Origin of the sequence: Tenacibaculum haliotis, assembly GCF_025215075.1 — a bacterium.
Lineage (GTDB): Bacteria > Bacteroidota > Bacteroidia > Flavobacteriales > Flavobacteriaceae > Polaribacter > Polaribacter haliotis_B.
In genome coordinates, this window is the sequence record NZ_JAOBTH010000025.1 from 73,740 (window position 1) to 131,410 (window position 57,671).

Annotated in this window: 54 protein-coding genes (2 of these 54 cut by a window edge); 33 read left to right on the top strand and 21 right to left on the bottom strand. The window is 30.5% G+C overall.

Features of this window, described 5'->3' with window-relative positions; genetic code table 11:
- The 4 genes from N2251_RS05510 to N2251_RS05525 all read right to left on the bottom strand — a co-directional run.
- On the bottom strand, positions 1-417 hold the 5' portion of the coding sequence (locus N2251_RS05510; RefSeq protein ID WP_260585718.1) for a LytR/AlgR family response regulator transcription factor. Its footprint begins 306 nt before the window's first position; only the first 417 of its 723 coding nucleotides appear in the window; the start codon lies at positions 415-417; its stop codon lies beyond the left edge, outside the window.
- Complete coding sequence (locus tag N2251_RS05515) at positions 404-1,492, bottom strand: sensor histidine kinase (RefSeq protein ID WP_260585719.1); 1,089 nt, start codon at positions 1,490-1,492, stop codon at positions 404-406. The genes N2251_RS05510 and N2251_RS05515 overlap by 14 nt, the downstream gene beginning before the upstream one ends.
- 172 nt (positions 1,493-1,664) lie before the next feature.
- The gene (locus N2251_RS05520; RefSeq protein ID WP_260585720.1) at positions 1,665-5,231 is read right to left on the bottom strand and encodes a M1 family aminopeptidase; all 3,567 of its coding nucleotides are present in this window, start codon (positions 5,229-5,231) and stop codon (positions 1,665-1,667) included.
- 3 nt (positions 5,232-5,234) lie between these two features.
- Positions 5,235-6,119 carry an ABC transporter ATP-binding protein gene (locus tag N2251_RS05525; RefSeq protein ID WP_260585721.1) on the bottom strand — a complete coding sequence of 295 codons (885 nt, stop codon included), beginning with the start codon at positions 6,117-6,119 and terminating at the stop codon, positions 5,235-5,237.
- Positions 6,120-6,324: 205 nt separating this feature from the next.
- Here N2251_RS05525 and N2251_RS05530 point away from each other — a divergent pair, with 205 nt between their 5' ends.
- The 5 genes from N2251_RS05530 to N2251_RS05550 all read left to right on the top strand — a co-directional run bounded on the left by N2251_RS05530 (position 6,325) and on the right by N2251_RS05550 (position 13,494).
- Positions 6,325-7,455, top strand: a complete 1,131-nt coding sequence (locus N2251_RS05530) for a sensor histidine kinase (protein ID WP_260585722.1) — start codon at positions 6,325-6,327, stop codon at positions 7,453-7,455.
- Positions 7,448-8,152 carry a LytR/AlgR family response regulator transcription factor gene (locus N2251_RS05535; RefSeq protein WP_260585723.1) on the top strand — a complete coding sequence of 235 codons (705 nt, stop codon included), beginning with the start codon at positions 7,448-7,450 and terminating at the stop codon, positions 8,150-8,152. The genes N2251_RS05530 and N2251_RS05535 overlap by 8 nt, the downstream gene beginning before the upstream one ends.
- A 58-nt stretch (positions 8,153-8,210) precedes the next feature.
- Complete coding sequence (locus N2251_RS05540; protein WP_260585724.1) at positions 8,211-9,983, top strand: AMP-dependent synthetase/ligase; 1,773 nt, start codon at positions 8,211-8,213, stop codon at positions 9,981-9,983.
- Positions 9,984-10,056: 73 nt separating this feature from the next.
- Positions 10,057-11,829: an AMP-dependent synthetase/ligase gene (locus N2251_RS05545; RefSeq protein WP_260585725.1), complete on the top strand. Its 1,773-nt coding sequence runs from the start codon at positions 10,057-10,059 to the stop codon at positions 11,827-11,829.
- A gap of 42 nt (positions 11,830-11,871) precedes the next feature.
- Complete coding sequence (locus tag N2251_RS05550; protein WP_260585726.1) at positions 11,872-13,494, top strand: RluA family pseudouridine synthase; 1,623 nt, start codon at positions 11,872-11,874, stop codon at positions 13,492-13,494.
- Between the two features lie 2 nt (positions 13,495-13,496).
- Here N2251_RS05550 and N2251_RS05555 read toward each other — a convergent pair whose 3' ends face one another.
- Together N2251_RS05555 and N2251_RS05560 are read right to left on the bottom strand one after the other, a co-directional pair.
- Positions 13,497-14,792, bottom strand: a complete 1,296-nt coding sequence (locus tag N2251_RS05555; protein WP_260585727.1) for an MFS transporter — start codon at positions 14,790-14,792, stop codon at positions 13,497-13,499.
- Between the two features lie 67 nt (positions 14,793-14,859).
- A complete protein-coding gene (locus N2251_RS05560; protein ID WP_260585728.1) occupies positions 14,860-15,672 on the bottom strand; it encodes a M48 family metallopeptidase in 813 nt (270 codons plus the stop codon).
- Positions 15,673-15,799: 127 nt separating this feature from the next.
- Here N2251_RS05560 and N2251_RS05565 point away from each other — a divergent pair, with 127 nt between their 5' ends.
- The 6 genes from N2251_RS05565 (at position 15,800) to folD (ending at position 20,706) form a co-directional block, all read left to right on the top strand.
- Entirely contained in the window at positions 15,800-16,666 is an 867-nt protein-coding gene (locus tag N2251_RS05565) for an alpha/beta hydrolase (protein ID WP_260585729.1), read from the top strand.
- Between the two features lie 2 nt (positions 16,667-16,668).
- Positions 16,669-17,136 carry a peptide-methionine (R)-S-oxide reductase MsrB gene (gene msrB / locus N2251_RS05570; RefSeq protein WP_260585730.1) on the top strand — a complete coding sequence of 156 codons (468 nt, stop codon included), beginning with the start codon at positions 16,669-16,671 and terminating at the stop codon, positions 17,134-17,136.
- Positions 17,137-17,184: 48 nt separating this feature from the next.
- Positions 17,185-17,739, top strand: coding sequence for a DUF1572 family protein (locus N2251_RS05575; protein ID WP_260585731.1), 555 nt, complete (start codon positions 17,185-17,187; stop codon positions 17,737-17,739).
- Positions 17,739-18,263 carry a DinB family protein gene (locus N2251_RS05580; RefSeq protein ID WP_260585732.1) on the top strand — a complete coding sequence of 175 codons (525 nt, stop codon included), beginning with the start codon at positions 17,739-17,741 and terminating at the stop codon, positions 18,261-18,263. Before N2251_RS05575 ends, N2251_RS05580 begins: the two co-directional genes overlap by 1 nt.
- A 163-nt stretch (positions 18,264-18,426) precedes the next feature.
- On the top strand, positions 18,427-19,755 hold the full coding sequence (ffh, locus tag N2251_RS05585) for a signal recognition particle protein (protein WP_260585733.1): 1,329 nt from the start codon (positions 18,427-18,429) through the stop codon (positions 19,753-19,755).
- 72 nt (positions 19,756-19,827) lie between these two features.
- On the top strand, positions 19,828-20,706 hold the full coding sequence (folD, locus tag N2251_RS05590; RefSeq protein WP_260585734.1) for a bifunctional methylenetetrahydrofolate dehydrogenase/methenyltetrahydrofolate cyclohydrolase FolD: 879 nt from the start codon (positions 19,828-19,830) through the stop codon (positions 20,704-20,706).
- 38 nt (positions 20,707-20,744) lie between these two features.
- Here folD and pepE read toward each other — a convergent pair whose 3' ends face one another.
- Entirely contained in the window at positions 20,745-21,452 is a 708-nt protein-coding gene (pepE, locus tag N2251_RS05595; protein ID WP_260585735.1) for a dipeptidase PepE, read from the bottom strand.
- Positions 21,453-21,522: 70 nt separating this feature from the next.
- Here pepE and N2251_RS05600 point away from each other — a divergent pair, with 70 nt between their 5' ends.
- The 6 genes from N2251_RS05600 (at position 21,523) to N2251_RS05625 (ending at position 28,998) form a co-directional block, all read left to right on the top strand.
- Positions 21,523-22,302, top strand: a complete 780-nt coding sequence (locus N2251_RS05600; protein ID WP_260585736.1) for a carboxypeptidase-like regulatory domain-containing protein — start codon at positions 21,523-21,525, stop codon at positions 22,300-22,302.
- A gap of 4 nt (positions 22,303-22,306) precedes the next feature.
- Entirely contained in the window at positions 22,307-23,128 is an 822-nt protein-coding gene (locus N2251_RS05605; RefSeq protein ID WP_260585737.1) for a carboxypeptidase-like regulatory domain-containing protein, read from the top strand.
- On the top strand, positions 23,125-23,901 hold the full coding sequence (locus N2251_RS05610) for a carboxypeptidase-like regulatory domain-containing protein (RefSeq protein WP_260585738.1): 777 nt from the start codon (positions 23,125-23,127) through the stop codon (positions 23,899-23,901). Before N2251_RS05605 ends, N2251_RS05610 begins: the two co-directional genes overlap by 4 nt.
- Before the next feature lie 32 nt (positions 23,902-23,933).
- Entirely contained in the window at positions 23,934-24,425 is a 492-nt protein-coding gene (locus tag N2251_RS05615; protein ID WP_260585739.1) for a DUF6702 family protein, read from the top strand.
- Between the two features lie 66 nt (positions 24,426-24,491).
- Entirely contained in the window at positions 24,492-26,612 is a 2,121-nt protein-coding gene (locus N2251_RS05620) for a M1 family metallopeptidase (protein WP_260585740.1), read from the top strand.
- Positions 26,613-26,769: 157 nt separating this feature from the next.
- The gene (locus N2251_RS05625) at positions 26,770-28,998 is read left to right on the top strand and encodes a M1 family metallopeptidase (protein WP_260585741.1); all 2,229 of its coding nucleotides are present in this window, start codon (positions 26,770-26,772) and stop codon (positions 28,996-28,998) included.
- A 71-nt stretch (positions 28,999-29,069) separates the two neighbouring features.
- Here the strand turns inward: N2251_RS05625 and N2251_RS05630 are convergent, their stop codons facing one another.
- The 3 genes from N2251_RS05630 to N2251_RS05640 form a co-directional block, all read right to left on the bottom strand.
- Positions 29,070-29,504, bottom strand: a complete 435-nt coding sequence (locus N2251_RS05630; RefSeq protein WP_260585742.1) for a hypothetical protein — start codon at positions 29,502-29,504, stop codon at positions 29,070-29,072.
- A gap of 128 nt (positions 29,505-29,632) precedes the next feature.
- Positions 29,633-30,631, bottom strand: coding sequence for a cysteate synthase (capA, locus tag N2251_RS05635; protein ID WP_260585743.1), 999 nt, complete (start codon positions 30,629-30,631; stop codon positions 29,633-29,635).
- A 112-nt stretch (positions 30,632-30,743) separates the two neighbouring features.
- Entirely contained in the window at positions 30,744-32,840 is a 2,097-nt protein-coding gene (locus tag N2251_RS05640) for a S9 family peptidase (RefSeq protein ID WP_260585744.1), read from the bottom strand.
- Positions 32,841-32,937: 97 nt separating this feature from the next.
- Here N2251_RS05640 and N2251_RS05645 point away from each other — a divergent pair, with 97 nt between their 5' ends.
- Genes N2251_RS05645 through N2251_RS05655 form a run of 3 tightly spaced genes read left to right on the top strand, consistent with a single transcriptional unit; the run spans position 32,938 to position 33,941 of the window.
- On the top strand, positions 32,938-33,291 hold the full coding sequence (locus N2251_RS05645; RefSeq protein WP_312025093.1) for a YbaB/EbfC family nucleoid-associated protein: 354 nt from the start codon (positions 32,938-32,940) through the stop codon (positions 33,289-33,291).
- Positions 33,292-33,302: 11 nt separating this feature from the next.
- Positions 33,303-33,596, top strand: coding sequence for a DUF2752 domain-containing protein (locus tag N2251_RS05650; RefSeq protein ID WP_260585745.1), 294 nt, complete (start codon positions 33,303-33,305; stop codon positions 33,594-33,596).
- Between the two features lie 18 nt (positions 33,597-33,614).
- Entirely contained in the window at positions 33,615-33,941 is a 327-nt protein-coding gene (locus N2251_RS05655; protein ID WP_260585746.1) for a CCC motif membrane protein, read from the top strand.
- A 46-nt stretch (positions 33,942-33,987) separates the two neighbouring features.
- Here the strand turns inward: N2251_RS05655 and N2251_RS05660 are convergent, their stop codons facing one another.
- Genes N2251_RS05660 through N2251_RS05685 form a run of 6 tightly spaced genes read right to left on the bottom strand, consistent with a single transcriptional unit; the run spans position 33,988 to position 40,135 of the window.
- Positions 33,988-35,319 carry a DUF58 domain-containing protein gene (locus tag N2251_RS05660; RefSeq protein ID WP_260585844.1) on the bottom strand — a complete coding sequence of 444 codons (1,332 nt, stop codon included), beginning with the start codon at positions 35,317-35,319 and terminating at the stop codon, positions 33,988-33,990.
- A 2-nt stretch (positions 35,320-35,321) separates the two neighbouring features.
- Positions 35,322-36,326, bottom strand: a complete 1,005-nt coding sequence (locus tag N2251_RS05665; RefSeq protein ID WP_260585747.1) for an AAA family ATPase — start codon at positions 36,324-36,326, stop codon at positions 35,322-35,324.
- A gap of 11 nt (positions 36,327-36,337) precedes the next feature.
- Positions 36,338-37,570: a DUF4350 domain-containing protein gene (locus N2251_RS05670; RefSeq protein WP_260585748.1), complete on the bottom strand. Its 1,233-nt coding sequence runs from the start codon at positions 37,568-37,570 to the stop codon at positions 36,338-36,340.
- 4 nt (positions 37,571-37,574) lie between these two features.
- Complete coding sequence (locus N2251_RS05675) at positions 37,575-38,261, bottom strand: DUF4129 domain-containing protein (RefSeq protein WP_260585749.1); 687 nt, start codon at positions 38,259-38,261, stop codon at positions 37,575-37,577.
- Between the two features lie 52 nt (positions 38,262-38,313).
- Positions 38,314-39,165: a hypothetical protein gene (locus N2251_RS05680; RefSeq protein ID WP_260585750.1), complete on the bottom strand. Its 852-nt coding sequence runs from the start codon at positions 39,163-39,165 to the stop codon at positions 38,314-38,316.
- Positions 39,158-40,135 carry a stage II sporulation protein M gene (locus N2251_RS05685; RefSeq protein ID WP_260585751.1) on the bottom strand — a complete coding sequence of 326 codons (978 nt, stop codon included), beginning with the start codon at positions 40,133-40,135 and terminating at the stop codon, positions 39,158-39,160. The genes N2251_RS05680 and N2251_RS05685 overlap by 8 nt, the downstream gene beginning before the upstream one ends.
- Before the next feature lie 118 nt (positions 40,136-40,253).
- On the opposite strand from N2251_RS05685, the gene N2251_RS05690 reads away from it, so the two are divergent.
- Together N2251_RS05690 and N2251_RS05695 are read left to right on the top strand one after the other, a co-directional pair.
- Complete coding sequence (locus tag N2251_RS05690) at positions 40,254-40,970, top strand: RDD family protein (protein ID WP_260585752.1); 717 nt, start codon at positions 40,254-40,256, stop codon at positions 40,968-40,970.
- A 289-nt stretch (positions 40,971-41,259) separates the two neighbouring features.
- Positions 41,260-44,232 carry a DEAD/DEAH box helicase gene (locus N2251_RS05695; RefSeq protein ID WP_260585753.1) on the top strand — a complete coding sequence of 991 codons (2,973 nt, stop codon included), beginning with the start codon at positions 41,260-41,262 and terminating at the stop codon, positions 44,230-44,232.
- A gap of 198 nt (positions 44,233-44,430) precedes the next feature.
- Here the strand turns inward: N2251_RS05695 and rocD are convergent, their stop codons facing one another.
- Positions 44,431-45,675: an ornithine--oxo-acid transaminase gene (gene rocD / locus N2251_RS05700; protein WP_260585754.1), complete on the bottom strand. Its 1,245-nt coding sequence runs from the start codon at positions 45,673-45,675 to the stop codon at positions 44,431-44,433.
- 172 nt (positions 45,676-45,847) lie between these two features.
- Between rocD and rlmD the strand changes: the two genes are divergently transcribed.
- From rlmD to N2251_RS05745, 9 genes are all read left to right on the top strand, one after another.
- Positions 45,848-47,299, top strand: coding sequence for a 23S rRNA (uracil(1939)-C(5))-methyltransferase RlmD (gene rlmD, locus N2251_RS05705; RefSeq protein ID WP_260585755.1), 1,452 nt, complete (start codon positions 45,848-45,850; stop codon positions 47,297-47,299).
- Positions 47,300-47,305: 6 nt separating this feature from the next.
- Positions 47,306-47,785, top strand: coding sequence for a DUF6452 family protein (locus N2251_RS05710; RefSeq protein WP_260585757.1), 480 nt, complete (start codon positions 47,306-47,308; stop codon positions 47,783-47,785).
- Complete coding sequence (locus N2251_RS05715) at positions 47,766-48,464, top strand: DUF6048 family protein (RefSeq protein ID WP_260585759.1); 699 nt, start codon at positions 47,766-47,768, stop codon at positions 48,462-48,464. The genes N2251_RS05710 and N2251_RS05715 overlap by 20 nt, the downstream gene beginning before the upstream one ends.
- 60 nt (positions 48,465-48,524) lie before the next feature.
- Entirely contained in the window at positions 48,525-49,472 is a 948-nt protein-coding gene (locus N2251_RS05720; RefSeq protein WP_260585761.1) for an isopenicillin N synthase family dioxygenase, read from the top strand.
- 4 nt (positions 49,473-49,476) lie between these two features.
- Positions 49,477-49,800 carry a translation initiation factor gene (locus tag N2251_RS05725; RefSeq protein WP_260585762.1) on the top strand — a complete coding sequence of 108 codons (324 nt, stop codon included), beginning with the start codon at positions 49,477-49,479 and terminating at the stop codon, positions 49,798-49,800.
- Between the two features lie 145 nt (positions 49,801-49,945).
- On the top strand, positions 49,946-50,890 hold the full coding sequence (locus N2251_RS05730) for a DUF1835 domain-containing protein (protein WP_260585764.1): 945 nt from the start codon (positions 49,946-49,948) through the stop codon (positions 50,888-50,890).
- Positions 50,891-51,760, top strand: coding sequence for a nucleoside phosphorylase (locus tag N2251_RS05735; protein ID WP_260585765.1), 870 nt, complete (start codon positions 50,891-50,893; stop codon positions 51,758-51,760). It abuts the gene before it with no gap.
- Positions 51,761-52,621 (top strand): substrate-binding domain-containing protein, encoded by an 861-nt coding sequence (locus N2251_RS05740; RefSeq protein ID WP_260585766.1) that lies wholly within the window; start codon positions 51,761-51,763, stop codon positions 52,619-52,621.
- An 18-nt stretch (positions 52,622-52,639) separates the two neighbouring features.
- On the top strand, positions 52,640-52,801 hold the full coding sequence (locus N2251_RS05745; RefSeq protein ID WP_260585767.1) for a hypothetical protein: 162 nt from the start codon (positions 52,640-52,642) through the stop codon (positions 52,799-52,801).
- A 54-nt stretch (positions 52,802-52,855) separates the two neighbouring features.
- Here N2251_RS05745 and N2251_RS05750 read toward each other — a convergent pair whose 3' ends face one another.
- On the bottom strand, positions 52,856-53,497 hold the full coding sequence (locus tag N2251_RS05750) for a protein-L-isoaspartate(D-aspartate) O-methyltransferase (protein WP_260585768.1): 642 nt from the start codon (positions 53,495-53,497) through the stop codon (positions 52,856-52,858).
- 178 nt (positions 53,498-53,675) lie between these two features.
- Between N2251_RS05750 and N2251_RS05755 the strand changes: the two genes are divergently transcribed.
- Positions 53,676-54,641, top strand: coding sequence for a Gfo/Idh/MocA family protein (locus N2251_RS05755; protein WP_260585769.1), 966 nt, complete (start codon positions 53,676-53,678; stop codon positions 54,639-54,641).
- Between the two features lie 15 nt (positions 54,642-54,656).
- The gene (locus tag N2251_RS05760) at positions 54,657-55,544 is read left to right on the top strand and encodes a 3-hydroxybutyryl-CoA dehydrogenase (protein WP_260585770.1); all 888 of its coding nucleotides are present in this window, start codon (positions 54,657-54,659) and stop codon (positions 55,542-55,544) included.
- Between the two features lie 72 nt (positions 55,545-55,616).
- Here the strand turns inward: N2251_RS05760 and N2251_RS05765 are convergent, their stop codons facing one another.
- The 3 genes from N2251_RS05765 to N2251_RS05775 form a co-directional block, all read right to left on the bottom strand.
- Positions 55,617-56,069, bottom strand: a complete 453-nt coding sequence (locus N2251_RS05765) for a YybH family protein (RefSeq protein WP_260585772.1) — start codon at positions 56,067-56,069, stop codon at positions 55,617-55,619.
- Entirely contained in the window at positions 56,069-57,022 is a 954-nt protein-coding gene (locus N2251_RS05770) for an AAA family ATPase (protein WP_260585773.1), read from the bottom strand. Before N2251_RS05770 ends, N2251_RS05765 begins: the two co-directional genes overlap by 1 nt.
- A 106-nt stretch (positions 57,023-57,128) precedes the next feature.
- A protein-coding gene (locus N2251_RS05775; protein ID WP_260585774.1) for a peptidylprolyl isomerase crosses the window boundary here: on the bottom strand, positions 57,129-57,671 show its 3' portion. The gene runs 837 nt beyond the window's last position; the window shows 543 of its 1,380 coding nt (coding positions 838-1,380); the start codon falls outside the window, past its right edge; the stop codon is at positions 57,129-57,131.

The window sequence follows — 57,671 nt, forward strand, 5'->3', positions numbered from 1 at the left end:
TTTAATAAATATTTTACGATTCATTGGTAAAACACCTGTCTTTAACTCTTCTTTTTTTGATAATTCTTCTTTTACTTTTTCTATAGTTTTAGAAAAACGTTCCTCTCTTAAAGGTTTTACTAAGTAATCTAAAGCATTTAACTCAAAAGCTTTTACAGCATATTGATCGTAAGCTGTTGTAAACACCACTTCGGGTACAGTTGTAAGTTCATCTAACAAATCAAATCCAGATTTTTCTGGCATATGAATGTCTAAAAAAAGAATATCTGGCTGTTCCTGCTCTATAATAATTAAAGCTGCATCTACATTATTTGCCTCTCCAACAATTTCAAATTCAGGATAACTTTTTAGCGCACGCTTAACTTCTTCTCTTGCCAAGCGTTCATCATCAATAATTATAGTTTTAAATATTTTCATCTGAAATAATTGGTATGGTTATTTTAGCTTCAACTTCATTTGTATTCAGTGCTACTAAACTAAAAATTGCTTTGTTTTTATATTGAATTTCTAGTCGTTTTTGCAAATTTTTTAGCCTTAATCCAGTACTTTTTTTATTATTTATTTTTCCGGGGTTTACAACAATAATTTCAACAAAATTTTGTTGCTTTTGTATCGTAAGATTAATAATCCCTCCTTTAACAATTAAATCGATTCCGTGTTTAATGGCGTTCTCTATTAATAGTTGAATACTCAACGTAGGAATTTTAAATGTATTCAATGTTTTATCAATTGTTATTTCTAATTGCAAACGCTCTTCAAAACGCATTTTTTCTAACTCGATATAATCTTTTACTAAAGATAGTTCTTCTTTAATTGAAATTAAGTCTTTGTCTTTTTCATACAATGATGAACGTAATAAATCAGACAATAAATCAATCGATCTCCTTGCTGTATCAGGGTTTTCAATTACTAAAGATTTAATAGAGTTTAACGAGTTAAATAAAAAGTGTGGATTTAATTGCGCTGATAAATTGTCTAATTGCGCTTGTTTTACGATGATAGACAATTGTGCGTTTTCTTTTGCTGTAACTACTTCTTTTTGATAATAATGGTATAGGTGATATGCCAATATCCAAATAGACATTAATCGTAAACCTGTAATGAATATTGGATCCCAATAAACTAATGATGTTAAAAAATCAACTTCATTTTTAATTAAATACGTCCAGAATACATACCACTTAAAGTTGTTTATTAACACGTAAATTATGGCTAATAAAAGTATTGAAGGTATTACCCTTATTAAGAGTTTTTTTATTGATAACTCCTTCCACTTCGCTTTTAAGGAAATTTTTCTGTAAAAATGAGTTATAAATATTCCTATTGAGGCATCTAAAACATAATTTAAAAAAGTATACAAAACACCATAATCATCTCTAGTATACACAGTATATGCCCAATATGTAGAAACCAAACTCCAACCAATGAGCTGACATTTCCAATATAGAGTTATATTCTGTTTCTTATTAAATGTAGTTGTTTTAGCTTTCATAATTTTAACAAAGCAACAAAATACTTTTTAAATCAAAAAGAAAAAGTACAGGAACGTAAATATTTGATGTTGAGCGTTGAGTTATTATTTTAATATCGCCAGTAGGTTTTAGTTGCATAAAAAAAACCTCTCTTAAATGCATTCAGTAATCAACTTAAGAGAGGTTTATCTTTTACTTAAAAAGAAAAACATTATCTACTAAGTTCTCATCAGATCTTGTTCCGTAAGGATCAATTGCAATATAACTTGGCTTCTCTTTTATAATTATCTTAATTTCTGATATCTCTTTATTGATTTGACTAGACTCATAATACAATACAGATTTATTATCTTTTACCATGGATGGATGCGTAGTAAACAATCCAATTTTAATTGGCTCATCAATTGAGATTTGTTTTACTTCTCCATTTTCTAATGTTTCAAAACGTTTTGCTTTTACTTTTACTGTAATTTCATAAGTTTCGTTTGCTAATGCTTTCATTGTTGCGTTTTCAATCTCTAAATCATAAGTAATTACTTTTTTAAACCAATCGTTTATTAAATCGTGTTGATTTACTGGAGTTACTTTATAAACTTCAGTTAAAAAATCTAAAGTAGTTGCTTCCAGTTTATTGCTATTTCTAAAAGAATCTGTTAAGGTTTTTAATACCAAATTCACTTGCTTCTCTCCTATTAAATCTCTTAAAGCTAACAAAGTATTTAATGCTTTTCCGTACGAAATATAACTTTGCCCATCTACTTTATATACTGGTGGTTCAATATTAGAAGCAAAAGATCTTCCAGAAAAATAACGGCTTCTTGCATTTTCTGCTAAAGTGTACAATGCACTTTTTCCATACATTTTTTCCATCACCATAGCTTCTGTATATTTTGCAAGTCCTTCAACAAGAAAAGCACCTCCAGCAACTGGTTTAGAAGATAATGTGTGTCCCCACCATTGATGCGATACTTCGTGAATAGTTCTTTTTGCGACTACATTAAAAGTATCTTCATCACTCACATCAGATAAATACAATCGATCTTCAACCATACTAATAACTCCAGGATGCGCAAATCCACCAAATGGCCAATGTGCAGGAACTTCTGCCATTCTAAGATAATCAAACTGATATGCTCCAAAATTATCTTGACAATAATCTAATGTTTCTTTGATGCTTTTTTCAATAGCATCAATATTAAAATTGTGATTTACATCATAATATTGCTCAATTGCTACACCTTTATAATTTGTTTTTTTATTTACATATTTTGCTGAAAAATAACCTACTGAAGGTGAAATTTTCTTATTAGATTTATAATGAAAATAGTTTCTATTATTTGCTGTCCATTGCTTCAATAATTTTCCTGAACTAATGGCTGTTTGATTGCTTGATGTAGATATTATAGTTTCAAAATTTATTTTTTCATATTTAACATCCTCAAGAGCAATGTGAGCATCCGTGCTTTCATTTTCTTCTACACGTTCAGGTAAATTTCTTTTTTTTCGTTCTCTTTGATTTGAAATTTCAAAACTATTTGTATATCCAAAAATGGGGTCAAAATTACTAAATCGATTTAGGTAAGTTCCATTATTTATAATAGATTTATCGTTTTCATAACCTTTTACTTTATTCGTTAATTTAAAATTGAATACTACTGAATCCTGTGGTTGTAATGCTTTCTTGAATTTAAAAAGGTAGATTCCGAAATCAGCATTTTGCTTTATTAAATCAGCATTCTCTAAAAAAACTGTATCTAATGCTTTTCTTTCTGTTATAAACACTTGCGACATTGATTTTTTGCTACGATTTACCATAACATATTTTGCATTTACGGTATAACTTCTGTCTTCAGGAAAAATAGCTACTTCTGTCTTTTTTGAACTTGGATACAACCTTTCAATACTTTCATATTGTTTGAATTTACGCTCATAGTTTTCGCTAAAATCTAAATTATCATTTATCGTACTATATTCTGAAACTATATTAATGTTATAAAAAACAAGACTCCCAAAACCGATAAAAATTAAGAATAAAAAAGTTGCACTCAATTTTTGAACTTTATTCCAATTTGTTAAAAACTGCTTCACTTTTACTGAAAAATCAGCTATAATTCCACGATTCCAAATCTTAAAGGAAAGCAACGTTAACAACAATCCAAAAGCCAACCAATACATTGCTAGATGATTATATAAATTTGAAACACCGTTGAAACCATCCATATTATTGTAATCTATTCTTGGTAAAAAACCAAGACTTGTAAGTGGATGCTCAAGTCCTAACATTCCAGATTTAAGTGTTAATAGCACAATCAGTCCGAAGATTCCCATTCCCATATATTTGTTTTTTGCTAAACTGCTTATAAACAAAGTAAGCATACAAAAAACGACTAATTGCAATCCGTAATGATAATAAAGTGATACATATAAACCGAATTCGAAATTAGAATACCCTAATGCTATTTGGAAAGCAATACATATTAAAATTCCTACTGTTATTAAAATAATTGGAAGTAATATTAATGCAGTAAATTTTGATAAAAAGAATACCGAGTTTTTAACTGGCAACGCATCAATAATTAAATTAAAATTTAAGCTACGTTCTTTCCAAACAATTTCTGAGCCGTAAAAAATGATTAGAATTAAACTAAAAATAGTTAGTGGATCTACAATTAATTCTACCAATTTATTGGTAAACGGATACATGCTTACACCGTATTCGCCTCCACTTATTAATGTTGAATATATTTCAGAAAAAACTATAAAAACCCACATCAATAAAACGGCTATAAATGGTAAACTTTTAAAAACACTTTTTAATTCTACTTTTACTAAAGATAATAATGCTATTTTTTGTGCTTTAAAATTTGATGCTACTTTTAAAGGTTTATAACCTAACAAAGGAGATTTTGAAATGGTAACGTTCTTTTTTTTCTTCACTTTTTTAGTGATTTTTCTAAAAGAAAATAGTTTATAGGTAGTTAATAATATTCCGAAAGACACAATTACCCAAATTAATCTATTCCATAAAAACAATCCTGAAAACGATAATAATTGTGTGTTTTTTTCAAAGGGTGTCCAAAATTGTGTTTGCTCAAAAAATGCGGAAATTCCAAACGGATCTGCAATGGCAGCTATTGCCATACTTTCTGATGAAGCAGGCGTAGCTTGTGCCAATAATGGTGAGTTTAAAAAAATAGAACTCAAAAAATACAGCATGTAAATAAATACGGCACTCACGTAAGTTGCTGTACTTTTTTTTGTAATGGTTGCTACCGAAAAAATAATAGTAGTACATATAAAAATATTAGGCACAACAATATATAACCAAGGTTGTAAGTAAGTCATTAACTGAAAATCTGCGACACGTTCTGGATCCAAATCGGCAGTATAATTCCCAAAAACATATCCAATTATAAAAGGAGAAAAAGCCAACAAACTAAAAAAGAATGTTCCTGAAAAACGGCTTCCAAAATAATGAAATTTCTTAATAGAAGAACTATAAATTAAGCCTTCCATTTTATGCTGTTTGTCTCTAAGCATAGTACTTATAGCAAAAAACATAATTATAAATAAACTTCCTAATGTAAATAAGCTAACGTGAAAATATACTTGAAAACCAGCATTAAAATTTACGCCCTGTGGAGCAAAACCTTGTCTACCAACAAAAATACCTAAGGCTAAAAACAACAATGCTAATAAAGGAAATGCTCTTTGTTTTAACTGATAAAAAATTTCGAACTGTATTAATTTTTTAAACATAATTTAGGCTTTTATAGTTTGATTAAATAAGGCGGTGAAGTAAAAATCTTCTAAATTAGGGTTGATTTTTTCAAAACCTTCTTCGGGTTTTTGATCTGATAAAACTCTAATTTGAGTTTCTCCTGCAACTAATTTTGTTGAGATAATATCAAATGCTTTTTTGTAAATTGTAATGTCTTTTTTAGGAATGATTTTCGTCCATATTTTGCCATCAATACTTGCTACTAATTCTTTTGGATTTCCTATAGAAATAATTTCTCCATTTGATAATATTGCCATTTTTGGGCATAAATTCCTCACATCTTCAACAATATGCGTAGAAAGAATTACGATGACATTTTCACCTATTTCACTTAATAAGTTTAAAAAACGATTGCTTTCTTCTGGATCTAAACCAGCAGTGGGTTCATCTACAATTATAATTTGTGGGTCGCCTAATAATGCTTGTGCAATACCAAAACGCTGACGCATTCCGCCAGAAAAAGTAAATACCGATTTTTTACGATGCTGATATAAATTTACCTGCTGCAATAAAGCTGTAACTTGTTCTTTGCGTTCTTTTTTATTTAAAACTCCTTTTAAAACAGCCAAATGATCTAGCAATTTTTCTGCTGATATTTTTGGATACACACCAAATTCTTGCGGTAAATATCCTAAATGTTTTCTAACGTTATTTGGCTTTTCAATAATGTTTACATTATTAAATGAAATACTTCCAGAAGTAGGTTCTTGCAAAGTAGCAATAGTTCTCATTAATGATGATTTTCCGGCACCATTTGCCCCTAGTAAACCAAACATTCCGTTAGTTATTTCTAAGCTAATTCCGTTTAATGCTTTCACACCATTAGGATATGTTTTTGTTAAATTATTTATTCTTAAAGTATTCATTATCTGATGTTTTAAATTATACACAAATATGAAATATTATAACTCTTTCTTAAATTAAAGATGATAAACAAGGCTTTTTTCAATTCAGATAACTTGAATTTTGAGCTATCTTAAATTCAACTAAAAAAATGGTTTGTTTAACCTAAAAATAGTACTGTATGTCAATAATGTTGCAATAATGCTATAACAATAGTAATTTTGAAGTATGATTCAGTTTTTAAAAAAGTATAAAGCTTTTATATTTGGGTTTTCGGTTATAATCCCTATTTTTTATTTATTAGACTATTTTGGTTTAATTCTTCTTCCTGAAGATAAAACCTATGAGATAGTTATTTTCGTATTTATTTGGGGGTTAGTAATTGCATTGCCTATTCATAACTTTAATTATTTAAAAAGAAAGAAGAAAACAGTACTTAGTGTACTTGTTTTATTTATGTTATTTTTTATTGCATTAGCAATTGATTCTTTTATGCAATTACCAGACAATCCAATTACATTTATTTTATTAATAGGTTTTTGGATTGGAACCGCTTATTTATTAGCACCTAGTTTTTTTAAAAAATATTGGAAATTAATTGCTTTCTTTTATGTTCCAATATTTCTATATTTCATGTATTTGAGATTGTTTACTGGCGGATTAGAAACGTATTTAGAAATTAAAAAAGAGTTTCCTTTTACAGTATTTTTCATACCAATCCCTATATTATTTTCATTATGGATTTTTGAGCAATGGAAATGGCTACAGAACTTAAAAGCCGAAAAATCGAATACTGAACTATCTTTGTTAAGAGCGCAAATAAACCCTCATTTTTTCTTTAACACATTAAATAATTTATACGCTTTAACAATTAAGAATTCGAAACAAGCGCCAGAAGTTATTCTAAAATTATCTGACATGATGCGTTATACCATTTATGAAGGAGAAAAAGAGAAAGTAGAACTTGCTGATGAAATTGAATACCTAGAAAATTATATAGAATTACATAAAATTCGCTATAAAAAAACGGTAGAAATCACTTTTACCCATACAATAAACACAAGTTTAACAATTTCGCCTTTGCTCTACATCATTCTTTTAGAAAACGCATTTAAACATGGTGTAGAAAGTCTTGCTGAAAACGCATTTGTTCATATCAATTTATATGAAGATAAACATGCTATTTATTTTGAATTAGAAAACAATTTTGATTCTAAAGAAAAAACCCAATCTAGTGGCATCGGATTAAAAAACTTGAAGAAAAGATTATCTTTAGTCTATAAAAACAATCATGAATTACAAGTAAATAATCAAAACAACATTTATAAAACCACTTTAAAAATTGCGAAACATGCTTAAATATATCATCATAGACGACGAACCTTTAGCACACGAAATTGTTGAAGAATTTTGTAGTATGTTGCCACATGTTCAGCTAGAAAAAAACTGTTATAATGCTATGGAAGCAATGCAGTTTTTAAATGAAAACACAATTGATTTTATGTTTTTAGACATTAATATGCCTAAATTAAGAGGGTTAGATTTTCTAAAAACATTAACAAAACCTCCTAAAACGATTATTACTACAGCGTATAAAGAACATGCTTTAGAAGGCTTTGAATTAAATGTTGTTGATTATATTTTAAAACCTTTTAGTTTCGATCGTTTGGTTAAGGCCGTTAATAAAGTTTCAGAAAACCAATCAGCAAAAACAGTTATTAAAGAAGTTACTAATAACACTTCATCAACAACTCGTTTTTTTGTAAAAGGTGATAAAAAACATCATCAAATTGACTTAAATGATTTATTATATATCGAAGCCTACGGAAATTATACTAAACTATTCTTAATTGATGAAATGATTGTTAGTCATGAAAAGATATCACATTATGAGACTATTTTAACAGATGGCAATTTTTTACGAGTTCATAAATCGTTTATTGTAGCTATTGATAAAATCAAATTTATTGAAGGCAATCGTATTTTAATAAAAGAACACAAAGTTCCTATTGGACAAACTTATAAGAGTCGAGTAAGTGAACTTTTTAATCACTAAATTTATTTTATTCTTGTAATTATTATTTTTTTAATAGATTTATGCCAAACGAACTAATATGCATAAATCAACACAAGTTACACGTCTTTTCGATTTTCCTTATTATCAACTTAGCCAGTATCCACAAGAAAAATGCTTTGTATCAAAAGAAAAGAATACTTGGGTTAATGTATCAACACAAACATATATTAATGATGCGAATACTGTAAGTAGAGCCTTATTAAATCTCGGTATAAAACCTGGAGACAAAATAGCAGTTATTACCTCTACAAATCAACCAAAATGGCATGTTTTAGATATTGGTGTACTACAAACAGGTGCTATAAATGTTCCTTTATACCCTACTTTTTCAGAAAAAGATTATGCATATGTTTTAAATCATTCTGACAGTATTTATTGCTTTGTTTCTGACAATGATTTATATGAGAAAGTGCTTACTGTTCAGCATCAAACGCAACTAAAAAAAGTATTTACATTTGAAGATATAGCAACAGATTATAGCTGGAGTTCTTTTTTATCTTTAGGAAATAATACCGAAACTCAATCTCTTGTTGAAAAAAATAAAGCATTAGTAAACCCATCAGATTTAGCCACTATTATTTACACTTCTGGTACAACCGGAACGCCAAAAGGAGTAATGCTTTCTCATAAGAACATTGTGGATAATATTTTTGCTATTAGTACTTCTTTAGATTTACATCACCATAAAAAAAAGGCCATTAGTTACCTACCCGTTTCGCATATTTTCGAAAGAGCCGCTTCCTACTATTGTCAATATATGGGCTTTGAAATTCACTTTGCAGAAAGCATAGATAAAATTGGAGATAATCTTCGTGAAATACGCCCAAACTTCATGGCGATAGTACCTCGATTATTAGAAAAGGTTTTTGATAAAATTGTTGATAAAGGCAGTGATTTAACTGGCATAAAAAAACGATTATTTTTCTGGTCATTACAGTTATCCGAACAGTACAAACCATATAAAGAAAATGGTTGGTGGTACGAATTTCAATTAAAAATAGCTCGAAAACTCGTTTTTTCTAAATGGAAAGAAGCTTTAGGTGGTAAATTAGATTTTATGTTGGCAGGAAGCGCTCCTATGCAACCTCGGCTAATTAAAATTTTTACAGCAGCCGGAATTCCTGTTTTTGAAGGCTACGGAATGACAGAAACCTCTCCTGCCGTTTCTGTAACCGACATGCGAAATAAAGGATTTAAAATAGGCACTGTTGGTAAAGCAATTAAAGATGTTTCTATAAAAATTGCTGATGATGGTGAAATTTTAGTCAAAGGAACTAACATTATGATGGGCTATTATAAAAACCCCGAACAAACCAAAAAAACTATTATAAACGAGTATTTACATACCGGAGATATCGGAGAAATAGACGAAGAAGGTTTCTTAAAAATTACAGATAGAAAAAAAGAAATTTTTAAAACTTCTGGAGGTAAATATATTGCTCCTGCGGTGCTAGAAAGCGAATTAAAAAAATCACGCTTTATAGAACAAGTAATGGTCATTGGAGAAAGTGAAAAAATGCCCGCAGCAATTATCCAAATTTCTTTTGATTTTGTGAAGGAATGGGCAAAAAGACACAAGTATACGGTTAATAATGTTACCACAGATAAAAAGCTAATTGAAAGAATTCAAAAAGAAATAGATTATTACAATCTAAAATTCGGGAAATGGGAACAAGTAAAATGTTTCGAAATTACAACAGATGAATGGACAGTTAATGCAGGGCATTTAACACCTACATTGAAAATGAGACGTAAAGTTATCTTAGAAAAATACAACAATTTGTATGAAAAATTATATAATCAACAATAAATCAACCATTAAGGTGAAACTTGTACAATCAAGCTATTTTCCCTACTTTGCAAGACGCAAAAAAATGAAATTTATGTCGATTGAAATTACCCGTCTTTTTGACTTTCCTTATTATCAACAAGAAACTTATAATTTAGAAAAAGCTTTTACCACCAAATATAATGGTAAGTGGAAGTCAATCTCTACCAACGAATATATTAACAAAGCCAATACTATTAGTAGGGGTTTATTGCGTTTAGGAGTACAACCTAATGATAAGATAGCTGTAATTTCAACAAACAACCGTACAGAATGGAATATTTGTGACATTGGTATCTTACAAACAGGTGCGCAAAATGTACCTATTTATCCTACAATATCGAAGGAAGATTACGAATATGTTTTAAATCACTCAGGTGCTACTTATTGTTTCGTTTCTGATGAAACTGTTTTAGAAAAACTAAATCAGATTAAAGGAAATACAAGCCTTAAAGACGTTTTTACTTTTGATGATATTGCCAATGAAAAAAGTTGGAAAGAAATTTTAGAATTAGGCAAAAACACCGATAATCAAAATGAAGTCGAAGAACGTAAAAATGCAGTTACTTCTGATAGTTTAGCTACTTTAATTTACACTTCTGGTACTACGGGAAGACCAAAAGGTGTAATGCTTTCTCATGGTAACATTGTATCTAACGTGTTAGCTAGTGAAAAAAGAGTACCGCTTTTATATGGAGAAGAACGTGGACTGAGTTTTTTACCTATCTGTCATATTTTTGAACGCATGATATTGTACTTATATCAATATTGTGGCGTTTCTATTTATTTTGCTGAAGCGATAGATAAGCTAAGTGAAAATGCACAAGAAATAAAACCTCATGTAATGACAGCTGTTCCTAGGTTATATGAAAAAATTTATGATAAAATTTATGCCAAAGGAGCTGACTTAACAGGTATCAAAAAAGTATTGTTCTTTTGGGCAATAGATTTAGGTTTAAAATACAAACCATACGGAGCTAACGGATGGTGGTATGAAAAGCAATTAAGTGTTGCCCGTAAATTAATTTTCTCGAAGTGGCAAGCTGCTTTAGGAGGTGATTTAAAATTAATGGTTTCAGGTTCTGCTGCTTTACAACCACGTTTAACAAGAATTTTTGCTGCCGCAGGAATGCCTGTAATGGAAGGTTATGGTCTTACTGAAACTTCTCCAGTAATTACAGTAAATGATGTTAGAAATGGCGGATTTAGAGCTGGAACCGTAGGTAAATTAATTGACGGATTAGAACTGAAATTTGCTGAAACAGGTGAAATTTTAGTAAAAGGACCTAACGTAATGTTAGGCTATTATAAAGATGCTGAAAAAACGGCTGAAGTTTTAAAAAATGGTTATTTTTATACTGGTGATAAAGGAGAACTTGATAAAGATGGATTCTTAAAAATTACTGGTCGTACTAAAGAAATGTTTAAAACCTCTGGTGGTAAATATGTTATTCCGCCATTATTAGAAGGAGAGTTAAAACAATCACGTTTTATAGAACAAGTAATGGTAGTTGGAGAAGGAGAAAAAATGCCAGCTGCATTTATTCAACCAAATTTCGATTTTGTAAGAGAATGGGCAAAAAGACATAATCTTAAATTCGAAAATAATACTGATTTAATTAATAACGCAAAAGTAATTGAACGTATTCAAGAAGAAGTTACACTTTGTAACTCTAAATTTGGAAAATGGGAAATGATTAAGCGTTTTGAATTAACGGCAGAAGAATGGTCTATAGATGGAGGACACCTTACACCTACTATGAAAATGAAACGTAAAATTATCAAAGAAATTTATAAAGATTTATACGATAAAATATATAATTGTTAATTTTTAAAAAGTGTTGTGAAAGCAACACTTTTTCTTTTTATTATGGATAAATTCTTATCGTTTACTACTAAAACAAATACTATATCTTTACCCAATAAGTTTGATTATCCGCATAACTATACACCACATTCTTTAGCTAAAATAGCTACTAAAGAATTACAAGAGTACTTAAAAAATCAAACAGATTTTACACATAACTTTGGCATAAAAAATCAGAAAGACAAAGATGCTTTGGGTAAAATGTTTGGAGTATTAGTTGTTAAAAAAAATGATGGTGAATTAGGATATCTAGCTGCTTTTTCAGGTAAAATTGCTGGAACGAATCATCATAAAAAATTCGTACCACCAGTATACGATGTTTTAGTTAAAAACGGAGTATTCTTAAAAACAGAAGAGAAAAACAATCAAATTAATCTTCAACTTTCTAAATTAGAAAGTAATATTGATTATTTAAAAATTAAAAAATCATATTTAAAAAGGGTATCAAAAAATGAAATTCTTTTAAGTGAAGAAAAAAAGATAATTAAAACACGCAGAAAATTAAGAAAAGAGCTTTCTAAACAAGACAATCAACTTAATATTAATGAGGAGTTTTATTTACGTGAATACGGAGTATATTTAAACAATCAAATAACTTCTATACAAGATAAATATACTAATTACCTACTACAAATACAGCAATTAAAACAAGAACGAAAAGAGCTTTCTGCAGCTGGTCAACAAGAAATATTTAAACAATATGAATTCTTAAACGCTAAAAATGAAAAGGAAAATCTATTAACTATTTTTAAAGATTCTACCCAAAATATTCCTGCTGGTGCTGGTGATTGTTGCGCCCCTAAATTGTTACAATATGCTTTTTTAAACAACCTTACTCCTATTTGCATGGCAGAATTTTGGTGGGGTAAACCATCGGCTACTGCTATTCGAAAACACCAACAGTACTATGCTGCTTGTACAGGTAAATGTAAACCTATCTTGCATCATATGTTACAGGGATTAACTGTTTATGAGAATCCGCTAATGGCACAATTTCAAACGAAAAAAGAAATTGAAATTATATTTGAAGATGAGTATCTGCTTGTAATCAACAAACCACATGAATTATTATCTGTAGCGGGAAAAGAAGTTAAAGATTCGGTGTATAGTAGAATTAAAAAGGAATATCCAAATGCTACCGGACCATTGATTGTTCATCGCTTAGATATGTCTACTTCTGGCATTTTGTTGATCGCTAAAAACGAAATCATTCATAAATCTTTACAAGCGCAGTTTATCAATAGAACTATAAAAAAACGCTACATTGCTTTATTAGATGGTACTTTTGAAGAAAAAGAAGGCAAAATAAACCTACCGTTAAGAGTTGATTTAGATGACAGACCTAAACAATTAGTATGTTACGAACACGGTAAAAAAGCGCTTACTAAATGGGAAACTATTGAAGTTATAGATAATAAAACAAAAGTATATTTTTACCCTATTACAGGTCGCACACATCAGTTACGAGTACATGCTGCACACAATTTAGGTTTAAACACACCTATTGCAGGTGATGATTTGTATGGAATGAAAGCTAACAGATTACATTTACATGCAGAAAGCATTCTTTTTAGGCATCCTATTAGCAAAAAAGAAGTACAATTTACTTCTCCTGCTCCATTTTAAAATTAGGCTACGTATTTCGTTTTCTTTAATGTGTTTAAGATGATAAACGATATTAAAAAGAAAATTGCCAAACATAATACCGACCATTGCATAGAATCGGTAATTGCATACAATGCTCCGTATACAGAAGTTCCCAAAACGATTGCTATTTTTTCTACCACATCATAAAAACTAAAGTACGTTGCATGGTCTTCTGTTTCTGGTAAAAGTTTAGAATACGTAGATCGTGTTAGCGATTGTATTGCTCCTTGCACTAATCCTAACAAACCTCCTAATCCGTAAAAATATAGCGCTACATTTTCTTGAGATTTATCTAATGAAAATGCAAAAAAGCAAACAAGCATCCATATACCAATAGTTAATTTTAAAGCTTTAAAATTTCCGTATTTACCTGAAATTCTAGAAAAAATTAAGGCTCCGAAAATAGCTACAATTTGTACTAACAAAATGGTTGCAATCATATTGGTAGATTCTAAACCCAATTCTGAAGAACCAAAAATAGCCGCCATTAAAATGATAGTTTGCACACCAATACTCAAAAAGAAAAAAGCTAATAAAAATCGTTTTAATGTAGGATAATTTAACACTTCTTTAAATACAATTTGTAATTCTCTATATCCTTTCCATATATAATCGTTGTCTGGTTGTTTATTATAAATATCTCCTGGAAGTTTTCTAAAAGTAATTTGTGCAAACCCAATCCACCAAATACCAACCATCACAAAAGAAAGTCGAGATGCCATACCTGATGTGATGCCTAATGTTTCAGGAAACATAATCATTCCTAAATTTATTATCAATAAAATAACTGATCCAATATATCCGTAGATAAAACCTTTTGCACTAGCTCTATCTTGTTGCTCTGGCAAAGCTACTTCAGGTAAATAAGCATTATAAAAAACCCAACTTGCCCAAAAACCAATACTTGCTAAAATGGTAAACCAAATACCAATCCACACAGTATCTAAGCCATCAAAGAAATACAACGCTATTACAGATAAACCTCCAAGCCAACAGAAAAATTTCATAAACTTTTTCTTACTTCCTGTATAATCAGCAATTCCTGATAAAATTGGAGAAATAAGCGCTACCACTAAAAAAGAAAATGACAATGCATAACTGTACAAACTGTCTGGATGTTCCCAATCCATTCCTAAAAAACGAACAGTTTGCCCTTTTGTTACCGCACTGTAATATAACGGAAAAACAGCTGTACTAATTACTAATGAATATACTGAGTTTGCCCAATCGTAAAATGCCCATGCATTTATTAACTTTTTATCCCCTATTTTATACATATATCTTAAATAAAAAAACCGTTCATAAAATGAACGGTTTGCAATATAATATAAATAATTAACTCTCTTATTTTTTCCCTGGCACATTAAATTTTGCCGATAATTTCTTTGCTTCTGGCAAATAAGACCTAAGTGTTTGAATACGAGATTCATTAGATGGGTGCGTACTCATAAACTCTGGCGATGATTTTCCTCCTTTTGATCTTTGACTCATTCTTACCCAAACTTCAGCAGCTTCTTCTCCATTATAACCTGCCATTAACATAAATACCAATCCTAACTTATCAGCCTCTGTTTCATGACTTCTACTAAATGGTAACATTACACCTACTTGAGTTCCCAAACCATAAGCGGTATTAAAAATAGCCGCGTTTTTACTATTTTTAGTTCCCAACGCTACAGCTGCACCTCCTAATTGTTGTAATTGTCCTGTAGACATACGCTCTTGACCGTGTTTTGCAAAAGCATGCGCAACTTCATGCCCCATAACCGCTGCAATACCATCTTCGTTTGCACAAATTGGTAAAATACCGGTATAAAAAACTACTTTACCTCCTGGTAAACACCAAGCATTTACAGTTTTGTCTTCTACTAAATTAAATTCCCATTTATAAGAATCTGCTTCAGATTTCATACCGTTTGCTCTCATAAAGCGATCTACGGCTTCGGATATATTCTTACCAACTCTTTTTATTTGGTTTGATTTAGTAGCATCTTTAGATAATTTATTTTCAGCTAAAAAACCTTTATACTGTGCAAAACTTGAAGGTAATACTTCTGCATCACTCACAAAATTAAGGCGTTTTCTTCCTGTAATGGGCACTGTACTACATTGTACTAAAAGTACTGCAACAATTCCTATAGCGATAATTCTTTTCATTTATTATTGTTTTTATTTGTGTTGGTTATTATGTATGACACGTTAAAAAATATATTGTCACAAAAGTAGTAAACAAATTGTATGTTTTAAATTTACAAATTCTATCTTTATCTTAAAAATAAATTTCATGAATTTTAAAAGTTCTATTTTATTCTCCCCTAGCTTACTTATACCTAAACCTATTATATTTTTAGCTAAATCGATTCAATTTTTATCCACTGGTTTAACTGCTAAATTTGGAACTAAACTCTTTATTACACCTATAAAATTTTCAATTCCTGAAAGGGAAAAAGTAATGCTAAAAAGCGCACAAAAGAAGACAATAACCATACCTAATATTTCTAAAAAAGTAGAAATATTATCTTATGGATATTCAAAAAAGAAAGTTTTACTTGTACACGGTTGGGCAGGAAGAAGCACTCAGTTGTTTATGATTGCTGATAAATTATTAGAAAAAGGATACATGGTAGTTTCTTTTGATGGACCAGCCCACGGAAAATCAGAAGGAAAAACAACGATGATGCCTGAGTTTTTAGATGCTATTACAGAAATAGATAAACAATTTGGCCCTTTTGAAGCTGCTGTAGGGCATTCTTTTGGTGGTATGTGTTTATACAATAGCGTTGCAACCGATTTTAAAATTAATAAATTAGTAACTGTTGGTGCTGCTGATAAAATTTCTGATGTTATTTTAAATTTCACAAAAAACCTAGAAGTAAAACCGATTGTTGCTCGAAAAATGAAAAATATTTTTGATAAGCAATGGAAAATGGATATCGATTCACATTCGTCAAGTATTGTTGCTAAAAATATAAATATTCCTACTTTAATTGTGCACGATTCTAATGATGGAGACGTACCTGTAAGTTGTGCTATAAATATTCGTCAAAACATATCAAAAGGAAAACTTTTAATTACCAAAGGTTTAGGACACACTAAAATACTTCGTAATAAAAAAGTAACTTCTGAAATTGTAGACTTTATTATTCAATAAATATGAAAAAAATAGTATTTGCCCTCATTTTAATTACACTTGTAAATTACTCAGGAAACGCTCAAAATAAAAAAACATACAAGGTTTCAAAAACAAATACAACATGGAAATCTCTTTTAACGCCAATACAATATTATGTTCTTAGAGAAGCTGGTACTGAGCGTCAAAATTCAAGCTCGTTAAACAAAAACTATAAAAAAGGTACATACGTTTGCGCTGCTTGTAAGACTCCATTATATAAATCTGAACATAAATACGAATCCGGTTCAGGGTGGCCAGCTTTTGATAGAGCCATAAAAAAGAATGTTGAATTAGATGTTGATTATAAAATAGGATATGCTCGTACCGAATTAAAATGCAACACCTGTGGTGGTCATTTAGGACATGCTTTTAACGATGGCCCAAGAGAAACTACTGGTAAACGACATTGTATTAACGGCGCTGCTTTAGATTTTATCCCAAAGAAATAACTCATTAAAATATTGTAACTTAGAGCTGACTAAAATCAGCTCTTTTTAATGGAAACATCCTATTTATCAAGTATAAAAAAACAATTTGAATACTATAAATCTTTAGGTGATAAAACTTTTATTCAATTAAATAATGATCAGTTTTTTGAATTACCAAATAAAAACAATAATTCTATTGCTATTATAATTAAACATATTGTTGGCAATATGCATTCTCGCTGGACAAACTTTTTAACGGAGGATGGTGAAAAAGAATGGAGAGATAGAGACAGTGAATTTATAAATTCATTTACAACTAAAGAAGAAGTTATTGCTTGTTGGGAAACAGGATGGAAAGTTTTATTTGATGCTTTAAATACAATTACTGAAAAAAATTTTGATACCATTATTTATATCAGAAATGAAGGGCATTCAATTACTGAAGCTATAAACCGTCAACTTTGTCATTATTCTTATCATATAGGTCAAATTGTTTTTTTAGGTAAACTGTTAGTAATTGATGAGTGGCAAAATTTATCTGTAGCTAAAGGAAATTCAAAAGCATACAATGATGAGAAATTTAGCAAAACAAAATCACGCAAACACTTTACTGAAAACTTATAATGGAAAAAAAAGAAATCGTTACTTTATTAGAAGAAAAACATCAAGAATTATTTAATTGGATACATCAACAATCTGAAGATTCTTTTGAAAAAGGCCCTGAAGGTAAATGGACTACAGGACAACATATTGTTCATTTAGTAGATTCAATAAAACAAGTAAACAAAGCGTTGAGTTACCCTAAATTTTTATTGAAGTATAAATTCGGAAGCGCCAATAGAGAAGTTCGCTCTTATGATGAAGTTGCAAAACGCTATCAAGAGAAGCTTTCTAAAAATCAAGAAAGAGCCAAGAAATTTAATATTGAAGTAAAAACTCCTTCCAAAGCTAATTTTAACCAATTATTAGTAACACTTCAAGTACAAAACAAAAAACTACAAGATAAAACGAAACGTTGGAAAAACAAGGATTTAAATTCCCTAATTCTTCCTCATCCATTAATGGGTAAAATGCCTATTAGAGAAATTATTATGTGGACAGGATATCATACCGAGCATCACACTACTATTTTAAAAGAGAAGCATTAATAAATTCAACCTTTATAATTCTTAAAAAATTACAGGCTAAAAAAACTACTTAATTTTATTTATCAATTATTTTTTCTTTAAAAAAGACTAAAAATCTAGCATCTAAAGTCTAACATATAAAGTCTAATTACTATATTTGTGCCTCTAAAAATGAAGCCGATACATGTTTAATAATTTAAGTGAAAAGTTAGATAAAGCGTTACACACGCTTAAAGGACACGGAAAAATTACTGAAGTTAATGTTGCAGAAACGCTAAAAGAAGTTCGTAGAGCTTTATTAGACGCCGATGTTAACTTTAAGATAGCTAAAGATTTTACTAAAAGAGTACAACAAAAAGCCTTAGGTCAAGACGTATTAACTACGTTAAATCCAGGTCAATTAATGGTAAAGTTAGTTAAAGACGAGCTAACTGAATTAATGGGTGGTGATACTGTTGGTGTTAACTTAGGTGGTTCTCTTAGTGTAATTTTAATGTCTGGTTTACAAGGATCTGGTAAAACTACCTTTTCTGGTAAATTGGCTAACTTCTTAAAAACTAAAAAATCTAAAGAAGTATTATTAGTAGGTTGTGATGTGTATCGTCCTGCCGCTATTAATCAGTTACAAGTTGTTGGAGAACAAATTGGCGTTGATGTATATGCAGAAGTAGAAAATAAGAATCCTGTTGAAATTTCTTTAAATGCAATTAAGCATGCAAAAGCAAACGGTAAGAATGTAGTTATTATTGATACTGCTGGTCGTTTAGCTGTTGATGAAGAAATGATGAATGAAATTTCTAACATTCACAAAGCTGTTAATCCGCAAGAAACATTATTTGTTGTAGATTCAATGACAGGGCAAGATGCTGTAAATACAGCAAAAGCTTTTAATGATATTTTAAACTTCGACGGTGTTGTATTAACCAAATTAGATGGTGATACCCGTGGTGGAGCTGCTTTATCGATAAAATCTGTAGTAAATAAACCAATTAAGTTTATTGGTACTGGCGAAAAGATGGATGCAATTGATGTATTTTATCCAGATCGTATGGCAGATCGTATTTTGGGTATGGGAGACGTTATCTCTTTAGTAGAACGTGCTCAAGAACAATATGATGAAGATGAAGCTAGAAAATTACAAAAGAAAATTGCTAAAGATCAATTTGGTTTTGATGACTTTTTAAGTCAAATACAACAAATCAAAAAAATGGGTAGCATGAAAGATCTTGTAGGTATGATTCCTGGTGCAGGAAAGGCCTTAAAAGATGTTGAAATAGAAGACGATGCTTTTACAGGTATCGAAGCCATTATACAATCTATGACTCCGTTAGAAAGAAGCACGCCTTCTTCCATAAACGCAAGCCGTAAAAAAAGAATAGCAAAAGGTTCTGGTACCTCTGTTCAAGAAATAAACCAGTTGATGAAGCAATTTAATCAGATGAGCAAAATGATGAAAATGATGCAAGGTGGTGGTGGAAAAAAAATGATGCAAATGATGAAAGGAATGAAATAATATAAAGAGAAGCTGTGGCTTCTCTTTTTTTTTACATATAGCTACTAACAACAATCACAACACAACAACACAATGATTTTACTAGACGGTAAAAAAACATCCGCAGACATTAAGGAAGAAATTGCTCTTGATGTATTAGAGTTAAAAAACAACGATAAAAAAACACCTCATTTAGCAGCCATTATTGTTGGTAGTGATGGCGCAAGTTTAACCTACGTTAACGCAAAAGTAAAAGCATGTGATCGTGTAGGTTTTGAATCTTCTTTAATTAGACTTCCTAAAGAAACAACCGAAGAAGAATTGCTTAATGAAATTGCTATTTTAAATATCGACAATGATATTGATGGTTTTATTGTACAGCTTCCACTACCCGATCATATTGATGAGCAAAAAGTATTAATGGCTGTAAACCCAGATAAAGATGTAGACGGATTTCATCCAACTAATGTTGGTAAAATGGCCTTAAACTTACCTACATTTATCTCGGCTACTCCGTTTGGAATTTTAGAACTGTTAGATCGTTATAAGGTAGAAACTAGCGGTAAAAATGTTGTCGTTATTGGTCGAAGCCATATTGTAGGTAGCCCAATGAGTATTTTGTTAGCTCAAAAAAGAAAAGTAGGAAACGCAACAGTTACTTTAACACATAGTAGAACAAAGAATTTAAAAGAAATTACTTTACAAGCTGATATTATTATTGCTGCTTTAGGTATTCCTGAGTTTTTAAAAGCCGATATGGTTAAAGATAATGTTACTGTTATTGATGTTGGAATTACTCGTGTTGCTGACTCTTCTAAAAAACGAGGTTTTCGTTTAGTTGGTGATGTTGCTTTTAATGAAGTTGCCGAAAAATCAGCATTTATAACTCCAGTTCCTGGAGGTGTAGGTCCAATGACAATAGCAATGTTGTTAAAAAACACCTTACTCGCCTGTAAAAGAAATGATTTATAATAAGTAAAAAAACTCCAAACAAATGTTTGGAGTTTTTTTTAAAATAAAATACTTATCTCTTTATTTGTTGCCAATTCAATAGGTGTTGTATCTTTTTGAAATAAACGTGCAGATAAACTTCCTTTTAAAATTATTGAATCTCCACTTACCTCTAACCAACTCCCCTCTCGTAAGCCTAAAACCGAAGTCGTGTTAAACACATGATACTCCTTTATTCTAGTTTCTCTAGTTTCGCCCATATGTGTAGAGCCCTCTATCGGATCTAAATAATGAGCATTTATATTAAAAGGAATAAACGCTAACGTTTTAAAACTTGGCGGATATACAATTGGCATATCGTTAGTATTCATCATTGTAACTCCGCAAATATTACTTCCTGCACTAGTTCCTAAATACGGTATTCCGCTTTCTACAGCTTGTTTTAATGCTGTAATTACATCCTTTTTATATAATTGATTCACCAATTCAAAAGTATTTCCTCCACCTGTAAAAATTCCTTCAGCTTGTTTTAGTGCTTCCTTCGGATTATCAAATTCGTGAATCCCTTTTACTTTTTTATCAATCGTAGCAAAAGCTTTTTTAGCAATAGCTGTGTACTCGTCATAACTTATTCCGCCTGGTCTTGCATAAGGAATGAATAAAATAGTTTTAGCTTCTTTAAAAAAAGTAGCAAGCGTTGGTAATATATATTCTAAATATCCGCTTCCGTGAATCGTTGATGTACTAGCTATAATAATTTTTTTCATACCTCAAATTAACAAAAATTTACCATCCTTTTAAAACATTTTTAAGACAAGTAGGTGGTTTCTTTGTAAAATGAAGAAGATTCTATTTTTATTCTGTTACTTAACATCACTAATTATGGTTGCTCAAAACAATGCTAAAATTGTTTCTGGAACCATCTATTTAGATAGTTTAGCAGTAGAAGACGTACATATTATCAATCCTAAATTAGATATCGGTTCGGTTTCTGATAAAAAAGGTCGTTTTGAAATTCTTGCTGTAAAAGGTGATGTTTTAATAATTTCTCACGTAAACTTCGAATATAAAGAACATGTTATTACAGAGGATGATTTAAGATCGAAACAGATTAACATTCATTTAGATAGTAAAACTTATATGTTAGATGAAATTGTTCTTAAAAAAAAGAGAGGTATTTTTGAAGTTGACAAAGACATACTAATATACAAAGGCCCAATTGTTAACGCCCAAACATTAAAATTACCGTACGCTAAAAATCAACAAATTAAAGACGAAAAAACGGTAGTTATTAACTCAGGTTTATCTGTTAGTTTAGGTGGTCTAGTAAATGCTTTAAACGGGAATACAAAACAAAAAAAGGTTTTTAAAAAACTAAAAATAGAAGACGAAAATATCCTTAAAATAAGAAAGCATTTTACCGATAGCTTCTTTATTCATCAGCTGAAAATAAAAAAAGAAAACATCAATCCGTTTTTAGAATTTTGCATCTCAAAAGGTATTATTAATTTATATAGAAAAGATAAATTTTTAGAACTTACCACAGTTTTATTGGATAATAGTAAAAACTCTCCGTATCTTTTACATAAAGAAAACACTCGGGTTACTCAAAAATAAATCTATGAAAAAACAACTACTCTTACTTTTATTTTTTTTTACTGTTTCTTTTAAAATCTTTGCACAAGAAAATAGAAAATTTTTATATGCTACGATAAAAGATAAAATCGGATTAGTATCTAACGCACATATAATTAATCTAAAAACAAACCAAGGAACCTATACTAACGAAGAAGGTGAGTTTAGAATCTTAGCAAAAGTTAATGATTCCTTACAAATATCATTTATTGGTTATAAAACAACCTTTTTTAAGGTGAAAATTAAGAATTTCGGCTTATTTAAGAATGAAATTATTTTAGAAAAAGAGGCTCTTGAGCTTGATGAAATTATATTAAAAAAACATGATTTAATAGGCTCATTAGATGTTGATGCAAAAAAAACACCTAAAGATATTGGAAAAGACAAATCTAAAAGTGCTTTAGATTTTTCGATGATCGATTTTGAAAAAGTGGTTAGTACTACTGTTGATGCTATAGACCGTTCAAAAGCGCCAAACATGCAAAAACAAACAGATCCTACAGCTAAATTTGCTGGTGTAGGTGGTGGTTTTAATTCTGGTCCCGATAAATATGCTGCAGAAAAAAGAAGAGTTCGAAAAGAGATTAAATATAAAGAGAATTTTCCTAATATGTTAATTTCTCAGTTTGGTGAAAAATTCTTTTTTGATGAATTAAAAATTCCGAAAGAAAAATATCACCACTTTTTAGCTTACTGTAATTCCTTAAATATAGAAGGACTATATAAAGATGGTAACATATTAGGTGTTATAAAAATATTACGACAAGAAAGCAAAAGCTATTTAAAAGTTATAGATTTACCCGAATGAATAAACAGTTAATCTTTCTTTTTTTATTAATTTCTTTTTTAAAAACCCAATCTCAGGAGAATCGAAAATTCTTGTATGCCGATGTAAAAGATAAGATTGCTGGTGTTTATAATGCGCATATTGTTAACTTAAATACAAAACAAGGAACTTTCACCAATGAAAGCGGTGAATTTAGAATTTTAGCAAAACAGCACGATTCCTTACAAATATCTTTCGTTGGTTATAAATCAACCCTTTTAATTGTTAATTTACATCATTTCGGAATACAAAAAAACACTTTCGAATTAGTAAAAACAGCATTTGAGCTAGATGAAATATCAATTAAGAAAAATAATTTATTAGGGTATTTAACTTCGGATAGCAAGAACATAAAAATCGAGAAAAAAATAGATGCTAAAACACTAAAACTACCTTATGCTGGATCTAGAATTCTTACACCTGCCGAAAGAAGGTTATATACAGCAATGGGCGGAAGAAATTTACTCTCTATAGATTACATAATTAACAGTATTTCGGGACGAATAACCAAACTTCGAAAACTTAAAACTATTGAAAGTTTAGAAGTAAAAGTAAAAAATTTAAAAAACACGTATTCTAAACACATTGTAAAAGAGTATCACATCAAAGAATCAGACGTTTATAAGTTTATTTATTTTTGTACTGCGGATGAACATTTTAATCAGGTTTATAATTCAGGTGATATAAATATGATTCTTTTTTTAAAAAAGAAATCCGAAGTATTTAAAAAATTACATTCAAACAATTATAATTAGTATTTTGGCGCAATAATTGGTCTTTAAGAATTATGAAAAAAATATTTATCCTATTATTTATCCTTCCACTATTCTCTTTTAGTGTTCACAAATACTATATTTCTTTAACAGAAATTGAATACAAAGAAAAAACACAATCTGTTCAAATGATTATGAATGTTTTTATTGATGATATAGAAAATGCCATTAATAAAGACTATAATGTAGATTTACAATTAACTACAAAAAATGAGTCAAAAAAAGTTGATGAACTATTCTTTAATTATTTACAAAAACATTTTAAAGTTAAAATAAACGATACTAATGTAATCTATAGTTTTATTGGTAAAGAATACGATGGTGACATTGTTTATTTCTATTTAGAAATTGAAAACATCACCAATATAAAAAGCCTCGAAATACAAAATGATGTATTAATAAATCATTTCCCTGAGCAACAAAACTTAATTAAAACGTCGATAAAAAAGGATCGAAAGAGTTTATTTTTAGATAAAAAAAATGATAAAGGTTTGTTAAAATTTTAACATTCTTTAACAATACCAATTACTAATTATTACTTTTAAAAACTATTAAATAATTTACATAACAGAATGAAAAAAAATATTTTATTCGTTTTCTCTATTTTTTTTGTAGCAACTACTGCTTTTGCTCAGCAAATTACTAAAGAAGGACATACGAATCAAAACAAATTCAGACAATTAAAACAAGAATTACCAACGCCAAATAACCAACATACGGCTTCAGGGGCTCCTGGTGTAAAATATACACAACAAAAAGTTGATTATACAATGGATATCGTATTGAATGACGATAAACAAAGTATTACAGGTAATGAAACTATTACATACCATAATAATTCTACCGACGAATTAACTTATTTATGGGTGCAATTAGATCAAAATATGCGAGCAGCAGATTCTAAAACTCCAGATATTGCTCCAACAAAAATTCGTAAAAAATTGCCTAAACGTTTTTATGACAGAGCTTTTCCTGAAAAAGCTTTTGACGGTGGTTTTAAAATTACAAGTGTTACCAATGCAGACGGAACAAAATTATCGCACACCATTAATCAAACAATGATGCGTATTAATTTAGCGCAACCATTAGCCTCTGGCGATACATTTAAGTTTAATATTAACTGGTGGTACAACATCAATAACCACAGAACTCAAGGTGGTAGATCTGGTTACGAACATTTTCCTAAAGACAATAATAACAATTATGTAATCGCACAATTTTACCCAAGATTATGTGTGTATGATAATGTTGAAGGCTGGCAAAACGATCAGTTTTGGGGAAGAAGTGAATTTGCTTTAGAATTTGGAGATTTTAATATAAATATTACTGTTCCTGCAGATCATATGTTAGGTGCAACAGGTGTGTTGTTAAATAAAGAAGATGTTTTTTCTAAAACTGAATTAAAAAGAATTGAAAAAGCAAGAAAAACTTTCGACAAACCTGTTATTATTAGAACTCAAAAAGAAGCTGAGAAAATTGAGCAAGGGCGTTCTAAAAAAACAAAAACTTGGAAATTTAAAGCTACCAATGTAAGAGATTATGCTTTTGCTACTTCAAGAAAATTTATTTTTGATGCAATGGCAGTTGATATCAATGGAAAAACTGTGATGGCAGAATCTTTATACTCTAAAGAAGCAAATCCGTTATACGGAGATCATTCTACAAGAGCTGTAGCACAAACATTAAAAACATATTCGAGATATACATTTGATTATCCGTATCACAAAGCAATTTCTGTTGACGGACAAATGGGAATGGAATATCCACAAATTTGTTTCAATCCAGGAAGACCTGATCTTGCTGATGGAGGTTATTCTGATAGAATAAAATATAGAATGGTAAAAGTTACAATTCACGAAGTTGGACATAACTTTTTCCCGATGATTGTAAATTCTGATGAACGCCAATGGACATGGATGGATGAAGGTTTAAACTCTTACATGGAAATGTTAGCAGAATTAGATTACGACAAAGATTTCCCTATTACAAGAGGTTATCCAAAGAATATTGTAAAATATATGAGTGGTAATCAAGCCAGAATTGCCCCAATTATGTCTAAAGGAGATAATGTGTATAGTTTTGGTAACAACGCTTACGGTAAACCTGCAACTGCCTTATGGATCTTAAGAGAAACCATTATGGGAAAAGAATTATTTGACCATGCATTTGCTACTTACTCTAAAAGATGGAAATTTAAACACCCTACTCCTGCTGATTTCTTTAGATCGATGGAAGATGCTTCGGCAATGGATTTAGATTGGTTTTGGAGAGGATGGTTTTATACAACAGATGTTACTGATATTGGTGTAAAAGGTGTTAAAAAATTCTATACAACTAAAAATAAAGATGCATCAGTAAACTTTATTGAAGATACTTCTAAAGGTTTAGGTTTCTCTAAAAAACAAAATAAATATCATTACGAAATTACCTACAACAAACCTGGTGGCTTAGTAATGCCTATTATTGTTGAGTTTACTTACAAAGACGGAACAAAAGAAAAGAAAACATATCCTGCACAAATTTGGAGGTATAATGATAAGCAAGTTACAAAAGTATTTTCTTCATCAAAAGAAGTACAAAGTATTACAATTGATCCTGATTTAGAAACTGCTGATGTAGATACCTCTAACAACAGTTGGCCTAAAAAGACCGCAACTAAATTCGATAAATTTAAGAATAAGGTTAAAGGTTAAAATAAATATATTTAAAGTTAAAAGCGGTACAAGGTAATTGTACCGCTTTTTTTTGTACTTAAATTGTATAAAAGTTTGTTAAAATTTTAACAAACACTGTTTTCTAGTTATCAAAATTCAGTAACTTCCCACATATTTTTAACTCAATCAAACAAAAATGAAAAAATACGCTACGCTATTACTTTCAGCCCTTTTTGTTTCTGCATCAATATTTGCACAAGAAGCACCAAAAAAAGAGCCTCAAAAAGGTCATACCGATCAAAACAAATTTCGTCAACTAAAAGACGTTTTGGCTACTCCAAACGATCAAAGAACTGCTTCTGGAGCTCCTGGACACCAATACACGCAACAAAAAGTTGATTATGTAATGGATATTCGTTTAGACGAAAAAAATGACAGAATTTATGGTAATGAAACAATTACATATCATAATAACTCTAAAGATGTTCTAGAATATTTATGGGTGCAGTTAGACCAAAATATGCGTGCTCCAGATTCTAAAACTCCATTAGCAAAATCTAAAGGAGCTAGCGGTTTTCAAACACCAAAGCAATTTGTAAGCAGTAATATGGATAAAGCAAAAGATTTTGGATATAAAATTGAAGCTGTTAAAAATGCAGATGGCACAGATTTATCTCATACTATTAATCGTACTATGATGCGTATTAATTTACCAACGCCTTTGGCTTCTGGTGAAGTTTTTAAATTTAAAATTAAGTGGAATTATTTAATTAATGATATTAATGCAGACGGAGGTCGTTCTGGTTTAGAAAAATTTCCTGATGGAAACAAAAACTATACTATAGCACAGTTTTTTCCTCGTTTAGCAGTTTATGATAATGTTGAAGGTTGGCAAAACATGCAGTTTTGGGGTCGTTCTGAATTTGCTTTAGAATTTGGAGATTATGATGTTAAAATTACAGTTCCTGCAGATCATATTATGGAAGCTACAGGTGAATTACAAAACGAAAAAGAAGTTTTAACTAAAAAACAACGTAAGCGTTTTGAAAAAGCAAGAAAATCTTTTAAAGATCCAGTAATGATTGTTACGCAAGCTGAAGCTGAAGTAACTGAAAAAGGTCGTGCTACAAAAACAAAAACTTGGCATTATAAAGCAAACAGTGTACGTGATTACGCTTTTGCTTCTTCAAGAAAATATATTTGGGATGCCATGGCAACCAATATTAACGGAAAAACAGTAATGGCTATTTCTTTATATCCTAAAGAAGGAAACCCATTATGGGAAGAACATTCTACAAGAGCAGTTGCTACAACACTTGTTGAATATTCTAAATTAACGTTCGACTATCCGTATTCTAAAGCAATTTCTGTACATTCAGAAAGACAAGGAATGGAGTATCCTATGATTTGTTTCAACTTTGGTAGACCAAACCCTGATGGAACTTATTCTGATAGAACTAAAAAAGGAATGATTGGTGTTATTGTTCACGAAGTTGGACACAACTTTTTCCCAATGATTGTAAACTCAGACGAACGTCAGTGGACTTGGATGGATGAAGGTTTAAACTCTTTTGTTGAAATTTTAGCTGAAGATGTATATGATCCTGTATTATTTGCTTCAAACCCTGCAAAAGACATTACAAGATATATGGGCGGAGATCAAAGTAATATCTCTCCAATTATGTCTCAAGGAGATTATGTAAAGCAATTTGGACCAAATGCATACTCTAAGCCAGCTGCTGGTTTATATATGTTACGTAAAACAATTATGGGACCTGAATTATTTGATTATGCTTTTAGAACTTACTCTAAAAGATGGATGTTTAAACACCCAACTCCTGCTGACTTCTTTAGAACAATGGAAGATGCTTCGGGAATGGACTTAGATTGGTTTTGGAGAGCTTGGTTTTACACAACTGATTATACTGATATTGGTATAAAAGAAGTTAAACCTATGTATTTAACTGATAAACCAAACGAAAGAACAAAAAAATTACAAAAGCAATACCCTGGTTACTTTGCACGTTTAGGTAAATTAATTTTCTTAACAACCAACAAAGAAGAAGCTAATTCTTCTGATGTAGAAACATATATTAATGGTTTATCTGCTGATAAAAAAGCAAATTTAAAAACATTACCTAAGTTTATGTATCAAGTTGAATTTGAAAAGCCTGGTGGAATACCAATGCCTATTATCGTTGAATTAACCTATGCAGATGGTACTAAAAAACGTGAAATGTTTCCTGCTCAAATTTGGATGAACAATGACAATAAAGTATACAGAGTATTTTCTTCTGCTAAAGAAGTTACAAACATTACTGTAGATCCAGATTTTGAAACTGCAGATGTTGATACTTCTAACAATAGCTGGCCTAAGAAAACCGCTAACAAGTTTGATAAATTTAAGAATAAAGTAAAAAATTAGTAATTTACTTTCGTTTATATATACAAAAAACCCGCTATAAAAGCGGGTTTTTTATTTTTGTAAATTATTTACTACTTTCTAAATAACTTATTAATTTCATCTAATGTTAATAATTTAGATTCTGTAAGCACATCTGGTTCTCTACTAACATATTGTTCTATTTGCAATTTAATTACTCCTTCATCTCTTTCATATTTCAAATAAACAACATCTCCATTTGCTTTAATTTGGTATTTACTTCCTGCAGCTTCTTCAAAACCTCTTACCATAATTTGGTGCAACTTATCTGCATCGTTATCTACGTTTTTAAATGTAAAAGACACATATTCATTTATAGGGTTATTGATGTTTTTATAAAATAAATTATACGCTTCATCTCCTATTTTCTCTAAATAAACAAATTCTACTCTACCAACAATTTCAACTCTTGCTGTTTCAATTAATTCAATTTGAGAATACGAAGCAACAGAAAGAAATAATGTTGCTATAAAAAATAGTTTTTTCATAAATATTAGGGTTTAAAAGTTTGCTATAAATATAGTTTGATTCTAATTAAAAAGAATAACGTTTTAATAAATAAAAAATTATGTATTGATACAGAAACAAAAGGTACTTAAATTAAACCAATAAAGTACTACTCTAAAAAACCTTGTTCTTTCATCCAAGTATCAGAATAAATTTTATTCATGTAACGTGAACCATGATCTGGTAAAACAACCACAACAACACTGTTTTCATCAAAATAGCCTTTCGCCGCATATTGTTGCATAGCTAATACAACCGCACCTGAAGTATATCCGCAGAATAAACCTTCTGCTTTAACCAACTCTCTTGATTTAAGTGCTGCTTCTTTATCCGATACTTTTTCATAAACATCAATTACATCAAAATCGGTTGCTGTAGGGATTAAATTTTTTCCTAGCCCTTCAATTTTATAAGGTGCTATTTCATTTTCATCAAACTCACCTGTTTCATGATATTTTTTTAAAACGGAACCAATAGCATCTACTCCCAACACTTTTATATTCGGGTTCTTTTCTTTTAAGTATTTACCTGTTCCAGAAATTGTTCCTCCTGTTCCGCTGGCAATAACAACATGAGTTACCCTACCTTTTGTTTGTTTCCAAATCTCAGGGCCAGTGCTTTTATAATGAGCCTCTATATTTAACTCATTAAAATATTGATTGATATAAATAGATCCTGGATTTTCTTTGTGCAACCTTTTTGCTACTTCATAATACGAACGAGGATCATCAGCAGGAACATATGCAGGACAAACATGTACCTGTGCTCCCATTGATTTTAACATATCTATTTTATCTTGTGATGATTTATCACTTACTGCCAAAATACATTTATAGCCTTTTATAACACTAATCATAGCTATTGAAAAACCTGTGTTACCTGAAGTCGTTTCAACAATAGTATCCCCTGGCTTTAAAATCCCTTTTTTCTCAGCGCTTTCTATAATATGTAATGCAATTCTGTCTTTTGCAGAATGCCCAGGGTTAAAAGCTTCTATTTTTGCATAATATGTACCTAAAAGACCTTTTGTTATTTTAGCTAACTTTACCATAGGAGTTTGCCCTATTAAATCTAAAATTGAATTGGTAATACCTTTATGTCTGTTCATTGCTGTTATAAAATAAGAAAGCGTCATTGTAAAATGACTGCGAATATATCTGTTTGAGATTATTCGTAATTTTACAATGACGCTTACACTCAAACCGAGTGCAAAAATATAATTATTTTTCTAACTTACCCTCTAACATCAAAAAGAAGCTATATTCTTCGGCAGTTTCTTTTAAGGAATCAAATCTACCAGAAGCTCCTCCATGACCAGCTTCCATATTTGTATGCAAAAACAACTTATTATCATTGGTTTTTACTTCTCTTAATTTCGCTATCCATTTGGCTGGTTCCCAATATTGTACTTGACTATCATGCAGTCCTGTTGTAATTAACATATTCGGATATGCCTTTGCTGTTACTTGATCGTACGGAGAGTATGATTTAATATAATCGTAATATTCTTTATCGTTCGGATTTCCCCATTCATCATATTCACCTGTCGTTAACGGAATTGTATCATCTAACATCGTTGAAATTACATCAACAAAAGGTACCGCAGCAATAATTCCGTTATATAATTCAGGATTCATATTTACAATCGCTCCCATTAATAAACCACCTGCAGATCCGCCCATGGCGTATAAATGTTTTGGTGATGTGTAATTGTTGTCTATTAAATATTTTGAGCAATCAATAAAATCGTTGAAGGTGTTTTTCTTATTCAACATTTTTCCATCTTCATACCAATCACGTCCTAAATACTCGCTTCCTCTAATATGCGCTAAAGCGTACACAAAACCCCTATCTAACAAGCTTAAACGTGTTGTTGAAAATCCGTCTGAAATCGTATATCCATATGATCCGTATGCGTATTGTAAAATTGGAGTATCTTTTGTTAACTTTGTGTCTTTATGGTGTACAATTGATAACGCCACTTTTTTTCCATCTCGAGCAGTAACCCAAATACGCTCACTTACGTAATTATTTTTATCAAATTTACCTCCTAAAACTTCTTGTTCTTTTTTGATTTCTTTTGATTGATCTTTCATATTGAAATCAATCACCGAACTTGGAGTTGTCATAGAATTGTATGAATAACGAATTACATCGGTATCAAATTCCGGATTTCCATGTACACCTGCTGAATACGTTTCTTCATCAAAAGGTAAATAATAATCTTCGGTATTGTCCCAACGTTTAATGCGGATTTTATTCAACCCATTATTTCTTTCTTCTAAAACTAAATAATCTTTAAATATTGAAAAATCTTCGAATAAGGTATCTTTTCTATGCGGAATTACATCTACCCAGTTTTCTTTCTCCGTTTTACCTTCCGGAGTTTTCATCAACTTAAAGTTGGTTGCACCGTCTTTATTTGTTTTAATATAAAAATGATCTTCGTAATGTGCAATGTCATACTCTAAATCGCGTTCACGAGTTTGAATCATTCTAAAATCACCGTCAGGATTATCAGCTTCTAGCACTTGGTATTCGTTAGAAACCGTACTATATGACCCGATTACAATATATTTTTTAGATTTTGTTTTAGTAACGAAAGTTCCGAAAGTTTCATCTTTTTCTTCAAAAATTAATTCATCTTCAGCAGTATCTGTTCCAAAAACGTGCTTATAAATTTGTGAACTACGTAATGTGTCTGGATCTTTTTTAGTATAATACAACGTTTTATTATCGTTTGCCCAAACAGCACCTCCTGTAGTGTTTTCTATTTTATCAGGATAAATTTCTCCTGTTTCTAAGTTTTTAATTTTTATAAAATACTGACGACGACTTACCGTATCTGTCGCAAAAGTTGTTAATTTATTATTAGGCGAAATACTTAAACCACCTAATTGAAAATAATCATGCCCTTTTGCTTCATCATTTACATTAAACATAATTTCTTCCTCAGCCTCTAAATTGCTCTTTTTACGGCTGTGAATAGGATATTGTTGCCCTTTTTCATAACGAGAAATATAAAAATACCCATTGCTTTTATAAGGTACAGATTCGTCATCTTCTTTAATACGACCTTTCATTTCTTCAAATAACTGCTCTTGAAACCCTTTCGTTTCTTTCGTTTTATCTTCATAAAAAGAATTTTCAGCTGTTAGATAATCGTATACTTTTTGAGTTTGTTCGTCTTTAACTTCTGCGTTCTTTTGAGCATCAGTTAAACGCATCCAAAAATAATCATCAGTACGTATGTCTCCATGTTTTTCTAAAGTTGTTGGTTGCTTTTCAGCAACTGGAGCTATTATATCTTTCTTCATTTCTTGTTTTTTGCAGGGAGCAAAAATAAGGCTAAAAGATATAGCAGGGAACATTATTTTTTTCATTTTATTTTAGATTGATTAAATCCCTTCTAAAATGGTATTTTTGTTTGAAAATAAATTAAAAAAGATGTTTGGAGATATTTCTGGAATGATGGGTAAATTGAAAGATGCTCAACAAAAAGTTGAAGCAACTAAAAAACGTTTAAATACCGTTTTAATTGATGAAGTTACCACTAATGAAACTTTAAAAATTACAGTGACTGCTAATAGTCAAATTAAAGCAATTTCTATTGATGAATCTTTATTAGAAGATAAAGAAGAATTAGAAGATTATTTAATACTAACCATAAACAAAGCTTTAAAAAGAGCGCGTGATATTAACGAACACGAATTAGCAATTGCTGCAAAAGATGGAATGCCAAATATTCCTTGGAATGAATATGTTTAAATAAATGAAAAATGTTTTTACAATTAGATGATTACATGCTACCGTGTTTAAACAAAAAACTCTTTGGAGTTGATTGCTTAGGTTGTGGTATACAACGTGCTATAAGCTTATTAATTCACGGAGAATTTGTTGCTGCCTTTAAAATGTACCCTGCTATATATACTTTATTAATCTTAGCTTTTTTTATTGTGATAAATTTCTTTTACAAAGTTAAAAATGCTCAAAAAATTATAAGTATTTTAGCTATTATTAATGTACTTATTATTGTAATAAGTTACTTTATAAAAATGAATCAATTAATTTAAACTTTATTAAAAAAAACTATGGAAAAACAAAAATTACCAAATTCAACAGGTGTTTTAGTATTAGGAATTCTTTCAATATTAACATGCTGCTGTTATGGTTTCATCGGATTAGTTTTAGGAATCGTTGCTTTAGTTTTAGCTAAAAAAGCTACTACTTTACATAATAACAACCCTGAAGATTATAACGGAATTAAAAATGTTAAAACAGGTAAAATTTTAGCGATTGTTGGTATTATTTTAAGCGCTATATATCTTATTTTAATAATAGGTATGATTGCTTTCTTTGGTTTAGAAACAATACAGAATCCGGAATTATTTAGAGAGTCATTAGAAAACTTACAATAATAGATTACTCTATTACATAAAAAGCGACCAATTTGGTCGCTTTTTTTTATATCATTCCTTTTGCCTTAAACTCTAAATACTTGTTGATTACGTTTACCGATAATTGTTGCGGTTTCGTTAAAATAGCATGAATGCTATTCCGTTCTAATTCCTTTACAATTAATCTTTTTTCGTACGTATATTTCTCGGCTATTGTTTTATGATAGATACTTTGTAAGTCTTCCGAATTTCCTTTTACCAAACTATCTAGTTCTGTGTTTTCAAAGAAAACAGTTACTAATAAGTGTTTTTTAGCAATTGCTTTTAAATACGGAAGCTGTCTTTTTAAGGCTGATATATGCTCGAAATTTGTATATAAAATCAATAAACTTCGTTGGTTAATTTTTCTTTTAATCCTTGCATATAATAAAGCAAAATTAGCATCTGTAAAGTCGGTTGTAATATTGTACAACTCTTCATTAATTACCGATAAATTTGTTTTTTTATTACTCGCTGCTATAATTTTTTCTACATTTTTAGAAAACGTTAGCATTCCTGCTTTATCATTTTTTAACAAAGCTATATTAGAAAAAGCCAACGCTGAGTTTATAGCATAATCTAATAAACTTAATCCTTCAAAAGGCATTTTCATAACACGCCCTAAATCGATGATAGAATAAATAGGTTGCGATTTTTCATCCTGATATTGGTTTACCATCAAGGCGCCTCTTTTAGCGGTTGCTTTCCAATTTACGTTACGTACATCATCACCCGGAATATAATTTTTAATTTGTTCAAATTCCATTGTTTGCCCGATACGTCGGATTTTCTTCATTCCGAATTCCGTTAAGTTATTGTGCATCGCCAAAAACTCGTATTTCTTCATCTGAATATAAGACGGATACACTTTTACTTCCTTATCATCTGAAAAAGTATATCTTCTTGAGAACATTTGTAAAGCTGAAGAAACAAAAACATGTACATTTCCGAATATATAAGCGCCTCTTTCTACTGGGCGAACACTATACGTAAACGTTGATTTTTCTGCGGATTGTAACGTTGTTTTATAATCGAAATCTCTCTTTTGAAACTGCTTTGGCAATTCATCTACCAAGCCAATAAAAACCTGAAACGGATAATTATTTTCTAAAGTAATTGCAATTTCATTTTCATCAGAATTTGATAATTTATCTGAAACTACACGTTTTGATGAAAATCCGTTTTTAAATCGATATAAAATAGCTAAATCGATACACATCGTTATTAAAAACAGCCATACCAATACCCATGTTACATTGTAAATAACCGGAAACCAAAACGACAGTAAAAACAATGCCGAAAGCACGCTTATATAACTAAAAAAGCGACTGTGAATGTATATGGATTTAAAGAATTTAATCACTATCTCGGAACTTCTACAGATTGAACAATCATCTCAATAACCTTATCTGTTGTCATCCCTTCCATTTCACGTTCGGGAGTTAACATAATTCGATGACGCAATACCGGATAAATACTCTTTTTCACATCTTCAGGAATCACAAAATCACGTCCGTTAATTGCTGCAAAAGCTTTCGAAGCCATTAAAACAGCAATACTTGCTCTTGGCGAACCTCCTAAATACAAGTGTGCATTATTACGTGTATTTGAAATTAGTTGCGCAATGTATTTTATAATTTTTTCTTCTACCAATACCTCAAAAACCTTGCTTCTGTATTCTAATAAATCAGTTTCCGTTAAAACAGCCTCAATTTTAGATTGTGGCAATGCTCCTTTTCTGTCATTATGAGCAGTGATTATTTTAATCTCCTCTTCTAAATTCGGATATCCAACATTTATTTTGAATAAAAAACGATCTAACTGTGCTTCTGGCAATGCGTATGTTCCCTCCTGCTCTATTGGGTTTTGAGTTGCTAAAACCATAAATGGCGGATTCATAACATAACGTTCACCATCCATTGTAATTTGCTTTTCCTCCATCACCTCAAACAACGCTGCTTGTGTTTTTGCAGGCGCTCTGTTTATTTCATCAATCAATACAATATTAGAGAAAATTGGGCCTTTTTTAAATTCGAAATTAGATGTTTTCATGTTTAAAATAGACGTTCCTAATACATCCGAAGGCATTAAATCCGGGGTAAACTGAATTCTACTAAAATCGGTAGCTATGGTTTTTGCTAATAACTTTGCAGTAACTGTTTTTGCAACTCCTGGCACACCTTCAATCAATACATGTCCGTCTGCTAATAACGAAACCAATAACAATTCAATAAAATCTTCTTGACCAACAATTACTTTCGCTAACTGTTCTTTTATCTTAACAACTGCTTCTTTTAATTTTGATAAATCTATTCTGCTTGAAAATAGTTCTTTTTCTTCTGGTGTTGGGTTATTATCTGTATTCATAATTTTATTTTTTATGCTTTAAACTCTTCAATTGCTTTATTTAATGCAATCAACTCTTCTTGAGAAATTTTATCTTTAGCATTTATGCTATCAATTTTTATAAATAATTTCTCTACCTTCTCTAATGAATTACCACTTCTGCTTGCTAATTTTTCATAAAAAGAAGCATCAATTTTTAAGGTTGATAATCGGTGTGTAATTCTTATATATTCTAAAAAGTAATTTATTTTATGCGTAGCTATATTTTTATGATCTGATTTTTCATAATACATATTCGCAATAGTGCGTGTAAATGCTAAAGTCTGATTTTTTAAAGGCGTAATTACAGGAATTAATCGCTGATTTCTTTTTCCTTTAAAAATCACAAAAAACAAAACGCCTATTAATGCTATATAATAGGCCCATTTTAAATGTTTAGAGCTTAAAATGTAGTGCATTGGTGAAGAAATTCCGCTTTTTCCTGTTTTGTAATACGCATCCCAAAGAATTGTAGCTTTATTACTAGTTCCTGAGTTTTGTCCGCTTGAACTATTCTTTTTATTAACATTCAAATACGATAATACACTTGCTACATAGGTGTAATTAGTATCTAAAAGCATGTTGTAGTTGGTAAATGCCTGCGGAAATGTATGCAAGTAAAAAGTACCTTTTCCGAATTTGGTTTTAATAAAATTTGGTTTACGACTTACAACGGAATCTTTTTCATTTCTGATTAACAATTCGCCTAAAACAGTTGTTTTTAAGGTATCTATTTTAGAAAAATAGGCTTTCGAGAAATCTCTATCAAAATGATATTCGTTGGTGTTTAAATTTTTATTTACGAGTTTTTGATATGCTTTTTCTTCAAAAGCTGTAGTACTTAATTGTTTTGTTTTAACATTAAGTGTATCAATATGAATACCGTTGGTCGCTATAAAAACATCATTTCCTGTTTCTACAAATTTTAGTAATTCGTTAAACTCCTCTTTACCAAAATTCAGCTTTCCATCAACAAAAAAATAAGTTCCTTTATTGGTGGAATCTTTTAAAAATAAATAGGGAGATTGATATACATCTCTTACTTTTTTATCAGCAAATAACGCTGGCATTTGTTTATGCAACACATAGGTTCCGTACGGAATTTTATGCTTCGCATCATAACTCGGAAACCAATTAATTTCTTTTGGTTTTATAGACTCGATATATACAATACCAAGCAGTATAAATACCAATAAACCAATATATACTTTTAGTTTTTTATCCAACTTATTAAATTTTAGCAATCACTTTTTTAAAGTTCATTTCTGCTTTTAAAAACTTTTCTTTATCAATTAAAAATTCTCCATACCAAACATAATCGTATAAATGAGTTAGTGTTTCAAACTCTTTATACAAACTTTTATTTGTGGCTAATTCTTTTATATAATCTTCATTTGTTTTTTCTTGCTGCCAAGAAATCAGCTCTTTTTCTGATAATTTTTTCAGTAACAATAAATAGTAATAACGAGTTGCTAATTTAAAATTCCCATTGGTTATTGCCGTTTTAATTAACGCAGGTAAATCCTTTTCTTTTATTAGCGCTTCTTCATCAGATAAGTTTACAATAGATTGTGCTTTTTTACCATCAATAATATTACGTGCATTTACTTTTAAGAAAAACTTAATAATTAAAAACAATACTAAACCTGCAATTACATAAGGTAAAACGTTTAAAATCCATTTTAAAAACCCCATGGCTGGCGAAATATCATCAAAAAGGTAAGACAATACTTTTTTGATTGTTCGTTTAAACCAATTCCATGCTTTTTCTAAAATAGTAGGTTCACGTTTTTCTACTACATATATAAAAGCATCTTGCTTTTTATAAGCCTCAATTTTTTTGTTGTCGAATTTTTTCAATTCGATAAATTCAGTGTCAAACTGAACTGTTTTCTCTTCAGATGTTTGTGCAAACATCTGAAGAGAAAACAGTAAGAATAGTATGTAAAAAAGAATCTGTTTCAAAATATTATTGACCTAAACTATCAATTGTTTCAATGGTTCCTGTTAAATTTTTCTGTTCGTTAATATCAAAATATAAAAACACGTTGGTTACTAAAGTGATAGCATAAAACATTAATTGCCCTACGATAGAAACTAAATTTAGCAGCAAATAAATAGGATCACTAAATAAGCCAAATATAGCTGTTGGATCTTGGCTATTAAGCCCAATTCCCATTTGTATAAATTGATATATCACGGCTGGAATTTGAAAAATATAACCTAGCACTCCAACTAAAAGACTAACAACAATAATAACTCCGAAAGTTTCCCAAAAATGTCCGCTTACAAAACTAAAACATTTACCGATTGTATCAGTTGCTGATTCATTTTGAAATACTAAAATCGACGCTCCTAAAGATAAAACCGTCCAAGTATAAAACATCGGAAAAACACATAACATTACACTTATAAAAAGTATAATTCCTGACAAGAAACCAAACCCCATAAAAGACCAAAAACGTTCTTTGGTGTTACGTGAAATTTCTTCTTGATTTACAATTCCGTTATTATCAATATATGATTTTATATAGTGCATGCCTGCTAAATTGATAAACACAAATGCTACTAAATATGCAACCATCATTATTAAAATAGCTGCAAACATTCCTATAGCACCGCTTGTATCTTGCGACATTAATGACGAGATAGACATCATATAATATATCATTGCTGCTACTGCTATTAAAATAGGAATTGCTGCTGTTTTTAATATCGTTAAAAAGAATTGTTTCCCTTCTAATCGTATAAACTTAAAAGCATCGGTGATAATGGCTCCTAAATCTCGTTCTTTTTTAAATTGTATGTATTCTTTATTCATAAGTTGGTTGATTGATAATTGATTTTTTATGTAGTTGAATTGGGTATATTACGTAGTAAAATATAATACTTGCTAAGGATGCTAAAATAATAGTGATTGCTAACCAATCTGGCATTTCGGTATGGCGCGTTACAAAACCTTCTAAAAATCCGGCGATGATAAAAAACGGAATCGTACTTACCATAATTTTTAATCCATCTTTCATACTTCTTTTAAAAGATTCTAATCGAGAATAGGTTTCGGGAAACAACAATCCGTTTCCTAAAACCAAGCCTGCACAACCTGCAATTACAATTACTGATATTTCTATGGTACCGTGAATCCAAATCGTACGAGACGATTCCCATAACAATCCTTTATCGTAAAAGAAATACAAAAACGAACCTAACATAATACCGTTTTGCATCATTATATATAAAGTTCCTACAGAAAATAGCATTCCTAAAACAAAAGCAAACATGGCTACTTTTATATTATTAATGGTAATACCAATAAACATATCTACTTCGTTGGCTTTTTTATAAACTGCCATCGGGTCGCCTTTTTCAATATTCTCTAACGTCATGTTTACATAACTGTCACCTAAAATAAGGCGAACAAAATCAACATCATTAGCAGAAGAAAAAGCACCAACCAAACTAAAAAAAGCAAACACACCAAAGGCTATGAACAACTGTTTTTGATGTTTGTAAAATGATAAAGGAAACTCCGTTTTAAAAAAACTGATGAACCTATTTTTACTTTCTTTTTTAGTTTTGTAAATTTTTTGATGCGCTACAGATCCTATCGAATTTAAATACACCACTGTATTACCGTTCGGATAAAAGGTTTTAGCATAACTTAAATCGTCAGTCAGCTCAACATATAAGTCAGATAATTTATCTGGAGAAAGGCTTGTTTTCTTGTACAAAGCATCTTCAAACAATTGCCACTTCTCCTTATTTTTTTTTACAAAGGCAGCTTCTCTCATTCAGAAAAAAAATTATAGCAAATTTTAAGAGAAACGTCTCTAATCATAGAATATTTTTATCTTCGCTAAACTAAAAAAAGTTGAAAGAACAATCAATAAAAAATTGAAAAACTAATTCATGGATAATTTTCAAATAGAAACTGCTCAAAATATTTCAATAAATCAAAATGTAGCACATATTACTACCCGAATTGGTTCTTACTTAATAGACGCTTTATTTATTGCTGGTTATTACATTATCCTGTTTTTTATAATGGCAATGCTAAATATGGCTCCTAGTATGAAATATATGAGCATATATATGCTATTAGGCTTACCTGCTTTTTTTTACAGTTTACTTTTTGAAGTTTTAATGAACGGACAAACACCTGGTAAATATTTTAATAGCACCAGAGTTGTAAAGATAGACGGATCTAAACCAACATTTGGTAGTTATCTAATACGTTGGTTATTACGTATTATAGATTTTACTTTAGCTGGTGGATCGGTTGCTGTTTTAACTATTCTTTTAAACGGAAAAGGACAACGTTTAGGTGATTTAGCTGCGTCAACTACTGTTATTTCTGAAAAGAAAAGAATTACCTTAAAAGATACTATCGCCAATGATATTGACGATAATTACGTACCTCTTTACTCACAAGTTACTTTACTTAGCGATAGCGATATTCACACTATTAAAAAAGTGTACAACGACGCTAAAAAGAAAAGAAACCATCAAGTAATTCTAAAATTACATATAAAGGTTAAGGAGTTAACGAATATTACTACTGATCAAAACCCGATGGATTTTATAGATACCGTTATTAAAGATTATCATTATTTCGCGCAGCAGTAAATAGCCTTATATTATTAGATAAAAGTATTCAATCTTACTTCATTTACTGTCAGGTCGAGCGTAGTCTAGGCCTCTTTTTTAAGAACCTAAAAATTCTAGACTGCACTCGAACAGACTATTATATGTTCTTCAGTTTTAAAAAACAATTTGTTATTTCATTAAATACGAATCAGTTAAAAAATTGTTGATTTTTGGTTGATAAAAAGACAAAGGCAAGTCATTTTTAAGTTGATTAATATGCTATTTTCGCCTTCCTTATCAATCTATAAATTCAGGATTTCTTCAGCGCATGAAAAACGAAAAAAACTGGTTACAATATTATAAAAACAGCTTATCTGATAGTGAAAACCTGGCTATTGATATTTCTAAAATCAAGAACTTATTTCACCAACAATCTTCAGATTTAAGCAATGCGCTCATCAACTCTAAACAAGCAAATGAATTATTAGATGTCGAGGAACGACGTATTAATCGTTTAAAAGGAATCACCAAAAAAGACAGTAACAAGTGGTATAAAGTTGAAGAAACTAAAATACTTATCTCTCCTTTTCATTTAGAATATCAAACGGATAACACTACGTATAAACAACGCCCAATACATCCTTTTTGGATTACTGCCGTTGTAAATCGTTCAGGACAATTATCGGCTCCTAAAGAATTGTTTCCTTTAATTGTTCGTAATTATTTAACGCCGGTTGCCGATGTTAAAAATGATTTCATTTTTTCTGAAATTGATACTATTTTAGATGCTAAAGAACTTGAAACTCCATATACTGAATACGACGATGAAATAGTACCCTGGGATGAATACTGGAATTATATAAACGATATCTTTTCGGCAATTACCAATAGTAACTTAAATAATTATCAAATAGAAAGATACACGACAAAATATCAACTTACTTATTTTGCCATTAGTTCTAAAATTTCAACCGCAAAAAGTATTCTTTTCTTGTATGAAAACTTGTTGAAAAACGAAGAAGAATTACCAATTTTATCAAAAATAATAGATCCTACTGCAAAAAACAGAATTGAAGCTGTTACCGATACTGGTTTTTTAAATTACAACCATTTGCATTTAGGTCAAATGTCTAATGAGTTTCCTTTATCTGTAAGTCAGCGTAAAACGTTGCTCTCTTATTTAACCGCCGAAGAAAATGCGGTTACTGCGGTAAACGGACCTCCGGGAACCGGAAAAACAACACTTTTACAAAGTTTAGTAGCTACCGAATTTGTAAAAGCGGCGATTGCAGGACAAGATGCTCCTGTAATTTTAGCTTGCTCTAACAACAACCAAGCAGTTACCAATATTATTGATAGTTTTGTTAATTCTGAAAGCTCGATGGAAGAATTAGCAGCCCGTTGGATTCCTGATTTTAACGGATACGCAACCTATTTGCCTTCAAACTCTAAAAGTGAAAAAGCCTTAAAAAACATCAACTTCTTAAAAGGAAATATGTTTGGTAATGAAGGTACTTTATGTAATCTAGAAGATGAAAAATACTTAAACGAAGCCGAATATTACTTTTTAACAAACTATTGTAATTATTTTAATGCAGAAACAAATTCGTTAGAAGATGTTTGCGATGCATTACAAAACGAAATTATTACCATTGAAGATAAATTAATTGACGGAGTTCAGTTTTCTGCCGACTATATAACTTCCATCAATTACATTAATAACATTCTTATAAAAGAAGCCGATTACATTCAAAAAGATGCTTTTAAAATAGGAAGTCTTAAAGAATGGCGAACCATACTTACCAATTTAAAATCAGCCACAAAACAAGCCGATTTTATTGATCAGGTAAAAAAATATTTTAAAACTGATATTGCTGAAAACAGTCAGGATTTTATTTTCAAAATCACTGAAGATATCATTGCTAGTAACAACAAAACAATTGCTTTTATTAAAGAATGCATCGCTAATTTAAACTTAGCGCTACAAGCAAATCTAAAATTAAAAAACTGGAAAGCAGAAAACAAAATTAAAGGATTTCCTTTTGTTTCAGAAGAACAAATGTGGACCAATGAATATGAAAAAATAAGTTCTAAAGACAACTCGCAGCGTTTTTTTTATGATGAGATTGATATGGAATTACGTCATAAAGCTTTTTTATTAGCAGTTCATTATTGGGAAGCGCGTTGGTTATTAGCTACAAAAGATGCTTTTGAAAACAATACCGAAAAAGGAACAGGAGAAAATGCTATTAAGAATAAATGGAAGCGCAGAGCAATGTTAACACCTTGTTTTGTGGCTACTTTTTATATGGCTCCTAGTCATTTTTTATACAGTCAATTTCAAGGAGAAGATGAAAACGGAAAACCTATTTTTGAGTATTTGCCTTTATACAATTTCTTAGATCTTTTAATTATTGATGAAGCCGGTCAGGTAACTCCAGAAGTTAGTATTCCTGTATTTTCATTGGCTCAAAAAGCTTTTGTGATAGGTGATTTAAAGCAAATTGAACCTATTTGGTCTATTCCTCAAAAAATTGATGTTGGTAATTTAACCAGTTTAAACATGCTTCAAAATGAAAATGATGAAGATTATTTAACAAAAATGGGCTTTTTAGCATCAAGCGGTAGCATTATGAAAATGGCACAAAATGCCTGTGAGTTCGAAACACCTTTAGCTACTGAAAAAGAACAAGGATTGGTCTTATTAGAACACCGAAGATGTAACGATGAAATTATTAGTTTTTGCAACGAACTTGCTTACAACGGTATTTTAAAACCCATGAAGGGAAAAGCAAAAGACAATCAAGTTTTCCCATCAATGATGGCATATCATGTAGAAGGTTTTAGCGAACGTAAATTTAACAGCCGTTGCAATATAAACGAAGTAAAAGCCATTATAACCTGGCTACAACAAAATAAAGAAAAGATACAAGAAGCCTATAATGTTGAAACAATCGAAAGTGTTTTAGGTATCATTACCCCATTTGCGAGTCAGAAAGGTGAATTGTCTAAAGCATTAACCGAAGCCGGGTTTAAGGTAAATAATATAAAATTAGGTACCGTACATGCTTTACAAGGTGCTGAAAGAAACATTATATTGTTCAGTTCGGTATATTCTAACGAAGATGAAGGTACTATGTTTTTCGAAAAAGACAACAAACCAAATATGTTAAATGTAGCCGTTTCTAGAGCCAAAGAAAGCTTTATTTTATTCGGTGATACTCGAATTTTTGATGAGACAAAAAACACACCTTCAGGTATTTTAAAAAAGCATTTAAATATTTACGAAACGGTGAGTTAAAATATTTATTTGAAGCTGTTTCCCGCTTTCCGTACTCGCTCTCTGCGAGGAGCTCAAACAAGTACTACAATCGGGGCTAAGCCTATTTATTAAGTTTTGTCTTTAACTATAAAACCTTTTTTATCCTTTAGAAAACAAAAACACAAAAAAAGAAGAACGATTAAAATCGTTCCTCTTTTATATTCAAAAATTTAAGGATTATTTTTTAAACCCAGAAATTGTTTTCTTAATAATATCTATACATTCCATTAATTGCACTTCCGTCATTACTAAAGGTGGTGCAAAACGAATAATATTACCATGTGTTGGTTTTGCTAATAATCCATTATCACGTAATTTCATACAAATATCCCAAGCGGTAGAGCTTTCTTCAGTATCGTTAATTAAAACAGCATTCAATAATCCTTTACCTCTTACTGATATTACTAAATCAGATTCGTTTGCAAACTCTGCTAACTCAGCTCTAAAAATTTTTCCTAATTTTTCAGCATTCGCTGCTAAATTTTCATCTTGTATAACTTCTAAAGCAGCTGTTGCTACTGCTGCAGCAATTGGATTCCCTCCAAAAGTAGAACCATGGTTTCCTGGTTTAATAACATTCATTATGCTATCATCTGCTAAAACAGCTGAAACAGGATATGCTCCACCAGAAATAGCTTTTCCTAAAATCAAAATATCCGCTTTAACATTTTCATGGTCAATCGCTAACATTTTACCTGTACGTGCAATTCCTGTTTGCACTTCATCAGCAATAAACAATACATTATGTTTTGCACACAATGCTTTTGCTGCTGCTAAATATCCTTCAGAAGGAACATATACTCCAGCTTCACCTTGAATTGGTTCTACTAAGAAACCAGCAATATTCTTATCACTTTCTAAAGTTTCTTCTAAAGCTTTTAAGTTATTATATTCTATTTTGATAAACCCGTTTGTAAACGGTCCAAAATTCTTACGAGCTACAGGATCATTTGAAAAAGAAATAATCGTTGTCGTACGCCCATGAAAATTGTTTTCACAAACTACTATTTGTGCATCATTTTCATTAATCCCTTTTACTTCATATGCCCATTTTCTACATAGTTTTAAAGCTGTTTCAACCGCTTCTGCACCAGTATTCATTGGTAATAATTTATCAAAACCAAAAAGTTCTGTAGCAAATTTTTCATACTTACCTAACATATCATTATGAAATGCACGAGAAGTTAAAGTAAGTGTCTTTGCTTGTTCTACCATTGCTCCAACAATTTTTGGATGACAATGCCCTTGGTTTACTGCAGAATATGCCGATAAAAAGTCATAATACTTTTTACCTTCTACATCCCACACATATACACCTTCACCTTTACTTAGTACTACTGGTAGCGGGTGATAATTATGTGCTCCGTATTTGTTCTCTAATTCAATCGCTTGCTGCGAAGTTAATTGGTCTAAAACAGCCATTTTAAAATAAGTTTTTAATTAATGAATATAAAATCCATTTCTTATCTACCTTTATCCTTCCGAAAAGTGTCGAAAATTCAGCGTGGGAAAGAAATCATCCCTAAAATTGCTGCAATTTACTAAATATAAAATATCTTTCCTTAATTTTGCCAACCATAAATTAGAGTTTACAATGCCACGTAGAGAACGAAATAAGTTTGTTAAGAAAAATCAAGTTTTAGAATTAAAAATTGAAAATTATGCCTTTGGCGGAAAAGGAATTGCAAGAATTCATTCTGAAGAAGGAAGCTTTGTTGTTTTTGTTCCTAATACATTACCAGGCCAATTGGTAAAAGTTCAGATTAGTAAATCGAGTAAAAAATATGCTGAAGCAAAATTAATAGATGTTTTAGAACCTTCTGAAGATGAAGTTGAAGTTCCGTTTCAAGACATTCCTGGTGCGCCTTATATTCAATTACCTATCGATCTACAACATCAATATAAAAAAGAAAGTACGTTATCTTTATTTAAACGTATTGGTAAAGTTGAAAATATTGAAGATTTATTTGATGAATTTATTACTTCGCCAAATGTATTTCACTACCGAAATAAAATGGAGTATGGTTTTTCTGCTATTGGTTACGATAGAGCAAATAAAACAGATGCTGACTTTTTTACCTTAGGATTTAAACGTCGTGGTGTTTGGTGGATGGGTGACAATTTAAACAAGGATTCTGGATTATTCGACGCGCAAGTAGAAGATAATTTAAAAGTGATTCGCGAATATTGCGAAAAAACTGGTTTAGCACCTTGGCATGGACCTAAAAAAGAAGGTTTTTTTAGGTATTTTGTAGTACGTAAATCATACAAAACAAACGAATTATTATTCAACTTAGTAACCACTTCTTACGATTTACCAAAATTTGACATGCAAGCATTTTCTACATTCTTAAAAGATATTTTTGGAGAACGTTTAGCGGGTTTATTACACACTATAAATGATGAAATTGGTGATAGAACAATCGCTACATCTGGAAGTATAGAACTAGTTACTGGAAAAGATAAAATTGTAGAAGAATTATTAGGTTTAAATTTTGAAATAAGTATGAAAAGCTTTTTTCAAACAAACCCTAAATCTGCCGAAAAACTGTATACTAAAGTTATCGATTATGCTTTAGAAAATAAAGAAGCTATTGATAATACTGTGGTAATGGACTTGTTTTGTGGTACGGGAACAATCGGTCAGATTTTAGCTTCAAGAAGCGAAAATGCGAAAATAGTTGGTGTAGATATTGTAGCTTCAGCAATTGAAGATGCAAAAAAGAACGCCAAACGAAATAATATTGAAGGTTTACAGTTTTATGCTGCGGATGTTGGTAAGTTTTTATTAGAACACCCACAATATCAGAATAAAATAAAAACAATCATTTTAGACCCTGCTCGTGCTGGTATTGCGCCAAAAACATTACGAAAAATCATTCGATTAAATGCTGATAGAATGGTTTATGTTTCTTGTAACCCTGCTACACAAGCTCGTGATACAGAACAATTAATGGAAGCTGGTTATACTATTAAAAAAATTAGTTTAGTAGATCAATTTCCACATACAGCACATATTGAAACTGTTGTTTTATTTGAAAAATAAACCGCTATGAAAAAATACATCTTTCCTTTCATTCTTCTTTTAATAGGAGTTTCATCTTGCGAAAAAGATGATTTCTGTGTTCAAAATCCTGTAACACCCAATTTAGTGTTGCGTTTTTACGATAAAGACGATGTTTTTCAGTTAAAGCAGGTACAACGATTCTCTTTAATTGCACAAGGTAAAACGGATAGTCTTTTTACAAATCAAACTACCGATAGTATCGCAATTCCGTTAAATAGTTTAGCCACAGAAACTATTTATACTTTAAAAATGAATGAAACAGATAATTTAGCCATCAATAATAAAATAGCAACACTTACTATAAAATATACTCCAGAAGACGATTATATTTCTCGTTCTTGCGGATATAGAGTTATTTTTAATGATGTAGAACTAACACATACAAGTTGGATTGACAATTTATCTACTTCAACAATTACAAATATTAATAATCAAACAAAAGCGCATGTACAAGTATATTATTAGTCTCTGTTTGGTTGTGATTTATGCAAATGGGTATTCACAAAAAAAAGAAACTTCTGAAGCTAAAAAGGATAGTATAACTTATAAAACAGGTTACGGATTACGTTTAGGTGTTGATATTAGCAGACCTGTATTAGCAATCGTTGATAAAAGTTATAGCGGATTAGAATTGGTAGCGGATTATCGCATTTCTAAAAAATGGTATGTAGCTACCGAGCTTGGTTATGAAGAGGAAATAACCTTTGAAGATTTTACCAAATCAACATCAAAAGGAAGCTTTATAAGACTTGGTGCAAACTTTAATGCTTATCAAAATTGGTTAGACATGAATAACGAAATTTATGTAGGTATGCGTTATGGTTTTGCTCTTTTCGATCAGACTTTAAATAGCTACAAAACAAACGTAGGTAGTACTTATTTTCCGTCTAACACTATTGAAGCTCCAATTACAGAAACAGGATTAACCGCTCATTGGACTGAATTTCAACTAGGTATAAAAGTCGAGGTTTTAAAAAACTTATTTTTAAGTGGTGGATTTTCTTACAAAGTAATGTTAAGTCTAGACGATCAAAAGAATTTTAAAACATTATACGCACCTGGTTTTAATCGTGTTTTTGAAAGTAATACCGGTTTTGGGTTTAATTATACAATCTCATACCTAATACCTTTTGTTAATAAGTAATTTTAGAGCTTACAGTTGGTTTCACTAACTTTACACTTTAAATAATCAAACTTATTAACAATGAATAAAATTCCAAGCGTAAATTTAGCAGACTTTTTATCAGATGATAAAAATAGAAAACAAAAATTCATCGATGAGATTGGTGACGCTTATGAGAATATCGGATTCGTTGCTTTAAAAGGACATTTCTTAGACGACGAATTAGTTGATAATTTATATACCGAAATAAAAAACTTTTTCGACTTACCTACAAATGTAAAAGAGAAATATGAAATTCCGGGTATTGGCGGCCAAAGAGGTTACGTGTCTTTTGGTAAAGAAAGTGCTAAAGGAAAAAAAGAAGGCGATTTAAAAGAATTCTGGCATTTCGGACAATATGTAGACGCTGCTTCTAAATATGCAAACGAATATCCTGATAATGTAAACGTTGAAGAACTTGCTAAATTTAATGAAGTAGGTAAAATGACCTATCAAATGTTAGAGAAAACAGCAAAATACGTGTTGCGTTCTTTAGCTTTGCATTTAAATTTAGATGAAACTTATTTCGACAATTATATTAAGAACGGAAATAGCATTTTACGTCCAATCCACTATCCTCCTATTCAATCAGAGCCTAAAGGAGCTGAAAGAGCTGCTGCCCATGGAGACATTAATTTAATCACTTTATTAATGGGAGCGCAAGGAAAAGGATTACAAGTTCAAAACCATAAAGGAGATTGGATTGATGCTGTTGCACAACCGGATGAATTAATGATTAATGTAGGTGATATGTTATCTCGTCACAGTAATAATAAATTAAAATCTACGATACATAGAGTTACAAATCCTCCTAAAGAATCATGGGGAACTTCTCGTTACTCAATTCCGTTTTTTATGCACCCAGTTTCTGAAATGAAATTAGATGTTTTAGAAAATTGTATCGATGAAAACAATCCGAAGAAATTTGATGATATTACAGCAGGTGAATTTTTAGATGAACGTTTACGTGAATTAGGATTGAAAAAATAATACAATGGATTTACACGATCAATTAAAAAATTTATTTCCAGAACACAAAGAAACGGAAGTAAAGGTAGCAGAGAAATCAGAAATTTGGTTACAAGATGACCCAATACTTTGTAAATATGAAAAACGCAAAGGAAAACCAATTACGATTTTAGATGGTTATACAGGCGCTACGCAAGATTTTAAAAAACTAGCCAAAGAAATTAAAACAACCCTAAGTGTTGGCGGAAGTTTTAAAGACGATAAAATAATTATTCAAGGAGATTATCGTGATAAAATAATGCAAATATTAAAAGATAAAGGCTTTAACGTAAAACGCGTTGGAGGTTAACAATAATAAAGATGTCAAGGATTTAAATTCTTGACATCTTTTGTTTTTTATAAAAAAATGTAAAAAAAACAATTAATTAATAATAACGTCATCAAATGAACGTTATTATATAGAAAATCAAACATTTAACTAAATTCCTATCAATATGGCTTCCCCTAAATTACATATTACAAACGGAGATATTACTACTAAAAGACTTCAAAATTTAAACTTAGACGGCAAAATAATTACATGGCGCGAAATGTTATGTGAAGGAAAAACGACTGTTGATGTTGGTAGTGAAAATTTTTGGAGAACACGTTTCGACTTTTTAAAATCTTCCTATAAAATTTCTAAACAAAAATTTATAGATTATACGGTAAAAGAATATCGTAATCTTTGTAATGAGAAAGCACAAGATGAAATTATATTATGGTTTGAGTACGATTTATTTTGTCAAGTAAACATGCTTGCTGTAATTAGTTGGCTAAAACGTTATAGAAAAGACCGTCAGATATCTTTAGTATGTAGCGGTAAAGTTGAAAATCAAGATAAATTATTAGGTTTAGGAGAGCTTTCTGATGCACAACTAAAAGAACACTACACAAATAAAATTACACTAACTAAAGACGATATTGAGTATGCCGATTATATTTGGCAATTGTACTGTTCTGACAGTCCATTACAGTTAGAAAACGCTTACAAACTACACACAAATACAACTTTCAGTTATTTAGAAGAAGCCATAAAAAATCACCTTTTACGCTTTCCATCAATTGAAAACGGATTAAATCATGTTGAAAATAACATTTTAAAAACAGTAAAAAATAATCAATTTGAAAGTAAAAACCAACTGGTTAATGAACTGCTAATCAATCAAGAAAATTACGGATTTAGTGATTCTCAATATTTTAATAAAGTTGATCAATTAAAAAAAATGTTCACCTCTTTTAATCCTGTTAAACTAAGTAAAGTAGGTAAACAAGTATTACATCAACAAACAAATTATTATGGTAAAATACGTTCTGATTTTTCGTATCTTGGCGGGGCTAAAAAATATAGCTACTTATATGTAAATACTACAAATAGGCTGCTAAAAATTACATCATAAATGAATATTCAACATTCTGAGCTTATCTTAAATCCTGATGGAAGCATATATCATCTAAATTTAAGACCAGAACATATTGCTAACGATATTATTTTTGTAGGTGATCAATACCGAGTAGATAAAGTTACCCAGCATTTTGATACCATAGAATTTACTACTCAAAAACGTGAATTTAAAACAACTACAGGAACTTATAAAGGAAAACGATTAACCGTAATTTCTACCGGAATTGGACCTGATAATATTGATATTGTTTTAAATGAATTAGATGCGCTGGTTAACATCAATTTAAAAACACGCAAAATAAAAGAAACGCACACCCAATTAAATATTACGCGTATCGGAACTTCAGGTTCTTTACAAGCTGATATTCCTGTAAATAGTTTTTTACTAAGCTCTCATGCGATCGATTTAAACGGAATGTTATTATCATATCAAACTGCAGAAATTGCTCATCCAGAAATTGAGAAAGCTTTTATAACACATACTAATTGGAGTGCTAAAAAATCACATCCTTTAGTTGTTTCAAACGGAAAAAACTTAGAAGAAAAATTAATATCTAACAAGGTTTTTAAAGGTATTACTGCAACTGCAGGTGGTTTTTACGGACCACAAGGTCGTGTGTTACGTTTAGCTTTACAAGATGGAGATTTAAATAAAAAAATAGATAGCTTTAGTCATAATGAAAACAGAATTACCAATTTAGAAATGGAAACTTCTGCTATATATGGTCTATCAAAACTATTAGGTCATAATGCCGCTTCAATGAACGCTATAATTGCTAATAGAGCAAATGGTACTTTTAGCGAAGACCCTAGCAAAGTTGTTGCTGACTTAATTACATATACATTAGATAAATTAGTAGAATAAATGCTAAATTTAAAAATCGGTGGCGTACCAGAACACTTTAATTACCCTTGGTATATTACCTTAAAAAACAAAGAATTCACAAACCAAAATATCAATTTACGCTGGCAAGATTATCCTGGGGGTACTGGTCAAATGTGTAAAGCATTGCGCTCTGGTGATGTGGATATTGCCATTGTGTTAACCGAAGGAATTATTAAAGATATCATTAATGGTAATCCATCTAAAATAACACAAACCTTTGTAAAAAGTCCTTTAATTTGGGGAATTCATGTTGGTCATAAATCTAAATTTAAAAAAATTGAAGATTTAGAAAATGCCACTGTAGCTATAAGTCGTTTTGGTTCTGGCTCACATTTAATGGCAATTGTAAATGCTCATAATAATGGCTGGGATATTGATAAACTAAAATTTAAAGTTGTTGGCGATTTACAAGGTGGTATTGACGCACTAACAAACGGAGATGCAGATTATTTTATGTGGGAGCATTTTACAACAAAGCCTTTGGTTGATAATAATACCTTTAGGCGTTTAGGAGATTGCCCTACTCCATGGCCATGTTTTGTTGTAGCGGTTCGTAATGAAGTTTTAGAAAACAATTTTGAAGAAGTAAAAAAAGTTTTAGACATTGTTAATAGCTGTACTAGTGATTTTAAAAATATCGAAAATATTGATAAAACTTTAGCTATCAGATACGAACAGCAATTAGAAGATATTCAAGAATGGTTATCTATTACCGAATGGACTGATGGTAAACCTGTCACAGAAAATTTAATTACTGGCATACAAAATAAAATGCTAGGCTTTAACGTTATTGATTCGAAGAAAGATTCTAATGAATTAATTAGAAATATGTATATTTGATTTTTTAAAACCAAAAAAATGAAAAAAGTAGTATTTATTGCAATTTGTGTTGTTAGTTTAATAGGTTTTTCTTCTTGTGGAAGTACAGCACCTTGTGGTTTATCTAAAGTTGACCAAACAAAACAAAACCAACATCAATCAGAAATTATTGTTGCTGATGCAACTGAGATTGCTGAATAAATTGATGTTTCTTTTATTCAAATTCAATAAATCCGCTTTTCTTAGGCGGATTTTTTAGTTCTTACTTTCTAGCATTGGTACAAACTTAAAATCACCCAATTCGTGTTTTTCAAATTCTTTTGGTGATTTTCTTACAAATAATGTCATTATCTGTTCTTTATCTCCAACAGGAATCAACAACTTACCTCCTACTTTTATTTGTCCTAATAATGCTTTAGGCACAAACGGAGCTCCGGCTGTTACTATAATCTGATCAAAAAGTGCTTCTTCAGGCAAACCTTTATAACCATCACCAAAAATAAATCGCTTAGGTCTATATCCTATTTTAGGTAAAAACCTTGACGTTTTCTTGAATAATTCATGCTGGCGCTCTATCGAATACACTTCCGCTTTCAACTCTAATAAAACAGCTGTTTGATATCCTGATCCAGTACCTATTTCAAGTACTTTATCTCCTGGTTTAATTTCCAAAACTTGAGATTGAAATGCTACCGTATACGGATGAGAAATAGTTTGCTCTGCAGCAATAGGAAATGCTTTATCCTGATAAGCATGTGCCTCAAAACTACTATCTATAAACAGGTGCCTTGGTATTTTACGAATAGCGTTTAGCACATTATTATCTATAATGCCTTTAGCCTGTAAAACAGTAGCTAATTGATTTCTAAGTCCTTGATGTTTGGTAGTATCTATCACAAATGGTAAAATTTCAGCAAGTCAAAAATAGTAATAAATCTGTATAAAAGTGTATCTTTGTTAGCATTGCTTTTCTATTTAAAAAAGAAAAGATAAATAGGTTAAAAACAACGTCATTTTAAAGATAAATTTTAAAATTTTCTTCTATTAAAAATGACCATACAAAATCAAACATACTATGTTAAAAGCTGGAGTTTTAGGGGCAGGTCATTTAGGTAAAATTCACTTGCGTTTGTTACAACAATCTAAAAAATATGAATTGGTAGGATTTTACGATCCTTTTACTGAAAATGCTCAAAAAGTAGCGAAAGAATTTGGATATAAATTATTCGATTCTATTGATGAGTTAATAAATGCTGTAGATGTTGTAGATATTGTTACACCTACATTATCTCACTTTGATTGCGCAAAGCAAGCCATTGAAAAAGGGAAACATATTTTTATTGAAAAACCAATTACAAATACCCTACAAGAAGCGCAAGCTATAAGAACTTTAGCTAGTCAAAACCATATTCGTGGTCAAGTTGGTCATGTAGAGCGTTTCAACCCTGCTTTTACTGCTGTAAAAGATATGATAGACACACCAATGTTTATCGAAACACATAGATTAGCCGAATTTAATCCTAGAGGAACTGATGTACCTGTTGTTTTAGATTTAATGATTCATGATATTGATATTATTTTATCAGTAGTAAAATCTAAAGTAAAAAATGTGCATGCAAGCGGAGTTTCAGTTATTTCTGACACGCCAGATATTGCCAATGCTCGTATTGAATTCGAAAACGGTTGTGTTGCCAACTTAACTTCTAGTAGAATTTCAATGAAAAACATGCGTAAAAGTCGCTTTTTTCAAAAGGATGCCTATATTTCTGTTGATTTCTTAGAAAAAAAATCAGAAGTCGTTAAAATGAAAGATGTTCCTGAAAACCCGGATGAGTTTGCTATGATTCTTCAAAATGCTGAAGGTGTTAAAAAACAAATTTATTTCGATAATCCTGAGGTCGTTGAAAATAATGCTATTTTAGATGAGTTAGAATCGTTTGCGGATGCAATAAACAATAACACAACACCAATCGTATCATTAAGTCAAGGAACCGAAGCTTTACGAGTTGCCCACATGATTATTGATTGCTTTAAAAAATAATAAAACACACACAAAATGAAAAATATCGCTGTAATTGGAGCAGGAACTATGGGTAACGGAATTGCGCATACATTTGCTCAATTTGGATACAATGTTCAACTTATTGATATATCGCAAACTGCCTTAGACAAAGGTTTAGCAACTATCACTAAGAATTTAGATAGAATGGTTACTAAAGAAAAAATATCTGAAGAAGATAAAAATACAACTTTAGGCAACATTTCTACTTATACATCAATTAAAGAAGGAGTTCAATACGCAAGTTTAGTTATTGAAGCTGCTACTGAAAATGTTGATTTAAAATTAAAAATATTTAAAAACTTAGATGAAGTTTGTCCTGAAGATACCATTTTAGCTACCAATACTTCTTCTATTTCTATCACACAAATTGCTGCGGTTACCAACAGACCTGAAAAAGTAATTGGAATGCACTTTATGAATCCGGTGCCAATCATGAAATTGGTTGAAATTATTAGAGGTTATAACACCACTGATGAAGTAATGGATTTTACGGTTGATTTATCTAAAAAAATTGGTAAGACACCTGTTGAAGTGAATGATTACCCTGGTTTTGTAGCCAACCGTATTTTAATGCCAATGATTAACGAATCTATCGAAACACTATACAACGGTGTTGCTGGTGTTGCTGAAATTGATACGGTAATGAAATTAGGTATGGCGCACCCAATGGGGCCTTTACAATTAGCAGATTTTATTGGGTTAGATGTTTGTTTATCTATTTTAAATGTTATGTACGAAGGATTTAAAAACCCTAAATACGCTCCATGTCCGTTATTAGTAAACATGGTAAATGCAGGTAAATTAGGTGTAAAATCAGGTGAAGGTTTTTACGATTATAGTGAAAGTAGAAAAGCTGAAAAAGTAGCGAAGATGTTTTCTTAAAAATATTTTTATATAATAAAAAGAGGCAATTTTAATTGAAATTGCCTCTTTTTTGGGTTTTAAGTAATTACCTTAACAAGAAGTATCTGCTATAATTTTCCATTCACCATTTATCTTTTTAAAGATAATCATAAACACGCCATTTGCATTGCCTACTTTTCTTGTTAAATGATATGCTCCCATCACAAAATAAGCTCCACTATTTATTTTTGAAATATCATTTACCTTAAACTTAAGTTCACCCGAATGATCTTTTGTTGGATAGCCTTTTTTATAGTTTGCTAACGTTTTATCCCATCCAAAAGTAATTCCGTTACTTCCATAAAACTTTAAAGAATCACTTTTCCAATAGCCTTCCATAAAACCTTCTAAATCGTGATTAGACCACGCTTTTTCTTGAGCTTTCATTATAGCTAAAATTTCTTTTTTTTCTGTTTCTTCTGATAGATCAACTGTAACAATTTCTTTTTTACAAGAAACTATTATAGCTAAAAATAGCACACTAAATACGAGTAATTTTTTCATTAAAATAATGATTTAATAATTTCTTTAATTGTAATTCCCTCAGCTTCCGCTTTATAATTTTTAACGATTCTGTGTGATAATATAGGAATAGCAACTGCTTGCACATCTTCAATATCTGGAGAAAATTTTCCGTTTATCGCTGCATGTGCTTTCGCAGCTAAAATTAAGTTTTGTGAAGCTCTTGGTCCCGCTCCCCAATCAATATATTTTTGTATTAACTCGGTTGATTTATCTGATTTTGGGCGCGTTTTACCAACCAAACCAACAGCATACTCCACTACATTATCAGCTACAGGAATTTTTCGAATCAATTTTTGTAATTCTATAATTTCTTGTGATGAAAGAACTGCATTTACTTTTTGATTTATTGTTGATGTTGTATTTTTTACAACGGCTACTTCTTCTTCAAAGGTTGGATATTCTAAATGAATAGAAAACATAAAACGGTCTAACTGCGCTTCTGGCAAAGGATACGTACCTTCTTGCTCTATAGGGTTTTGGGTAGCTAACACAAAAAAAGGTAAATCTAACTTGTAATGATTACCCGAAATGGTAACCGATTTTTCTTGCATTGCTTCTAACAAAGCTGCTTGTGTTTTAGGTGGCGTACGGTTAATTTCATCCGCTAAAATAATATTAGAAAAAATGGGTCCTTTTATAAATTTAAACTGACGGTTTTCATCTAAAATTTCACTTCCTAAAATATCAGAAGGCATTAAATCGGGTGTAAATTGAATACGACTAAATTGTAAACCCAATACTTCTGAAATTGTATTTACTAATAAGGTTTTTGCTAATCCAGGTACGCCTATTAAAAGGGAATGCCCACCACATAAAACCGATAATAAGGTGTAGTTAACAGCCTCTTGCTGCCCAATTATAACTTTACTTATCTCTTGTTGTAAAAGACCAAATTTCTTTACTAAACTGTTTACAGCAGCTACGTCTGACATAGATTAAATTTTAAATTTTCTTTTTCAAAAATCTTAATTTACAAACTATTGTAAACTAAGATTCCCGCTAAACGCGGGAATCACAATATACTAAAATTATTAGTTCTTATTTGTTTTCTTTTTTCCAATCTTTCTTAAAAGTACAATCTTTATAATCGCTTCCTAATTTTATGTAGGTTTCTTGGATTTTTTCTTTTGTCCATTTTGTTATGGTCTCTTCTTTTTTCTTAACCAAAGCAAACTGTTGCATTCTTACGTAATCTTCAACAAGATCGGCTGTATGTGTTTCTGTTTTATCTTTTAACAAGATTACCTTATACATTTTTTCACCTTCACGAGTTTCATCATAAAAAACATCCGATAAATCACCTTTATTAAGTTCGCTAATTCTACCAAATAAATCTGGTGCCATTCTTGTTAACTCGAAAGTAGTTTCTTGTGTATATGGATTTATCAATAATCCTCCATTACTTTTAGTCTCTTCTTCTTCTGAATATTTTTTTACAGCCTCTTCAAAAGTAATTTTTCCTTCTTTTATATCTTTTTTAATTTTTTCAATAGCGTCTTTTGTTTCTTTCAACTTTTCATCTGCTATTTCTGGTTGCATTAATATGTGTGAAACATCACGTCCGTTACCTCTCACTTTATT

Bases quoted from the DNA above. Each gene is read 5' to 3' on its own strand.
- N2251_RS05535 (WP_260585723.1), top strand. From the start codon at position 7,448: ATGCTTAAATATATCATCATAGACGACGAACCTTTAGCACACGAAATT.
- N2251_RS05710 (WP_260585757.1), top strand. From the start codon at position 47,306: ATGAAAAAATACATCTTTCCTTTCATTCTTCTTTTAATAGGAGTTTCA.
- N2251_RS05695 (WP_260585753.1), top strand. From the start codon at position 41,260: ATGAAAAACGAAAAAAACTGGTTACAATATTATAAAAACAGCTTATCT.
- N2251_RS05720 (WP_260585761.1), top strand. From the start codon at position 48,525: ATGAATAAAATTCCAAGCGTAAATTTAGCAGACTTTTTATCAGATGAT.
- N2251_RS05755 (WP_260585769.1), top strand. From the start codon at position 53,676: ATGTTAAAAGCTGGAGTTTTAGGGGCAGGTCATTTAGGTAAAATTCAC.
- N2251_RS05765 (WP_260585772.1), bottom strand. From the start codon at position 56,069: ATGAAAAAATTACTCGTATTTAGTGTGCTATTTTTAGCTATAATAGTT.
- N2251_RS05685 (WP_260585751.1), bottom strand. From the start codon at position 40,135: ATGAGAGAAGCTGCCTTTGTAAAAAAAAATAAGGAGAAGTGGCAATTG.
- N2251_RS05725 (WP_260585762.1), top strand. From the start codon at position 49,477: ATGGATTTACACGATCAATTAAAAAATTTATTTCCAGAACACAAAGAA.
- N2251_RS05715 (WP_260585759.1), top strand. From the start codon at position 47,766: ATGTACAAGTATATTATTAGTCTCTGTTTGGTTGTGATTTATGCAAAT.
- N2251_RS05615 (WP_260585739.1), top strand. From the start codon at position 23,934: ATGAAAAAAATATTTATCCTATTATTTATCCTTCCACTATTCTCTTTT.
- folD (WP_260585734.1), top strand. From the start codon at position 19,828: ATGATTTTACTAGACGGTAAAAAAACATCCGCAGACATTAAGGAAGAA.
- N2251_RS05620 (WP_260585740.1), top strand. From the start codon at position 24,492: ATGAAAAAAAATATTTTATTCGTTTTCTCTATTTTTTTTGTAGCAACT.
- capA (WP_260585743.1), bottom strand. From the start codon at position 30,631: ATGAACAGACATAAAGGTATTACCAATTCAATTTTAGATTTAATAGGG.
- N2251_RS05655 (WP_260585746.1), top strand. From the start codon at position 33,615: ATGGAAAAACAAAAATTACCAAATTCAACAGGTGTTTTAGTATTAGGA.
- rocD (WP_260585754.1), bottom strand. From the start codon at position 45,675: ATGGCTGTTTTAGACCAATTAACTTCGCAGCAAGCGATTGAATTAGAG.
- N2251_RS05515 (WP_260585719.1), bottom strand. From the start codon at position 1,492: ATGAAAGCTAAAACAACTACATTTAATAAGAAACAGAATATAACTCTA.
- N2251_RS05675 (WP_260585749.1), bottom strand. From the start codon at position 38,261: ATGTTTGCACAAACATCTGAAGAGAAAACAGTTCAGTTTGACACTGAA.
- N2251_RS05540 (WP_260585724.1), top strand. From the start codon at position 8,211: ATGCATAAATCAACACAAGTTACACGTCTTTTCGATTTTCCTTATTAT.
- N2251_RS05575 (WP_260585731.1), top strand. From the start codon at position 17,185: ATGGAAACATCCTATTTATCAAGTATAAAAAAACAATTTGAATACTAT.
- N2251_RS05740 (WP_260585766.1), top strand. From the start codon at position 51,761: ATGCTAAATTTAAAAATCGGTGGCGTACCAGAACACTTTAATTACCCT.
- N2251_RS05745 (WP_260585767.1), top strand. From the start codon at position 52,640: ATGAAAAAAGTAGTATTTATTGCAATTTGTGTTGTTAGTTTAATAGGT.
- N2251_RS05600 (WP_260585736.1), top strand. From the start codon at position 21,523: ATGAAGAAGATTCTATTTTTATTCTGTTACTTAACATCACTAATTATG.
- N2251_RS05605 (WP_260585737.1), top strand. From the start codon at position 22,307: ATGAAAAAACAACTACTCTTACTTTTATTTTTTTTTACTGTTTCTTTT.
- rlmD (WP_260585755.1), top strand. From the start codon at position 45,848: ATGCCACGTAGAGAACGAAATAAGTTTGTTAAGAAAAATCAAGTTTTA.
- msrB (WP_260585730.1), top strand. From the start codon at position 16,669: ATGAAAAAAATAGTATTTGCCCTCATTTTAATTACACTTGTAAATTAC.
- N2251_RS05625 (WP_260585741.1), top strand. From the start codon at position 26,770: ATGAAAAAATACGCTACGCTATTACTTTCAGCCCTTTTTGTTTCTGCA.
- N2251_RS05645 (WP_312025093.1), top strand. From the start codon at position 32,938: ATGGTATTTTTGTTTGAAAATAAATTAAAAAAGATGTTTGGAGATATT.
- N2251_RS05690 (WP_260585752.1), top strand. From the start codon at position 40,254: ATGGATAATTTTCAAATAGAAACTGCTCAAAATATTTCAATAAATCAA.
- N2251_RS05630 (WP_260585742.1), bottom strand. From the start codon at position 29,504: ATGAAAAAACTATTTTTTATAGCAACATTATTTCTTTCTGTTGCTTCG.
- N2251_RS05545 (WP_260585725.1), top strand. From the start codon at position 10,057: ATGTCGATTGAAATTACCCGTCTTTTTGACTTTCCTTATTATCAACAA.
- N2251_RS05610 (WP_260585738.1), top strand. From the start codon at position 23,125: ATGAATAAACAGTTAATCTTTCTTTTTTTATTAATTTCTTTTTTAAAA.
- N2251_RS05760 (WP_260585770.1), top strand. From the start codon at position 54,657: ATGAAAAATATCGCTGTAATTGGAGCAGGAACTATGGGTAACGGAATT.
- N2251_RS05525 (WP_260585721.1), bottom strand. From the start codon at position 6,119: ATGAATACTTTAAGAATAAATAATTTAACAAAAACATATCCTAATGGT.
- N2251_RS05770 (WP_260585773.1), bottom strand. From the start codon at position 57,022: ATGTCAGACGTAGCTGCTGTAAACAGTTTAGTAAAGAAATTTGGTCTT.
- N2251_RS05640 (WP_260585744.1), bottom strand. From the start codon at position 32,840: ATGAAGAAAGATATAATAGCTCCAGTTGCTGAAAAGCAACCAACAACT.
- N2251_RS05530 (WP_260585722.1), top strand. From the start codon at position 6,325: ATGATTCAGTTTTTAAAAAAGTATAAAGCTTTTATATTTGGGTTTTCG.
- N2251_RS05665 (WP_260585747.1), bottom strand. From the start codon at position 36,326: ATGAATACAGATAATAACCCAACACCAGAAGAAAAAGAACTATTTTCA.
- N2251_RS05565 (WP_260585729.1), top strand. From the start codon at position 15,800: ATGAATTTTAAAAGTTCTATTTTATTCTCCCCTAGCTTACTTATACCT.
- N2251_RS05520 (WP_260585720.1), bottom strand. From the start codon at position 5,231: ATGTTTAAAAAATTAATACAGTTCGAAATTTTTTATCAGTTAAAACAA.
- N2251_RS05580 (WP_260585732.1), top strand. From the start codon at position 17,739: ATGGAAAAAAAAGAAATCGTTACTTTATTAGAAGAAAAACATCAAGAA.
- ffh (WP_260585733.1), top strand. From the start codon at position 18,427: ATGTTTAATAATTTAAGTGAAAAGTTAGATAAAGCGTTACACACGCTT.
- N2251_RS05550 (WP_260585726.1), top strand. From the start codon at position 11,872: ATGGATAAATTCTTATCGTTTACTACTAAAACAAATACTATATCTTTA.
- pepE (WP_260585735.1), bottom strand. From the start codon at position 21,452: ATGAAAAAAATTATTATAGCTAGTACATCAACGATTCACGGAAGCGGA.
- N2251_RS05680 (WP_260585750.1), bottom strand. From the start codon at position 39,165: ATGAATAAAGAATACATACAATTTAAAAAAGAACGAGATTTAGGAGCC.
- N2251_RS05735 (WP_260585765.1), top strand. From the start codon at position 50,891: ATGAATATTCAACATTCTGAGCTTATCTTAAATCCTGATGGAAGCATA.
- N2251_RS05730 (WP_260585764.1), top strand. From the start codon at position 49,946: ATGGCTTCCCCTAAATTACATATTACAAACGGAGATATTACTACTAAA.
- N2251_RS05560 (WP_260585728.1), bottom strand. From the start codon at position 15,672: ATGAAAAGAATTATCGCTATAGGAATTGTTGCAGTACTTTTAGTACAA.
- N2251_RS05555 (WP_260585727.1), bottom strand. From the start codon at position 14,792: ATGTATAAAATAGGGGATAAAAAGTTAATAAATGCATGGGCATTTTAC.
- N2251_RS05650 (WP_260585745.1), top strand. From the start codon at position 33,303: ATGTTTTTACAATTAGATGATTACATGCTACCGTGTTTAAACAAAAAA.